General features: G+C 46.4%; 55 protein-coding genes and 1 pseudogene (2 of these 56 cut by a window edge). 29 read left to right on the top strand and 27 right to left on the bottom strand.

What is annotated here, in order from left to right; all coding sequences use genetic code 11:
* The 3 genes from QUB66_RS10660 to QUB66_RS10650 all read left to right on the top strand — a co-directional run.
* A protein-coding gene (locus QUB66_RS10660) for a hypothetical protein (protein ID WP_332970600.1) crosses the window boundary here: on the top strand, positions 1-28 show its end. It extends 179 nt beyond the left edge of the window; the window shows 28 of its 207 coding nt (coding positions 180-207); its start codon lies off the left edge, out of view; it ends in the stop codon at positions 26-28.
* A gap of 161 nt (positions 29-189) precedes the next feature.
* The gene (locus QUB66_RS10655; protein ID WP_332970602.1) at positions 190-1,833 is read left to right on the top strand and encodes a trypsin-like peptidase domain-containing protein; all 1,644 of its coding nucleotides are present in this window, start codon (positions 190-192) and stop codon (positions 1,831-1,833) included.
* A gap of 108 nt (positions 1,834-1,941) precedes the next feature.
* On the top strand, positions 1,942-2,586 hold the full coding sequence (locus QUB66_RS10650; protein WP_332970603.1) for a Uma2 family endonuclease: 645 nt from the start codon (positions 1,942-1,944) through the stop codon (positions 2,584-2,586).
* Positions 2,587-2,794: 208 nt separating this feature from the next.
* Here the strand turns inward: QUB66_RS10650 and QUB66_RS10645 are convergent, their stop codons facing one another.
* Positions 2,795-2,992, bottom strand: coding sequence for a helix-turn-helix transcriptional regulator (locus tag QUB66_RS10645; protein ID WP_332970604.1), 198 nt, complete (start codon positions 2,990-2,992; stop codon positions 2,795-2,797).
* A 285-nt stretch (positions 2,993-3,277) separates the two neighbouring features.
* Here QUB66_RS10645 and QUB66_RS10640 point away from each other — a divergent pair, with 285 nt between their 5' ends.
* The 6 genes and pseudogenes from QUB66_RS10640 (at position 3,278) to QUB66_RS10615 (ending at position 10,478) form a co-directional block, all read left to right on the top strand.
* Positions 3,278-3,505, top strand: a complete 228-nt coding sequence (locus QUB66_RS10640) for a hypothetical protein (RefSeq protein WP_332970605.1) — start codon at positions 3,278-3,280, stop codon at positions 3,503-3,505.
* 316 nt (positions 3,506-3,821) lie between these two features.
* Positions 3,822-4,844, top strand: a pseudogene (locus QUB66_RS10635) (ABC transporter ATP-binding protein); the annotation flags it as partial.
* Positions 4,845-6,164: 1,320 nt separating this feature from the next.
* The gene (locus tag QUB66_RS10630) at positions 6,165-6,956 is read left to right on the top strand and encodes an ABC transporter permease (RefSeq protein ID WP_265235704.1); all 792 of its coding nucleotides are present in this window, start codon (positions 6,165-6,167) and stop codon (positions 6,954-6,956) included.
* A gap of 209 nt (positions 6,957-7,165) precedes the next feature.
* Positions 7,166-8,071, top strand: coding sequence for an Rpn family recombination-promoting nuclease/putative transposase (locus QUB66_RS10625; protein WP_265235703.1), 906 nt, complete (start codon positions 7,166-7,168; stop codon positions 8,069-8,071).
* A 44-nt stretch (positions 8,072-8,115) separates the two neighbouring features.
* Positions 8,116-10,206 (top strand): GldG family protein, encoded by a 2,091-nt coding sequence (locus QUB66_RS10620; RefSeq protein ID WP_332969815.1) that lies wholly within the window; start codon positions 8,116-8,118, stop codon positions 10,204-10,206.
* On the top strand, positions 10,191-10,478 hold the full coding sequence (locus QUB66_RS10615) for a hypothetical protein (RefSeq protein WP_332969816.1): 288 nt from the start codon (positions 10,191-10,193) through the stop codon (positions 10,476-10,478). Before QUB66_RS10620 ends, QUB66_RS10615 begins: the two co-directional genes overlap by 16 nt.
* A gap of 21 nt (positions 10,479-10,499) precedes the next feature.
* Here QUB66_RS10615 and QUB66_RS10610 read toward each other — a convergent pair whose 3' ends face one another.
* Complete coding sequence (locus QUB66_RS10610; protein ID WP_332969817.1) at positions 10,500-10,712, bottom strand: hypothetical protein; 213 nt, start codon at positions 10,710-10,712, stop codon at positions 10,500-10,502.
* Between the two features lie 25 nt (positions 10,713-10,737).
* Here QUB66_RS10610 and QUB66_RS10605 point away from each other — a divergent pair, with 25 nt between their 5' ends.
* The 5 genes from QUB66_RS10605 to QUB66_RS10585 all read left to right on the top strand — a co-directional run bounded on the left by QUB66_RS10605 (position 10,738) and on the right by QUB66_RS10585 (position 16,152).
* Positions 10,738-11,307, top strand: a complete 570-nt coding sequence (locus tag QUB66_RS10605) for a DUF4340 domain-containing protein (protein WP_265235729.1) — start codon at positions 10,738-10,740, stop codon at positions 11,305-11,307.
* Between the two features lie 312 nt (positions 11,308-11,619).
* Positions 11,620-12,750 carry an ABC transporter ATP-binding protein gene (locus QUB66_RS10600; protein ID WP_265235699.1) on the top strand — a complete coding sequence of 377 codons (1,131 nt, stop codon included), beginning with the start codon at positions 11,620-11,622 and terminating at the stop codon, positions 12,748-12,750.
* 186 nt (positions 12,751-12,936) lie between these two features.
* On the top strand, positions 12,937-14,067 hold the full coding sequence (locus tag QUB66_RS10595) for an ABC transporter substrate-binding protein (protein ID WP_332969818.1): 1,131 nt from the start codon (positions 12,937-12,939) through the stop codon (positions 14,065-14,067).
* Between the two features lie 153 nt (positions 14,068-14,220).
* Entirely contained in the window at positions 14,221-15,132 is a 912-nt protein-coding gene (locus QUB66_RS10590; RefSeq protein WP_265235697.1) for an ABC transporter permease, read from the top strand.
* 174 nt (positions 15,133-15,306) lie between these two features.
* Positions 15,307-16,152: an ABC transporter permease gene (locus tag QUB66_RS10585; protein ID WP_265235696.1), complete on the top strand. Its 846-nt coding sequence runs from the start codon at positions 15,307-15,309 to the stop codon at positions 16,150-16,152.
* A gap of 307 nt (positions 16,153-16,459) precedes the next feature.
* On the opposite strand, the gene QUB66_RS10580 is transcribed toward QUB66_RS10585, so the two are convergent.
* Together QUB66_RS10580 and QUB66_RS10575 are read right to left on the bottom strand one after the other, a co-directional pair.
* Entirely contained in the window at positions 16,460-17,275 is an 816-nt protein-coding gene (locus QUB66_RS10580; protein ID WP_265235695.1) for an acyl-CoA desaturase, read from the bottom strand.
* A gap of 487 nt (positions 17,276-17,762) precedes the next feature.
* Positions 17,763-18,575: an acyl-CoA desaturase gene (locus tag QUB66_RS10575; protein ID WP_265235694.1), complete on the bottom strand. Its 813-nt coding sequence runs from the start codon at positions 18,573-18,575 to the stop codon at positions 17,763-17,765.
* An 80-nt stretch (positions 18,576-18,655) separates the two neighbouring features.
* On the opposite strand from QUB66_RS10575, the gene QUB66_RS10570 reads away from it, so the two are divergent.
* The gene (locus QUB66_RS10570) at positions 18,656-19,897 is read left to right on the top strand and encodes a methionine gamma-lyase family protein (RefSeq protein ID WP_332969820.1); all 1,242 of its coding nucleotides are present in this window, start codon (positions 18,656-18,658) and stop codon (positions 19,895-19,897) included.
* On the opposite strand, the gene QUB66_RS10565 is transcribed toward QUB66_RS10570, so the two are convergent.
* The 5 genes from QUB66_RS10565 to QUB66_RS10545 form a co-directional block, all read right to left on the bottom strand.
* Entirely contained in the window at positions 19,898-20,635 is a 738-nt protein-coding gene (locus QUB66_RS10565) for a DevA family ABC transporter ATP-binding protein (protein ID WP_332969821.1), read from the bottom strand.
* A gap of 94 nt (positions 20,636-20,729) precedes the next feature.
* Positions 20,730-21,884 (bottom strand): ABC transporter permease DevC, encoded by a 1,155-nt coding sequence (devC, locus tag QUB66_RS10560; RefSeq protein WP_265235691.1) that lies wholly within the window; start codon positions 21,882-21,884, stop codon positions 20,730-20,732.
* A 118-nt stretch (positions 21,885-22,002) separates the two neighbouring features.
* The gene (locus QUB66_RS10555; RefSeq protein ID WP_265235690.1) at positions 22,003-22,641 is read right to left on the bottom strand and encodes a Vat family streptogramin A O-acetyltransferase; all 639 of its coding nucleotides are present in this window, start codon (positions 22,639-22,641) and stop codon (positions 22,003-22,005) included.
* A 13-nt stretch (positions 22,642-22,654) separates the two neighbouring features.
* On the bottom strand, positions 22,655-24,157 hold the full coding sequence (locus tag QUB66_RS10550; protein WP_332969822.1) for an efflux RND transporter periplasmic adaptor subunit: 1,503 nt from the start codon (positions 24,155-24,157) through the stop codon (positions 22,655-22,657).
* A 7-nt stretch (positions 24,158-24,164) separates the two neighbouring features.
* A complete protein-coding gene (locus tag QUB66_RS10545) occupies positions 24,165-24,749 on the bottom strand; it encodes a TetR/AcrR family transcriptional regulator (protein ID WP_332969823.1) in 585 nt (194 codons plus the stop codon).
* A gap of 323 nt (positions 24,750-25,072) precedes the next feature.
* Here QUB66_RS10545 and QUB66_RS10540 point away from each other — a divergent pair, with 323 nt between their 5' ends.
* On the top strand, positions 25,073-25,534 hold the full coding sequence (locus QUB66_RS10540) for a GNAT family N-acetyltransferase (protein ID WP_332969824.1): 462 nt from the start codon (positions 25,073-25,075) through the stop codon (positions 25,532-25,534).
* A gap of 52 nt (positions 25,535-25,586) precedes the next feature.
* Positions 25,587-25,958, top strand: a complete 372-nt coding sequence (locus QUB66_RS10535; protein WP_332969825.1) for a DUF2237 family protein — start codon at positions 25,587-25,589, stop codon at positions 25,956-25,958.
* A gap of 110 nt (positions 25,959-26,068) precedes the next feature.
* On the opposite strand, the gene QUB66_RS10530 is transcribed toward QUB66_RS10535, so the two are convergent.
* The gene (locus QUB66_RS10530; protein WP_332969826.1) at positions 26,069-27,592 is read right to left on the bottom strand and encodes a leucine-rich repeat domain-containing protein; all 1,524 of its coding nucleotides are present in this window, start codon (positions 27,590-27,592) and stop codon (positions 26,069-26,071) included.
* A gap of 95 nt (positions 27,593-27,687) precedes the next feature.
* Complete coding sequence (locus tag QUB66_RS10525; RefSeq protein WP_332969827.1) at positions 27,688-28,887, bottom strand: Coenzyme F420 hydrogenase/dehydrogenase, beta subunit C-terminal domain; 1,200 nt, start codon at positions 28,885-28,887, stop codon at positions 27,688-27,690.
* A gap of 319 nt (positions 28,888-29,206) precedes the next feature.
* Between QUB66_RS10525 and QUB66_RS10520 the strand changes: the two genes are divergently transcribed.
* From QUB66_RS10520 to QUB66_RS10510, 3 genes are all read left to right on the top strand, one after another.
* Positions 29,207-29,767, top strand: coding sequence for a hypothetical protein (locus QUB66_RS10520; protein ID WP_332969829.1), 561 nt, complete (start codon positions 29,207-29,209; stop codon positions 29,765-29,767).
* A gap of 278 nt (positions 29,768-30,045) precedes the next feature.
* Positions 30,046-30,309 carry a DUF4258 domain-containing protein gene (locus tag QUB66_RS10515; protein ID WP_332969830.1) on the top strand — a complete coding sequence of 88 codons (264 nt, stop codon included), beginning with the start codon at positions 30,046-30,048 and terminating at the stop codon, positions 30,307-30,309.
* Positions 30,306-30,545 carry a YgiT-type zinc finger protein gene (locus QUB66_RS10510; protein ID WP_265235681.1) on the top strand — a complete coding sequence of 80 codons (240 nt, stop codon included), beginning with the start codon at positions 30,306-30,308 and terminating at the stop codon, positions 30,543-30,545. The genes QUB66_RS10515 and QUB66_RS10510 overlap by 4 nt, the downstream gene beginning before the upstream one ends.
* A gap of 208 nt (positions 30,546-30,753) precedes the next feature.
* On the opposite strand, the gene QUB66_RS10505 is transcribed toward QUB66_RS10510, so the two are convergent.
* On the bottom strand, positions 30,754-30,909 hold the full coding sequence (locus QUB66_RS10505) for a hypothetical protein (RefSeq protein WP_332969831.1): 156 nt from the start codon (positions 30,907-30,909) through the stop codon (positions 30,754-30,756).
* A 162-nt stretch (positions 30,910-31,071) separates the two neighbouring features.
* The gene (locus QUB66_RS10500; RefSeq protein ID WP_265235679.1) at positions 31,072-32,544 is read right to left on the bottom strand and encodes a DEAD/DEAH box helicase; all 1,473 of its coding nucleotides are present in this window, start codon (positions 32,542-32,544) and stop codon (positions 31,072-31,074) included.
* Between the two features lie 716 nt (positions 32,545-33,260).
* On the opposite strand from QUB66_RS10500, the gene QUB66_RS10495 reads away from it, so the two are divergent.
* On the top strand, positions 33,261-33,515 hold the full coding sequence (locus QUB66_RS10495; protein WP_265235678.1) for a hypothetical protein: 255 nt from the start codon (positions 33,261-33,263) through the stop codon (positions 33,513-33,515).
* Here the strand turns inward: QUB66_RS10495 and rimO are convergent.
* The 5 genes from rimO to psbZ all read right to left on the bottom strand — a co-directional run bounded on the left by rimO (position 33,477) and on the right by psbZ (position 37,149).
* Entirely contained in the window at positions 33,477-34,793 is a 1,317-nt protein-coding gene (rimO, locus tag QUB66_RS10490) for a 30S ribosomal protein S12 methylthiotransferase RimO (protein WP_332969832.1), read from the bottom strand. The two genes, QUB66_RS10495 and rimO, sit on opposite strands and share 39 nt — an antisense overlap.
* Before the next feature lie 157 nt (positions 34,794-34,950).
* Positions 34,951-35,574: a Uma2 family endonuclease gene (locus tag QUB66_RS10485; RefSeq protein WP_332969834.1), complete on the bottom strand. Its 624-nt coding sequence runs from the start codon at positions 35,572-35,574 to the stop codon at positions 34,951-34,953.
* A 214-nt stretch (positions 35,575-35,788) separates the two neighbouring features.
* Entirely contained in the window at positions 35,789-36,040 is a 252-nt protein-coding gene (locus QUB66_RS10480) for a Uma2 family endonuclease (RefSeq protein ID WP_332971233.1), read from the bottom strand.
* Between the two features lie 98 nt (positions 36,041-36,138).
* Positions 36,139-36,726 (bottom strand): 6,7-dimethyl-8-ribityllumazine synthase, encoded by a 588-nt coding sequence (ribH, locus tag QUB66_RS10475; protein WP_332969835.1) that lies wholly within the window; start codon positions 36,724-36,726, stop codon positions 36,139-36,141.
* A gap of 231 nt (positions 36,727-36,957) precedes the next feature.
* Positions 36,958-37,149, bottom strand: coding sequence for a photosystem II reaction center protein PsbZ (psbZ, locus tag QUB66_RS10470; RefSeq protein WP_106148334.1), 192 nt, complete (start codon positions 37,147-37,149; stop codon positions 36,958-36,960).
* A 442-nt stretch (positions 37,150-37,591) separates the two neighbouring features.
* Between psbZ and QUB66_RS10465 the strand changes: the two genes are divergently transcribed.
* Positions 37,592-40,447 (top strand): CBS domain-containing protein, encoded by a 2,856-nt coding sequence (locus QUB66_RS10465; protein WP_332969837.1) that lies wholly within the window; start codon positions 37,592-37,594, stop codon positions 40,445-40,447.
* A 167-nt stretch (positions 40,448-40,614) separates the two neighbouring features.
* On the opposite strand, the gene QUB66_RS10460 is transcribed toward QUB66_RS10465, so the two are convergent.
* On the bottom strand, positions 40,615-40,776 hold the full coding sequence (locus tag QUB66_RS10460) for a hypothetical protein (protein WP_265235670.1): 162 nt from the start codon (positions 40,774-40,776) through the stop codon (positions 40,615-40,617).
* 24 nt (positions 40,777-40,800) lie between these two features.
* Here QUB66_RS10460 and QUB66_RS10455 point away from each other — a divergent pair, with 24 nt between their 5' ends.
* Positions 40,801-41,256 carry a DUF2127 domain-containing protein gene (locus QUB66_RS10455; protein WP_265235669.1) on the top strand — a complete coding sequence of 152 codons (456 nt, stop codon included), beginning with the start codon at positions 40,801-40,803 and terminating at the stop codon, positions 41,254-41,256.
* A 334-nt stretch (positions 41,257-41,590) separates the two neighbouring features.
* On the opposite strand, the gene QUB66_RS10450 is transcribed toward QUB66_RS10455, so the two are convergent.
* A complete protein-coding gene (locus QUB66_RS10450; RefSeq protein ID WP_265235668.1) occupies positions 41,591-43,072 on the bottom strand; it encodes a SulP family inorganic anion transporter in 1,482 nt (493 codons plus the stop codon).
* Between the two features lie 723 nt (positions 43,073-43,795).
* On the opposite strand from QUB66_RS10450, the gene QUB66_RS10445 reads away from it, so the two are divergent.
* The 6 genes from QUB66_RS10445 (at position 43,796) to QUB66_RS10420 (ending at position 51,203) form a co-directional block, all read left to right on the top strand.
* Positions 43,796-45,376: a serine/threonine protein kinase gene (locus tag QUB66_RS10445; RefSeq protein WP_332969838.1), complete on the top strand. Its 1,581-nt coding sequence runs from the start codon at positions 43,796-43,798 to the stop codon at positions 45,374-45,376.
* Between the two features lie 521 nt (positions 45,377-45,897).
* The gene (locus tag QUB66_RS10440; protein ID WP_265235666.1) at positions 45,898-46,230 is read left to right on the top strand and encodes a DUF6825 family protein; all 333 of its coding nucleotides are present in this window, start codon (positions 45,898-45,900) and stop codon (positions 46,228-46,230) included.
* 247 nt (positions 46,231-46,477) lie between these two features.
* Positions 46,478-48,244, top strand: coding sequence for an ABC1 kinase family protein (locus tag QUB66_RS10435; protein WP_265235665.1), 1,767 nt, complete (start codon positions 46,478-46,480; stop codon positions 48,242-48,244).
* A gap of 406 nt (positions 48,245-48,650) precedes the next feature.
* On the top strand, positions 48,651-49,382 hold the full coding sequence (locus QUB66_RS10430) for a PP2C family protein-serine/threonine phosphatase (RefSeq protein WP_265235664.1): 732 nt from the start codon (positions 48,651-48,653) through the stop codon (positions 49,380-49,382).
* Between the two features lie 70 nt (positions 49,383-49,452).
* Positions 49,453-50,673 (top strand): anhydro-N-acetylmuramic acid kinase, encoded by a 1,221-nt coding sequence (locus QUB66_RS10425; protein ID WP_332969839.1) that lies wholly within the window; start codon positions 49,453-49,455, stop codon positions 50,671-50,673.
* Positions 50,674-50,771: 98 nt separating this feature from the next.
* Complete coding sequence (locus tag QUB66_RS10420; RefSeq protein ID WP_265235662.1) at positions 50,772-51,203, top strand: hypothetical protein; 432 nt, start codon at positions 50,772-50,774, stop codon at positions 51,201-51,203.
* A 560-nt stretch (positions 51,204-51,763) separates the two neighbouring features.
* Here the strand turns inward: QUB66_RS10420 and QUB66_RS10415 are convergent.
* The 7 genes from QUB66_RS10415 to dnaK form a co-directional block, all read right to left on the bottom strand.
* On the bottom strand, positions 51,764-51,961 hold the full coding sequence (locus QUB66_RS10415) for an NblA/ycf18 family protein (RefSeq protein ID WP_106150106.1): 198 nt from the start codon (positions 51,959-51,961) through the stop codon (positions 51,764-51,766).
* A gap of 445 nt (positions 51,962-52,406) precedes the next feature.
* On the bottom strand, positions 52,407-53,132 hold the full coding sequence (locus tag QUB66_RS10410) for an ExbD/TolR family protein (protein WP_265235660.1): 726 nt from the start codon (positions 53,130-53,132) through the stop codon (positions 52,407-52,409).
* A gap of 15 nt (positions 53,133-53,147) precedes the next feature.
* A complete protein-coding gene (locus QUB66_RS10405) occupies positions 53,148-53,930 on the bottom strand; it encodes a MotA/TolQ/ExbB proton channel family protein (RefSeq protein WP_332969843.1) in 783 nt (260 codons plus the stop codon).
* 244 nt (positions 53,931-54,174) lie between these two features.
* Positions 54,175-55,425, bottom strand: a complete 1,251-nt coding sequence (rsgA, locus tag QUB66_RS10400) for a ribosome small subunit-dependent GTPase A (RefSeq protein ID WP_332969844.1) — start codon at positions 55,423-55,425, stop codon at positions 54,175-54,177.
* On the bottom strand, positions 55,422-55,712 hold the full coding sequence (locus QUB66_RS10395) for a sulfurtransferase TusA family protein (protein WP_265235657.1): 291 nt from the start codon (positions 55,710-55,712) through the stop codon (positions 55,422-55,424). The genes rsgA and QUB66_RS10395 overlap by 4 nt, the downstream gene beginning before the upstream one ends.
* Positions 55,713-56,053: 341 nt before the next feature.
* Entirely contained in the window at positions 56,054-57,184 is a 1,131-nt protein-coding gene (gene dnaJ / locus QUB66_RS10390) for a molecular chaperone DnaJ (RefSeq protein WP_265235656.1), read from the bottom strand.
* 126 nt (positions 57,185-57,310) lie between these two features.
* Positions 57,311-57,671: the 3' end of a molecular chaperone DnaK gene (gene dnaK, locus QUB66_RS10385; RefSeq protein WP_332969690.1), read on the bottom strand. It continues 1,784 nt past the right edge of the window; only the last 361 of its 2,145 coding nucleotides appear in the window; its start codon lies off the right edge, out of view — the gene reads right to left on this strand; the stop codon is at positions 57,311-57,313.

Below are 57,671 nucleotides of genomic sequence, written 5' to 3'. Positions count from 1 at the left end.
TGAGTCTAGGTGCGGTTCCCGATTCTAAATTTTTCTGCTAGCCAGAGGGCTGTGTCAAATATTTTGAGGCTGGTGCGGATGTTGAAAGTTCGATCGCCCAAACACTCTGCCATTCTCAACCGTCAACGCGCCACAAACCGGAAAACCGATCCGTCCGTTGATATGTGGGTATGTTAAATTGACACAATCATGAACTACAGCAGAACAATTCCGGCTATTTTGAGTGCTACGATCGCCCTAAGCTCGATCGCCCTAATTCCACTCACATCACCTCAAATCGCCCTAGCCTTAACCGCCGACGCAGTAAAAACCGTCGCCAAACAAATTACCGTGCGCATCCAGGGGCCAAAAGGCGGTTCAGGAGTAATTTTAGAGAAACAAGGTAGCACATACTATATTCTTACCAACTGGCACGTAGTCGATAAAGCAGGCGATTACGAGGTTGTAACTCCCGACGGCAAAGCTCACTCTGTATCATACAATCTCATCCGGCGAATGCCCGGTGCTGATTTAGCGATCGTCCCCTTCAGCAGCCCTCAAAGCTACCCCCTCGCTCAATTAGCAAATTCCGCCGCAACTCCCGGAAAAAATGCTTATGTGGCTGGTTGGCCGACATCCGGCGGTTCCCTGAGACAGCCGATTTTCATCGCCACCGAAGGTCAGCTTACCGGCCGCCAAACTCCCTGGAACGGTTATACTTTGGTATACAACAACTTAGTGAGAGCGGGGATGAGCGGCGGGCCTGTGCTCGACGATGCGGGGCGAGTTGTCGCAATTAACGGTATTGTTAGGTTAGAGGAAAATTCGGATAAAATCGTGGCGGCGGGGATAGAAATCAATACTTTCATGAAATGGCGATCGACTATTTCACTACCTGCACTTCCCCAATCGCCAACAGCCACAAACCCGAAAACTCCTGTTAATAATCCGCCTCGGAAGTCTGGAAGTGCGATCGCCTTTGCCGCCACAAATACCATCAAAACGCCTTCAGAAGTTGTCAGTTCCCTTACTCTTGCTTCCACTTATTTTACTACAGGAAATAGCAACGGCACAATCTCAGTTTGGAATTTTCCCGGTGGACAATTGAAAACTACGCTGCAAGGACACGCGGAATCGGTAAACGCATTGGCTACGAGTGCGGACGGAAACGTGTTAGCTAGCGGCAGCGATGACAAAACTGTAAAAATTTGGAATTTAGAAACAGGCGCGGTTGTACGCACTTTGAGCGGGCATTCTGGGGCAGTTTCGAGTGTTGCCGTCAGTGCAGACGGTCAGTTTATCGCCAGCGGCAGTTGGGATAAAACGATTAAGATTTGGAATGCGAAAACTGGGGAATTGCTGCGGACTTTGACCGGGCATTCTGGGCTGATAAATGCTGTGGCGATTAGCCCGGACAGCAAAATTTTAGCTAGCGGCAGTAAAGATGGTTCAATTAGGTTGTGGAATTTAGCGACAGGTGCAGCAATTCGCACGATTGGCGGCAAAAATTTGTCTGTTTTGTCCCTAGCTTTTACTCCCGATGGCAAAACTTTGGCCGCCGGAAACAGCAACGGCACTGTTGGCTTGTGGAATGTCGGAAATGGGCAGTTGATTCGGCGTTTGAGTGGGCATACTGACGGAGTTTGGTCTGTGGCAATCAGTCGGGATGGGAGTATGCTGGTTACTGGGAGTTGGGATAAGAGTGTGAAAGTGTGGGATTTGCGATCGGGCGAATTAAGGGGTAATTTGAGCGGTCATTCTGGCTATGTTACTGCTGTGGCAATTAGTGCAGATGCTAAGACTATTGTGAGTGCTGGTTGGTTGGGGGAAATTAAGATTTGGAAAAGGAGTTAAGATTTTTTAACCGCAGAGGGCGCAGAGGGCGCAGAGGAGGAAAAAGAGAGAGATATTTACATTTGATTGAGTAGTGTTATTTGATTAAAATATTTGGCATAAAAAAATATGAGCGAACTAAAGACTCAATTGCCAACAGATGTCTGGGTAGTAGCTAGCTGGGAAGAATTCGTCGAAATTGCAGACAACGCGGCTTATGAAAAAGCAAAATGCTACTATCGCAACGGACAAATGAGGATTGAAACTATGTCGGTAGGGCCTGATTGTGCCAGCGATTGTGCGATCGCACTTTTAGCAGTTAACTTATTTTGCACTATTAAAGGTCTTTCTGTTAATGGATTCAATAAATGTAGCTACCGGAAACCAGGAGTTCGAGAGTGTCAGCCAGACGTATCTTACTACATTGGAGGTCGAGCTAAATTAGCACCTCAAGGAACTTCGATCGCAAGTCTTGATGTTACCCCGCCGCCAGATTTAGTCATCGAAGTTGCTGACTCAACTTTGGCTGATGATATTGGTCAAAAACGATTGCTTTACGAAGAACTAAAAGTCGCCGAATACTGGGTAATAGACGTAAAAAAAATAGAAATTCTTGCCTTTGCGATTATTGCTGATAATGGCAGTCGGCGGCTTGTGCAATCCGAAGTTTTGCCGGGATTAACTATTGCTTTGCTGGAAGAAGCCTTGCGCCGAAGTCGGACTCAAGACCAAGCACAGGTAGGGGCTTGGTTGTTGGCTCAATTTCAGCAGTAATAATCGATATAAATAAGCTCACTTTAAAAAAACAAAATACCCAGGAGATACTCGACTTCGCAGAAGTTGTCGGGTATCTCAAATAGTATTGGACGCATAAATACCAAAGAAACCGGGTTTTTCACTTTTGTTAAAGGCTTAAATGCAGTGTTTTTGGAAAAAAACCCGGTTTCTGCGTCCAGGACTATAAAAAAATTACCTCGCCAAGCTACACGACTAAATCTTCGATCGAGAATTTCAATAAGTCGCACAGGGCTTTCATCTGTGCTGGGTAAAGCTTGGGGACGTGTCTGTCGGTTTCCCAGTTGATGACTGTGGATTCCACCACATTACACGCTCTTGCCACTTGTATTCGAGTCAAACCTAGACTTTCACGTCTTTCTCTTAGTTTTTGCCCCAGCGTCATTATCTATCCCGTACTTAGTTCAGTTTATCTGAGATATTGCACCATTCTCAATTACTTGTTTAGGAACAGGCTTTTCGGCCTGTTCCACAAGAAAATTCATTTTTTGTGGAACGGGCCGGAGAGCCCGTTCTTGACAATGGTGCAACATCTCAGGTTTATTCTATTTATTCAGTTGACTATATGTAGTTCGTGTCTTAATCTAGAGATAGACACAAAGTCTAACAACGGTCAAAAGCCAGTCCGCGCCCTCGACAAGCATTGAACTGGCTTTGGCTCCAACACAAAATGGAGACAAACTTAATTATGCCCTACAAACAGCGCCTTAACAGGTGGTTGGTTGTTCGCCTGCTTCCCAATATGCAGCGAATCACTGTAGCCCATTTCTTCAGACATTCCGATGCTGACGGCTATCTGCGGATCGTCCGGCAGTTAATCCCCAAGGCTCAATTTGTGATTGTTTTTAATGCCGATATCAACCTAGAAACAGCGCCTAACAACATCGAAGGCAGCTAGTTGAAGGTTCGGTTAGGCAAGGACTCTACTGGTAGGGTACGTCAGTTGGTAGCGATTCGATGCACATCGACAATACCGCCCTCCGTACCCTACTACCTAGCGTCTCGCTTCCAAGTCCGATCGACACTTATGATAAATTTGGTTCTTGCCGGACTACACTGGAAAACAAAATCAAATTAAAATTTGCGCTATAAATTCGATTGGCTCGCTGTGCTGACGGGACTCTGCACTTAGTGGAGCAGCCGTCCCGCCTGTGGTTGACCGAGTCAACCTAAAATCTCAAATCTCAAACCTCAAATCGACATGACTTTGACAAATGATTGAAGTAGAACACTTAAGCAAAACTTACGGTTCGACCGCAGCGATCGCGGACGTGTCCTTCTCGGTCGAATCAGGAGAAATTCTCGGTTTTTTGGGGCCAAACGGCGCTGGCAAAACCACAACCATGCGGATTTTAGCGGGATATTTGCCCGCATCCAGCGGTACCGCCCGCATCGCCGGCCTCGATGTTCACGAAAACTCGATGGCTGTCAGACAACGCATCGGCTATCTGCCAGAAAACCCGCCGCTTTATCCAGAAATGACTGTGGAAGGGTTTCTGTTTTTTGTGGCGCGGATTAAGCAAGTACCTGCGGGCGATCGCGCGCGACGAGTTACTTCCGCGATCGAACGCTGCGGCCTCGTTGAAAAACGCAAAGTTTTAATCCGCAAACTTTCCAAAGGATTTAAACAGCGAGTTGGTATCGCGCAGGCGATCGTCCACGATCCACCAGTTATTATCTTAGATGAACCAACCGTCGGCCTCGACCCGCGACAAATTATCGAAGTCCGCAATTTAATCAAAAGCCTCGGCGGCCAACACACAATCATCCTTTCGACCCACATTCTGCCGGAAGTCAGCATGACTTGCAACCGCGTCACCATCATCAATCGCGGTAAAATCGTCGCTGCGGGGACTCCCGAAAATTTGATGGGAGAGTTGGCAGTGGGAGAGGGTTACGAACTCGAAGTTGAAGGCGAGGCGGAATTGGTAAACAGTCTGCTGTTGCCTTCTTTGGAAAATGTGCCGGGAGTTCGATCGATCGAATTGATTCCCAGCCAGCAATTTTTAGCCAGTCGCTACTGCCTGCGGGCATTGTGCGAATCTGACATAGAACCGGGACGAGAAATTGCTACAGCTATTATCGCCTCTGGATTCGGACTATGTGAAATGCGTCGCTCTCGCGCTACTCTGGAAGATGTGTTTTTAAGGCTGACAGCGGCTGAAAAAAAACCGGAAGAAAATCTTCTGGTGCACAGCGAACCGGAGGTCGATCGAAATCTCCAAGAAGTCACAGAAATTCAAGATTCGATTGCGGATTCTCATCAATCGGAATCACAACCGATTGCGGATTCTCATCAATCGGAATCACAACCGATTGCGGATTCTCATCAATCGGAATCACAACCGACGATCATCGCGGAAAATCTGCCAGTTTCAGATAAACAAGAGTCTTTCTATGATTCTCATTCAGCATCGGAACCAGTTACAGAAACTGAAGAGTTGCTTTATGATTCTGCACCAGAATTAGAACCAGTTGCAGAAACCGTACAGCCGATAGAACATCCTCAACCAGAATTAGAACCAGTTGCAGAAACCGTAGAGTTGAGAGAAGATCCTCAACCAGAATCAGAACCAGTTGCAGAAACCGTACAGCCGATAAAAGGGAACCATCTCAGTTTGGGTGTCACAGAAACCCGATCATCTGACTCGCTACAGATATCTAAACAAGCAAGCAGGATGTTCACTTTTATAAAAAACATTTTTTACAAAAGTGAGAGACCCCCGATAGAACCTTCTCCACCAGCACCAGTTGTCGAAAATCTAGAAGTTGTAGAAACAGAAGAGTCGATCGCACTTTCTCAACCAGAATCCGAACCAGTTGTCGAAACCGTAGAGTCGATCGACTATTCTCAACCAGAACCGATTGTCCAAAATCTAGAAGTTTCAGAAACCGTAGAGTCGATCGACTATTCTCAACCAGAATCGGAACCAATTACAGAAACACCAGAGGAAATAAGCGATTTAGAACCAGGAATGCAGCCAGTGGTAGATTTTCTGGAAAATGTAGAAAGACAAGAATCGATCGAGCCTTATCAACCAGAACCGATTGTCGAAAATCTGCTCATTGTCGAAACGGTAGAGTCGATCGAGCCTTATCAACCAGAACCGATTGTCGAAAATCTGCTCATTGTCGAAACGGTAGAGTCGATCGAGCCTTCTCAATCAGAACCGATTGTCGAAAATCTGCTCATTGTCGAAACGGTAGAGTCGATCGAGCCTTCTCAACCAGAACCGATTGTCGAAAATCTGCTCATTGTTCAAATGGTAGAGTCGATCGAACCTTCTCAACCAGAACCCGAACTGATTTTAGATACACCAAAGTCGATCGAACATTCTCAACCAGAATCCCAACCAGTTGTAAAAAATCGGCCAATTAAAAAAAAGCCACAACCGACTAGCGATTCTCGACCAGAACCACCACCCCTTACCAGAAAGCGACAAATAGAAACAAATCCCCAAAATACCAACGACAGCGAACCACACCCACCCGCCGACAAAACAGAATGAACCAATTACCAACTACTCAATCCCAAATCCCCAATTCCCAGGTTAGTAATGATTAGTAATATCATCGCCATTTATCGCAAAGAACTGCAAAGCTATTTTGCATCGCCATTAGCATACGCCATCGCCGCCGTCTTTTGGCTGATCACCGGCTACTTTTTAATCGCCATTCTTCTCGCCCCCGACGGCTTAATTCCCCAAATCAGCCAGCGAGACCAAGCAGGAATTACTGAACCTCCCATCGATGTAGCCTACGAATTTCTGCAACTATTTCTGCGAATCATGGGTTCCCTTTCACTGTTCGTGCTACCCGCACTTTCAATGGGACTTTACGCAGAAGAACGCAAACGCGGAACCCTAGAACTTTTAGCCACATCGCCCTTAACAAACTGGGCAGTTGCTACGGGCAAACTCCTCGGCGTTTTAACATTTTATACCACAATGTTGTTGCCCCTGCTGTTCTGCGAGGCGATCGCCCTCAGTTCCTCAACCCCACCCGTACCCGCCGGTGTCCTCCTACTAGGACACGGCGGCTTAATCTTACTAGCAGCCGCAGTATTATCCCTCGGAATGTTTATTTCCTCCCTCACAGACAGCACAATTTTATCAGCCATTCTCACCTTCGCTCTAGTATTATTTCTGTGGGTAATCGATGCAGCCGCCGTCAGTATCGGCGGTCCCTTCGGATCAGCATTAGGACAGTTGTCACTCCTCACAAATTATACTAATCTTGTCAAGGGAGTTTTTGATACCAGCAGTTTAATTATGTTGGCCAGTTACACCATTCTGGGAGTATTTCTCACCGCCCAATCCATCGATGCGCTGCGATATCAGCGTTCTTAAAAGCATCAGGCAAGGCTTCGGGGAATAAAGAGGAAAGAGTGGAAAAATAGGAGATTTGGAGAGTTGCACATTAAAGAAGACACCACCAATGCCCAATGCCCAATCCCTCCGCTTCGCTTCGCCCAATGCCCCATTCCCAATGCCCAATGCCCAATGCCCAATGCCCCATTTCCAATTAATGTTAGTTATTCCACTAATTGCTTAAAACAATGAGATTTATCAATCCAAAAATCGACTGTGCGTTCAAAAAAATATTCGGTTCCTGCGACAGCAAAGATATCCTAATTAATTTTTTAAACGCCATCCTTTATGAAGCACAGCCAGTCATCGAAGACTTAGAAATAATCGACTCCCCACCTGGAAATCAAACTTTCGGAGTCCCAGACACACACCTAGATGTCAAAGCCACTATTAACTGCGGCAGAATAGCCCTCATTGAAATCCAACTGCTCAACGTGCCTTCCTTCGAGAACAGAGTGTTGTACAATGCTGCCAAAACCTACAGCCTGCAATTAACAGGAGAAGAACGCTATGAAAGACTAAAAACAGTAATTTCCTTGAAAATTGCCGACTTTGAAATGTTGGAAAATCAGCCAGAATTTATGACGACGTTTGTTTTCAAAGAAAAAGATAAAAAGTTTGAGAGTCCAGATACTGAAATAGAATTAGTATTTGTCGAATTGCCAAAATTTAGCAAAGAATTAGCACAATTAGAAACAGCAGCCGACCAATGGATTTACTTTCTCAAAAATACCAGCAGCCTGGAGACAGTACCAGAAACACTCAGTGCAGTTCCCGAAATACACAAAGCTTTTAGAATTGCCAGCGAGGACAACTTTAGTCAGGAAGAATTAAATGAATTGCAGAACGAAGAAGAGTGGATTCAAGACCAGCGGATTGCCCTAGATTTAGCAAAAGAACAGGTGACAAAAACCGCTCAACAGTCGTTAATATTGCGTCAAATCGTGCGGCGTTTAGGCACAATACAACCGGAAACAGAAAACAGCATTCGTCAATTAGGCGTACAGGAATTAGAAGAATTAGGAGATGCCGTCCTGGATTTCAACAGTCTGTCAGATTTGACAGCCTGGTTGCAGCAGGCTAATAGGATATAGAATAACATTCTCTAACCGGAATTTGGTCACATAATATTTACGTTATGAAAATTAGCAAAACAAATTGGAAATACGTTTTTTGGCTGGGCCCCATCCTCACCGCAGCCGGGTTAACAGCAAGACTTGTATCCGCAGCGTGGGAACCCCTCACAGTTGGTCTAGTGATTGCCGGAATAGTGACGATCGCACTTTGGCTGCTATATTTGACTAACGAACAAGGCTTTTGGGGGCGACGTTCCACTCAAGCGAGTACCAACGCCCTGATTGCTACCATCGCCGTCTTTGTGATTCTGGGAGTAATTAACTTCATAGCATTTCGCTATCCCGTCCGCATCGACTTAACCGAAAGCCAACAATTTACTCTCGCCCCCCAGACTCAACAAATATTGCGAAACCTGCAACAACCAGTCAAAGTTTGGGTATTTGACCCCATCCAAAACCCGCAAATTAAAGAATTACTACAAACCTACAAACGCGAGGGAGGCGAAAAGTTTCAATATGAGTTTGTTGACCCCCAGACTCAACCCGGAAAAATCCGGGAATTTAGCATTACCAGCATCGGAGAAGTTTACTTGCAATCTGGTGACAAAAAACAGGTGCTGCAAAAAGGTGGTACGGCTTTTGGTAGCGACCCGAATCAAGGTCTTTCGGAGATCAAACTTACCAATGGCTTAGAAGAAATTCTGAGCACTCGTACTCCTACAGTATACTTTTTGCAAGGTAAAGGAGAACGCCCGCTGAAAGAAGGTCAAGGCGGAATTCAGCAAGCTGAAAAAGCTCTGAAAGACAAGTATTATAAAGCCCAAACGCTGAATTTTACCGAACGTAAAGAAGTCCCGGAAGATGCAGATGCTTTAATTATTGCTGGGTTGGAAAAACCGTTTGTAGATACAGAAATTAAAGCACTAAAAGCTTATCTCGATCGCGGCGGCAGTTTATTGCTAATGGTAGACCCGGCAATTAATACGGGATTGGACAAATTTCTGCAAGAATGGGGCGTAAAACTAGACACCCGTTTGGCTATCGATTATTCCGATAATGGTAAAAGATTCGGGCTCGGCGTCACGGTTCCCACAGTTAGGCGCTACGGCGAACATCCGATTACTCAAAGTTTTGGCAACGGTATTTCATTTTATCCGTTTGCGCGTGCTTTGGAAATCTCGACAGTAGAAGGGATAGAGGAAAAACCGCTGATTTGGACGAGTGAGGAAAGTTGGGCGGAAAGCGATTTGACGACTAAGAAATTGGAGTTCGATCAGAAGACCGATCGACAAGGCCCGTTATTATTAGGTGTGGCTTTAGTGCGATCGGGTTCTGACACCACTCCCTTAAACCGCTCACCCTCACCAACACCCGTCACGCCTTCACCCCAAGCATCCCCGACAACTTCGCCAACAACATCACCATCGCCGACAACATCACCATCGCCGACAACTTCGCCATCGCCAACAACTTCACCATCGCCAACAACTTCGCCAACAACATCACCATCGCCAACAACTTCGCCATCGCCAACAACTTCGCCAACAACATCACCATCGCCATCGCCGACAACTTCGCCATCGCCGACAACTTCGCCATCGCCAACAACTTCGCCATCGCCGACAACTTCGCCATCGCCGACAACTTCGCCCGTAGCTTCCCCCATCAGCTACTCAGTGATTGTTTCCCAAGAAGCTACGCCTCCAGCATTACCGACGATTTCGCCAATACCCACAGCATCTCCGACACAAGACCCGGAAAGTTTGCCAACACCAACACCAACAGCCACAATATCTCCCGGAAGTTCGCCCACACCAACAGCCACACCAACAGCCACAGCATCTCCCAGTCCAATAGCAACTCCTTCTGTACCTTCAATTCCTAAAAAAACAGCGAGAATGGTAGTCATAGGTACATCTCAATTTATTACCAACGGTTGGTTCGACCAACAACTCAATAGCGACGTGTTTCTCAACTCGGTCAGTTGGTTGAGTAAACCAGACCAACAGAGCTTTTCTATTAGTCCGAAAAAAGCTACCAACCGCCGGATTAACATGACTGTCGTCCAAGTAGGATTGCTGGTTTTAGCTTGGCTAATTTGGCCTTTACTCGGACTGGCAATTGGTGGCGCTATCTGGTGGAAGAGAAGATAATTACGAAGGAAGAGGGAAGAAGGAAGAGGGAAGAAGGAAGAGGGAAGAAGGACAAAAATAAGATTATCCCTTTTGCCTATTTCTTGTTTTTATACCCATTCCTAATTCCCAATTCCCAATTCCCAATTCTCAATTCCCCGTTAGAAGGAAGAAGGAAGAAGGAAGAGGGAAGAAGGACAAAAATAAGATTATCCCTTTTGCCTATTTCTTGTTTTTATACCCATTCCCAATTCCCAATTCCCAATTACCCGTTATTAAGTAAATCCACTTAATTAAGCGTAAAATATGGAGCGCTAAAAAGCTGTCTGTGTATATCTTCTTCCTTCTTCCTTCTTCCTTCTTCCTTCTTCCCTCTTCCCTCTTCCTTCTTCTTCCTTCTTCCTTCTTCCCTCTTCCCTCTTCCTTCTTCCTTCTTCTTCCTTCTTCCTTCTTCCTTCTTCCTTCTTCCTTCTACTTATGAAATTGCAGAAAAATACATTCATATTGATAGCCGTCGCGCTAAGCATGATTGGGTTCGTTTCTTTGTACGAGATGCAAGTGTCTCCGAAACAGGAAGCGGCTAAGGAAGAGAAACAGAAAATTTTTACTTTTAAGTCCGATCGCGTACAATTCTTTACAGTCAAAACTCCTGAAAAAATCTTGACTTTTGAGCGAGTTTATGCAACGAAAGGAGGTAACTCTAGCTGGGAAATGAAATTGCCAGTGCAAGCACACGCGAGTCAGGCATCGGTGGATTTTTTGCTGGACAGGCTGGCAACAGGAAAGAGCGATCGTACAATTGATATTACCGCCGCTCAACTGCCAGAATTCGGTCTAGATAAACCCCAAGCTACAGTCACAGTCAAGCTGGACAACCAGGAAACTCATCGCCTAGTTTTAGGCAAAACAGACTTTACTGGCCGCTTCTTGTACGCCCAAGCCAATCCGGCGGAAGCGCCCCCTCAAAATTTAGCCCAAACTTTACCAGTGCTGCTAGTGCCTTTTGACTTTAAAAATGCCGTCCAGCGACCTTTGTCAGAGTGGAAAAAAGCAGAAGCGCCCAAACCAGAGAAGCCGCAAACACCCTCACCATCTCCCACACCAAGTCCTGAGAATCAATAGATGTCAGGTCGATGAGACTTGAATTGCAAAAATACTTAGGACGGGCTAGAAGCCCATCCGAAAATTTTTTTTTCTTGTGGGATGGGCTTCTAGCCCGTCCGAAAATTTGCTTAAAAGGACTTTGGCAATCTTGGCTATGGTATCAGGTGCAGGACGCAAGACATTCGGTAGGGCGCAGGAGCAACCTGAGATAGAATTTAAAGAACAAATTCTAAAACCTGTGACTTCCTAACATTCCTCGCCTAAAATACAGAAAAGTCTAAAGTTAAACTGGATTCAAACGGCGTGCATTAACCCCAGGAAAGGGCGAATATGTTTCAGACAGCACTCAACCAAGGTACGACAGCAACGGATACAGCGCTTGACGTTGAACTCCGCAAGGTCTTTAAGGTATTTAACGGCGAAACCGCAGTTCGCGGAGTTGACCTTAGCATTCGTCAAGGAGAATTTTTTAGCATTCTCGGTCCCTCCGGCTGCGGTAAGACTACCACGCTGCGTTTAATCGCTGGTTTCGAGACTCCCTCGGCGGGCGAATTGATGATTCGCGGCCAGTCGATGACTAATACTCCAGCTTACCGCCGTCCGGTAAATACTGTGTTTCAAAGCTACGCCCTGTTCGGACACATGAATGTCTGGGACAATATTGCTTTTGGATTGCGGATTAAAAAGCTGGGGAAATCGGAAGTAGAAGAACGGGTACGGGAAGCTTTGCAATTGGTGAAAATGGAATCTTTCGCCAACAGGTTTCCGGGTCAAATGTCGGGCGGCCAGCAGCAGCGGGTGGCTTTGGCGAGAGCTCTGGTAAATCGACCGGCGGTTCTACTGCTGGATGAACCCCTGGGTGCTCTGGATTTGAAGTTGCGTAAGCAGATGCAGTTGGAATTGTCGAATTTGCATCAAGAGTTGGGTTTGACTTTTGTGATGGTGACTCACGACCAAGAAGAGGCGATGAGTCTTTCTGACCGGATTGCGGTGATGCACGAGGGCAGGATTGAGCAAATTGGCTCTCCAGAGGAAATTTATGAGTGCCCGCAGACGGCTTTTGTGGCGGATTTTATTGGTGATACGAATTTGTTTTCTGGTACGGTGGAGTCGATCGACCGATCGACTCTCACAGTTCGCACATCAGCCAATCTGAAAATAATCGTTCAGCAGTCGGATATGTGGAGTGGTGTCACCGGCGACTCTGTAGTAGTCAGCGTCCGGCCCGAAAAAGTATATTTGAATCTCTACCAGCCGGAAGTGTCGGTCAACTGTTTTGAAGGGCGGCTCAAAAATACTATGTACATGGGCACCCACGTTCATTACGTGGTTGAGTTACCGTCGGGCGATCAAATTACTGTGCGCCAGCCAAATACCGGCGGCTCTTTCCCAGACCCGCACACGCCGATTTATGCTTACTGGGGGACTACTGATTGTCTGGCTTTGGGCGATCGATCCTAACGGGGGAGAGGGGGAGAGAGGGAGATTGGGAGAGGGGGAGAATGGGAGAGGGGGAGAGGGGGAGAATTCCCAATTCCAATTCCAATTACCAATGCCCAATGCCCAATCCCTCCGCTTCGCTTCGCCCAATGCCCAATGCCCAATGCCCCAATCTAAAATCTAAAATCTAAAATCTAAAATCAAACTGTGCCTCCGACAAATCTACCAATTTCCAGGATTTTCCCGGCTAATTCGACACGCCGTCAGTTCCTAAAAAATTCGGCGGCGACAATCTCAGGGTTAGCTCTTTCGAGTTGTGGCTGGCGACTTGCAGACGTACAATCTGCTCCTCCCGTCAAAGGTGCTGCTGACCAACTTTTTATCTATACTTGGGCAGGCTATACCGATAAAGCTTTGCTCGATCGCTTTGCCGAAAAAACCGGCATTCGCGTCATCGCCGACGTGTTTAGCTCCAACGAAGAGATGCTGGCTAGAGTTCAAGCCGGCGGTGGCCGCGCCTACAGCATCATTTACCCGTCTGACTACATGGTGGTTCAGATGACGGAACTGGGGCTGTTGACTCCATTAGACCACTCGATTTTGGGCGGACTCGATCGCCTAAAAAAACAGTTCCAAAACCCTGTATATGACCCAGGAAACCGCTACAGCGTGCCTTTGAGTTGGGGAACGACAGGCTTAATTTACAACAGCGAACAACTCAAAGAAGCTCCTGAAGATTGGGGCTATTTGTGGGAGCACAAAAAAGAGTTAGCAAGGCGAATGACGCTAGCCAGCGATGTTCGAGAAGTTATGGGCGCTGCGTTGCGGATGCTGGGCTATTCTCTGAATTCTACGAACCCAGAGCAAGTTAAACAAGCTTACGAAAAGTTGGTGGAACTCAAACCTGCGATCGCATCTTTCACAACAGACGCTTGGCGGCCGCAAATGTTGACGGGGGATTTGAAGGTAGCTATGTGTTATTCTTCTGATGCTAATGAAGTAATTCCCGACAACGATAAATTGAAATATGTCGTGCCAAAAAGCGGTTCTTCTCTGTGGACTGATACTTTGGTAATTCCGAAAGGTGCTCCCAATTCCGAAGCAGCTTACAAATGGATTAACTTTATGCTGCAACCGGATGTTGCTGCTTCTTTAGTCGAACGGCTCAGTTTTTCAACTCCTTCGGAAGATGCTTTTAGTTTGTTAACGCCGGAAGTCCGCGAAAACGAAATTCTTTTCCCCTCGGAAGCTGTTTTAAGAAATTGCGAAGGTGTTGCTCCGGTAGGCAAATTTATGGAAGTGTACGATCGCTATTGGACTAAGTTAACCAGCGGCTGATCGTCACCTGTAGGGCGGATTTTACGCGCAATCTCTGACTTTTACCCAATTTTTACATCAATCCGCCCCCATAGTCGATCGCCCACTCGATCCATATTATATCCGCGTTAATCTGCGTTAATCTGCGGTTAAAAACTCAAAAAAAATTGATTTATGGCTGTTTCCACCAAAGCTCCCCCTCCTATTCCTCCCAATGCTCCCTCGAAGCCTGAAACACTTCCCCCGTGGTCTAAGTGGGCTGGGCCGCTGGCATTGCTCGGCCCTTCTGGCTTGTTTCTGGTTTTATTATTAGTAATACCAACTCTGGTGATTTTTCAGCTTAGTTTGGTGCCAAATATTAAGCCGGGAGATTTGGTGAATCCTTCGGGAATCGCCAACTACCTGCGAGTGTTTGAGCCGCTGAATTTGCAGGTGATGGGTCGATCGCTCTTTTTCGCCACGGGAACGACTATTCTGTGTTTATTGCTGGGATTTCCCGTCGCTTACTGGATAGCCCTCAATGTCTCCCCCAAGTGGCGGAATTTAACATTGTTGGGCTTTGTGTTGCCGCTGTGGACTTCTTCGCTGTTGCGATCGTATGCTTGGATTACAATTCTGCGTCCTACGGGCGTTCTCAACTCGCTGCTGTCACTTGTCGGCATCCCTCCTCTAGAATTGCTAAATCAAAGTTCCGCAGTTTTAATCGGCATGGCTTACAGCTATTTGCCTTATATCGTAACAATTCTCTACGCTTCTTTGGAAAAGCTCGATCGCAGATTACTAGAAGCGTCTCAGGATTTGGGTGCCAATCCGATAGAAACTTTCTGGAAAGTGACAGTACCCCAGACAATGCCAGGGATTGCGGCGGGTTCTTTGCTAGTATTTATTAGCTGTTTGGGCGATTTTGTAGATCCAGAGTTGCTCGGTGGAGCTTCCAGCATGACGGCGGCTCGTTTGATTTACAATCAGTTTTTGGGGGCGACTCAAAATTGGGGGCTAGGATCGGCTCTGAGTATGGTATTAATTTTTGCAGTGAGTATCGGAATTGCACTTTTACTCAAATATGGCGATCGTAATGCAGTTTAAGAAGAAGGAAGAGGGAAGAAGGAAGAGGGAAGAAGGAAGAGGGGAAAAATAATTATACTTTTCCTAATTCCCAATTCCCAATTACCAATTCCCAATTACCAATTCCCAATTACTAATTCTCCATTACCAATTACAAATTACCCATTACTATTACCAATTCCCGATTAACGAGATATGGAAAATACCGCCGACAATCCACAGGAGGAAATACAACCCGATATGTACTTAAAACCTAAATTTAAGATTTCTTGGCAGGCAATATTCACCGTTTTGATGTTTTTTTATATGTACCTGCCCATCCTGGTACTCACATTTTACAGCTTTAATAAATCGCGTTTTAGCGCCGGCTGGGAAGGATTTACTTTAGATTGGTACGTTAAATTATTTAGCGATACGCGGATTTTAATCGCCCTGAGAAACAGTTTAACAGTTGCTGTTTGTGCAGTGGCAATCTCGGCTGTACTCGGAACTTTGATGGCCGTTGGTTTAGCCCGCTACCGCTTTCCCGGCAAAAGTTTATATCAAGGAGTTTCCTACTTACCGATTATTATTCCAGACATTGCCAGCGCGGTTGCTACTCTGGTATTTTTAGCGGCACTAGCTATTCCTCTGAGTTTATGGACAATTGTTGCCGCCCACGTTGTGTTTTGTCTGGCTTACATCGCCCTAGCTGTTTCTACTAGATTGGCAGATTTAAACCCGTATTTAGAAGAGGCTGCCTTAGATTTGGGTGCAACGCCTGTTGAAGCTTTTATTCAGGTTTTGCTACCTCAATTAATACCTGGAATTGTTTCGGGTTGTCTGCTATCTTTTGTCCTGAGCATGGACGATTTTTTGATTGCGAGTTTTACCGCAGGTAGCGGGACTACAACTCTGCCGATGGAAATTTTTAGCCGGATTCGGACTGGGGTAAAACCGGATATTAATGCTTTGAGCGTGCTGTTGATAGTAGGTTCGGGAGGATTGGCGTTTTTAGCGGAATATTTGCGCGGTAGGGGCGATCAAAAACGGGCTAATTAGTCAGTTGTCAGTTGACAGTTGACAGTTGTCAGTTGTCAGTTGTCAGTTGTCAGTACGCTTGGTTAGGGCTTTTTGCTAATTTTATTTATGGTTGTTGTCGCAAGCGTATTGGATTATGTTTTTTTCATTGTGAGCTATGGGTGGCAATCTCAAGTCCCTGGGATTGCTTTCCCGAAGCGCAATGACATTATTTCCTAAGTTTGTAGTTTTTACTGCTAACTCACCTTTTTAGTTAATCCGCATTTAAATTATTGTGAGGTGAGCTTCTAGCCCGCCCCCACAAATTCAATCTAAATGCCGCAACAGCTTATTTTGCTGGTAATTTCACCTTACTAGCCAAACCGAGTGCTTCCATGACTTGAATTGTCATCCAAGTAAAGTCAAATTCCCACCATTTCATACCATGACGGGCAGAGTATTGATAAGCGTGGTGGTTGTTGTGCCAGCCTTCGCCGTAAGTCAAAACCGCAACCCACCAACAATTAGTAGAACTATCTTTAGTTTCGTAGGTGCGGTAGCCAAATTTGTGAGTTGCACTGTTCACAAACCAAGTGCAGTGATACACCAAAATTAAGCGGACAAAAATCACCCAAACTACAAAGGGCCAGCCTGCGGCGAAGTAAAGCAACACGCCAAAGACGATTTGTATGGGGAGAAAGTAGTTTTGCAAAAATTGGTAAAACGGATCGCTCGAAATGTCTTTTGTGCAGCGGGAAATTTCAGCGTGAGCGGGGCCTTTATACAGCATCCAGCCGATGTGGCTCCACCAAAAACCATTCTGGGCGTTGTGAGGGTCGATCGCATTTTGGTCAGAGTGGGTATGGTGTAAACGGTGTAACCCAACCCAATCAATTATTCCTCCTTGACAGGCAAGGGCACCGCAAAATGCTAGAAAGTATTCTACGAATTTTGGTGTCTGAAAACTGCGGTGCGTGAGCAGGCGGTGCCATCCGAGAGTTATTCCCAAACCGCCGGTTATCCAGTGCATAAATACTGTTAAACCAACTGCTGTCCAGTTAAAGTTACTCGGAAGCAATGCGAACAAAGCGCCGATGTGAAGTCCTGCTAAACTAATAACGTGCTTCCAATTGTATTGGAGTTTTTCTTGTGTTGCTAAAGTCATGCTGTTTTTGATTTCTGATGAGATGCAGACCGGGATTCACGCATAAGAGTTTGGATTGAGTTGTGAACTGTTTTGCTGTACACTTGCCCAAACTGATAAAGAATGAATGATAGATTTTGGATGAGGATTGAAAAACAATTACCAGAAAGAATTGGTTTAAAGCCTCCACCCTTGTAGGGAGAAATTAAAATCAAACTATTCATTACTCCAATCCTCTTCCTTCTTTTGTCAAGTGCTGTCAACTGTCAAGTGTCAACTGTCAACTCAATGAAGGTTTTATTTTGAAATTAAAAGTTTTAGCTGCGAAACAAAAATTTTTGTTCCCAAACCAATTATAACTGATTATGGTGTTGGTTGGGTCGATCGCACCAGACGATTCAATCTCAGTTGAACCCAACCAAAACCCGATCGCCAAAACAGCATTAGGCATTGGTTACGAGCCATTAGTCCAAAACTGACGACCGACAACCAATGACTAATTGCCGAGCTATTCTGCTGGTAATTTCACTTTGGTTGCCAAACCCAGTGATTCCAGCAGTTGAATTGTCATCCAGGTGATGTCGATTTCCCACCATTGGAGACCGTGACGAGCGGAGTATTGGAAGGCGTGGTGGTTGTTGTGCCAGCCTTCGCCGTAGGTGAGTACAGCAACCCACCAGCAGTTGGTCGATTGATCGCCCGACTCGTAGGTGCGGTAGCCGAATTTGTGGGTAGCGCTGTTAACCAGCCAGGTGCAGTGGAACACCACCACGATCCGCATAAATACGCCCCAAACCACGAAAGACCAGCCGCCTAATAAATAAAGCAGCACACCGAAGACAACTTGGATGGGGATAAAATATGCTTGGAGAAACTTGTATACTGGGTCGTCGCCAATGTCTTTTGTAAAGCGGGGGATTTGAACTCTCATCGGCAGATCTGAGATCATCCAACCCATGTGGCTCCACCAGAAGCCTTGATTGGAATCGTGGGGATCTTCTTCGGTGTCGGAATGTATGTGGTGTAACCGGTGCATTCCTACCCAGTCAATGGGGCCGCCTTCGCAGGAAAGAGTACCGCAAATCACTAGGAAGTATTCGAGCCATTTCGGTGTTTGAAAACTACGGTGGGTAACAAGACGGTGAAATCCGAGGGTGATCCCTAAACCACCTGTTACCCAGTGCAGGAATACTGCTAAGCCGACAGCAGACCAGCTAAAATTACCCGGCAGCAGAGCAAATAGAGCGCCGATGTGCAGAAAGGCCATAAAGCCTACCACAGGCCAATCAGGAGAAGTTTTTTTGGAAGTTGCAATCGTCATGAAGATATTATGTTTACAAACTAGGGGCCGCATTTACGCGATAATCAGCAGCGCGCACGCAAATGGTGAGCGAGGTATAGATGAATAGCGTTTCACGGCTACAGGAAGCAGAACAGGCACTCTTTCAGATTTTTTCTGGTATTGACGCGACAGTCAAGCAAAATCTGCAACGAGTCTTAAAAGCTTTTCGCAGCCACCGGGTTGGAGTCCACCATTTTGCAGGTGTTACGGGTTACGGCCACGATGATTTAGGGCGGGAAACTTTGGACGGGGTGTTTGCCGAAGTGGTAGGGGCCGAGGCGGCGGCGGTGCGGGTACAGTTTGTTTCGGGTACTCACGCGATCGCCTGTGCTCTGTTTGGAATCCTACGTCCTGGTGACGAAATGTTGGCAGTTGCTGGTTCTCCCTACGATACTTTAGAAGAAGTGATCGGCTTGCGGGGGCAAGGTCAAGGTTCACTGATTGAGTTTGGCATCCTTTACCGTGAGTTGCCTCTAACTCGCGAAGGAAATATGGATTGGCAGGCATTGAGCTCTGCTATTTCAGCAAAAACTCGCCTGGTTTTTATCCAGCGCTCTTGCGGTTATTCTTGGCGATCGAGTCTGTCTATTTCTGAAATTAAAAAAATCGTCGATCTAGTCAAACATCAAAATCCTAACACAATTTGCTTTGTTGATAATTGTTACGGGGAGTTTGTTGAGGATTGCGAACCTACTGCTGTGGGTGCGGATCTGATGGCTGGTTCTTTGATCAAAAATCCGGGGGGTACGATCGTCCCTGCGGGTGGTTACGTCGCCGGCCGGGCCGATTTGGTAGAAGCGGCAACTTGTCGCTTGACAGCGCCGGGAATCGGCAGCAGCGGGGGCGCGACTTTTGATTTGAATCGCTTGCTGTTTCAGGGTTTGTTCATGGCCCCTGGCTTCGTAGGAGAGGCGATCAAGGGCAATCATTTGACGGCTTATGTTTTTTATAAGTTGGGTTATCGGGTGAATCCGATTCCTTTGGCGAGGCGCAGAGATGTGATTCAGGCGATCGAATTCGGTTCTGCTGATAAGTTAATTGCTTTTTGTAGGGCGGTTCAGCAAAATTCTCCAGTCGGCTCGTATTTAGATCCGGTGCCGGCGCCGATGCCGGGGTACGAGAGTCAATTGGTGATGGCTGGAGGTACTTTTATTGATGGGAGTACCTCGGAGTTTTCGGCTGATGGGCCTCTGCGGGAACCTTACGTGGCTTTTTGTCAAGGGGGAACTCATTGGACTCATGTGTCGATCGCCCTGGAAGCTGCGATCGAGGCTGTAGGGCCGGCAAGCGTGAAGATGTGATTAAGGTCGATCGGCTAAATTTGTGACTAATCGACCGTCTTCCATGTAGATAATTCGATCGGCAATATCGAGAATACGGTTGTCGTGCGTCACTAGCAAAATCGTGCAGCCTTGTTCCTTTGCTAGTGTCTGCATGATCTCCACCACATCTCGCCCGGATTGTTTATCTAAAGCCGCGGTAGGTTCGTCCGCTAAAACTATTTTAGGGCGACTGACTAACGCGCGGGCGATCGCCACCCTTTGTTTTTGTCCTCCCGACAAATTTTCAGGGTAATAATTAACGCGATCGGTCAAACCCACAGCTTCCAACATTGATATTGACAAAGCATCCATATTCTGATTCAGCATTTCCTTATGTAATTCCAAAGACATCCGCACATTTTGCTTAGCCGTCAAAAACGTCATCAAGTTATGCGCTTGAAAAATATAACCAATTTGCTTTCTCAACTTAGTTAACTGATTCTTACTAGCGCCGCGTATTTCTTCCCCCAGAATATTGAGACTCCCTTCTTGAGCCGAACGCAGACCGCCTAGCATCGTCAATAAAGTCGTTTTCCCCGAACCAGAGGGCCCCGTCATAATTACTATTTCACCGGGGTTAATATCGAGATTAATGTCAAATAAAGCTTGTTTTTTGAGGGAACTTTGACCGAAATAATGGTTGAGATTTTTGACTGAAATTACTGGTTTATTTATGATATTTTTATCGAAATTTGCGGGAGAATTTAGGGTTTGCATAGTGATTTTTGGTGATTTATTTTACCGCTTATTCTTCAGTCGGCGGAGGCAGACTTTGTTTGTGTAGGATCGGTTTCAACCGCCGAGTTTTGTTCTAGAAAATATCTGCCGGATCGGCTGATTGCAATTTTCGCAAAGCCAGCGCCCCAGAACCAGTACACATCACAATCGTCAAACCCAACACAACAGTCGCTCGATTTGCAGTCATCGAAATCGGTAGCAATGTAGCAGATTGAGCCAAAGAATACAATCCGTTAGCCAAAACAATTCCCGGTATAAAGCCCAAAACAGCTAATAACAAAGCTTCCTGAACTAAAACTCCGACTAAATAGCGATCGCTATATCCCATAGCTTTTAAAGTCGCGTACTCAGCCAAGTGATCCGAAACATCCGAATAAAGAATTTGGTAAACAATAATCAGACCAACAATGAATCCGATGATTGTACCGAATCCGAAAATAAAGCCGATCGGGGTGGCGTTTCCCCAGTAAGCCTTTTCAATTTCCGCAAATTCTGCTAAAGTCAGAACTTTGACATCATCCGGCAATATAGCTTTCAACATTGACTGAACTTTGACAATATCAGCCCCAGGCTGCAACTGAATTAAACCCACATCAATTTCATCCGGTTTGCGATCGGGAAATAAATTCATGAATGTAGAATCGCTAGCAATCACATTACCGTCAGCCACGAAAGAAGTACCAAGAGTAAAGACTCCTCCTACTTGAATATTGCGTTTGTTTAGTTCGGTTTCGAGGGTAGATTCTTTGTTGAAAATATTGGCAATTTCGCCATATTCAGGTCGAGAAGCTTGGTCAAACAACACATGATTGAACATTTGAATTTTAGCTAGCTTTTGATTGACATCCGGCAAATTAAATGTAGTGCTTCCCGGATCAATCCCAAAAATCAAAATCCCTCGCGTAGTGCGGTTTGTGGGATTTCGCCACTGTCCCATTCCAATATATAATGAACTTACGGACTTGACTCCTGCAACTCCTTGTGCTTGATAAAGTCGCTCTCTGTTGAACTGTTTTACCGCAGCAAAAGTTTCAAATTGAGGATTAATTAAAACTAAATCTGTCTGTAAACTTTCGTGCGGCTTAACAGCAGAATCGAAGAGTGCATCTTGAAATCCTAATTGCACAAAAATCAGAATATCTGCAAAGGCAATTCCGGCGATAGCAACCGCAAGACGAGTTTTTTCTCTGGTTACTTGCAACCAAGCAAGGGGTGTTTTGCGAAACATAAATTTTGGGAATTAGTAATTGGGATAATCCGGTCGGCAGAAACCCGGTTTTTTACGAAAATATTGCATCGCAGCCTTTAATATCGGTGAAAAACCCGGTTTCTTTGTGGGCGAGTGCCTAAGTCTGATCAGCCTTAATCAGCGCTGGAATATCAGATTGCATAATTAAATTAATATTGCGTGAAATCTTATCAATCTCCCAATCCCACCAGCGAATTTGTAACAGTTGTGCAACCTCATCATCGCTAAAACGCTGCTTGATTGAACCTGCGGGATTTCCACCAACAACCGTGTAAGCGGGAATATCTTTTACCACAACAGATTTAGCAGCAATAATTGCACCATCGCCGATTTTGACTCCCGGCATAATCACCGACTCATAACCGATCCAAACATCATTGCCGATGACAGTATCGCCTTTACTTGGTAGTTCGATTAATAGATTCATCGCCGTTTCCCAGCCGTTGCCAAAAACAGGAAATGGATAGGTAGAAATGCCGTCGAGTTTGTGATTTGCACCGTTCATGATAAATTTGACGCTGGTGGCGATCGCACAAAATTTACCAATAATTAATTTCTCACTCCCGTAATGGTAAAGTACGTTTCTCTCAAAATTTTCTGGATCTATTGGATCGTCGTAGTACGAGTAATCGCCGACAATAATATTTGGCGATTTAACAAAGTTTTTGATAAAGCAAACCCGGCGCTGGTCTACCATCGGATAAGGTCGGTTTGGATCAGGTCCAAATTCTGCCATTTTCAGAATCTCCCTAATTTTGAATTGCTACTTGTACCTGCAAATTGGTCAATTCTGCAACTTGTTTGCTAGCTTCAGGATTTAAGTGAATTTTAACTTCCACAACTCGGCTGTCTAAGTTTTCTCCCGGCTGGTTACTAAACACGTTTTGCTTACTAACTTTCAACCCAATTTCTTTAACTGTTCCTGCTAATTCTCCTGAAAATGCTTGGCTGGTAACGGCTGCTTTTTGTCCAACCTTAATTTTGCCGATGTCCGTTTGGTAAACTTCGGCGACGACTACCATTTGCTCAGTTTCTCCCACGTCTGCAATCCCGTTATCGCTGATTTTTTCCCCTGGGCGAGTGTGAATTTTCAGGATTTTTCCGGGGTTCGGAGTGCGGATGTAAGCTTGATTTAATTCGGTTTGGGCGCGCTTGACTTGGGCGATGGCGCTGTTGATTTCGGTTTGCGCTACTTGGATATCTACGGGCCGAACTTCGCCTATTCTTTCGAGAGTTGCTTGGGCTTCTTTCCCTTGTTCGCTACCACTATTTTTAATGCGATCGAGATTTGCTTCGGCTTCGTTAAGTTGCTGAATTCCTGTACTGTTAATTCGGGCAAGATTTGCCTCGGCTTCATTAAGTTGCTGAATTCCTGTACTGTTAATTCGGGCAAGATTTGCTTCGGCTTCTTCAAGCTGTTGTTTTGCCGTATTGTTGATGCGGCTGAGATTTGCTTCGGCTTCTTTAACTTGCTGGCGACTTGTTTCTAACGTCAGCCGTTTGGTGTCCATTACGGATTTAGAAATTGCGCCTTCGTCAACGAGTTGTTTGTGCCGCAGATATTCGGTTTCTGCATTATTAGACTCGGCTTTTAATTTGTTAATTGCGGCTGTTTGTGCTGTTTTTTCTCCTTGCCACTGTGCAGTTATTCTGCTAATTGTTGCTGTTTGTGCTTTCCTTTCTCCTTGCCATTGTGCGGTGATTCTGCTGATAGTTGCTTGTTGTGCGGTTCTTTCACCTCGCGATTGCGCTTGGATGCGATCGACTGTTGCTTGTTGCGCCGCTTGATTTCCTTGCAATTCCGCTTTTAGCTTGCCAATTGTGGCAGATTGTGCTGCAAGTTCTCCCGACTTGGCGCCTGCTTTTACCTTGGCTAAACTGGCTTCAGCAACTTTGACTTTTTCTTTGGCTTCGTCTAAAGCAGATTTTAGCCGATCGCCCGCATCCAAAATCGCGATCAACTGCCCTGCTTTCACGCGATCGCCCTCTTTGACTAAAAGCTTCGCAATGCGATCGCCATCCAACGTCTGCGACACTCCCAAGCGAATCACTTCCCCCAGCGGTTCCAATCTTCCTAATGCCGTGATTTTCCTGGGTGGCGGCGTTTCTACGGGTAAAGGTTCAGCATTTTTAGCTAAAAATCCAAACTGAGAAATGCCGTAAATACTTGTACCAACACTAATAGCAGCGCCAGCAATTACTAATCCCATTACCAATTTATTTTTAGGCTTGATGAAATATTGAAAATTCATATTCCTCCTATATTTGCGGTTGTTTTTTTTCTAAATAAGCTAGTAGCATTTCTTTTAATAAATTCGCTTGTTCCGCAAAAGATATCCTTTCACCTTGATAAAATCTTCTTGCCAGTAATCCGTCAACATAGTTGATAATAAATATAGCAATTGCTGGATCGGAAATACCCAAGTAGCAACAAACTGCCTCTTCATAACGCTTTCCCGCTTGCTGGAGTGCCTGATTATTCTCAATTTCTTGGCGCGTTTTGTGTTGACAAAAATCAAATGTAATCAAAAAATTTTTAGTAAGGTAATCTTCATTTTCCCCAATATAATCCATGATTTCTTGAATCCTTTCTCCTAGGGTTGGCGGATTTCCCAATTCTGCCAGCGCTTCTTCTTTGGTATCTTCATAGCTCAAGTATTCAATTAACTGTTCGAACAGACTTTCTTTACTAGGGAAATAGTGGTAAAGCGTGCCTGTAGAAACTCCAATTTCCGAGGCAATTTCGCGCATTGTGACTGATGAATAGCCTTTTTCGGCAAAGAGCTCAAAACTTTTGTTCAGCAGTTCTTTGCGGTACAATTCGCGGTCAACAATCTTTGGCATAGGTCGATCGATCTTCTGATGTTTGATTCCAGATCCTAGGTTATCGGAGATTTAAGGGCGATCGACTAAATATTCCTATATCGAACATCCGATATAGTATAACCGACTACAAAACAGGCTTTTGGTGGCTGAGCTTGGAAAAATAAGGTATATCGAACAGTTGTTATAATTAATCTTGCACAGACTAGCAGAGCTTGTCAAGGGGTGCAGTAAAATTATTTTTAGAGTCGATTTGTCGGGGCGGATTGAGTACACAATCCCAAACACCGCAATCAATATTCCTAAAAAACCCGCCAATCCTGCGAATTAGCACCTGAATGATTATGAAAATCCGAACCTACGAAATCAGCGACACCGAAAAAATTGTCAAACTGTTCTATGACACCGTGCACGAAGTCAATATCCGCGATTACACAACAGCCCAAGTAGATGCTTGGGCACCGGCAGACACCGACATTGAAATTTGGATGCAAAGCTTAAGCAGTAAATTTACTTTTGTAGCAGAAGAAGGCGATACAATCGCAGGTTTTGGAGAATTAGAAACCAACGGCCATATCGATCGCTTTTACTGTCACAAAGACTTTCAAAGACAAGGAGTTGGCAAGCTAATTGTAACACGAATTGAGTCAAAAGCCCAAGACTTAGGACTTAAAAAGTTATTTGCCGAAGCCAGCATTACAGCCAGAGCTTTTTTTGAAAGCCGGGGATTTATGGTGATTAGAAAGCAAGAAGTAGAACGGATGGGTCAAAAATTCATCAACTTTGTCATGGAAAAATATCTATAAACAACAACCTTTTGTGTAAAATTAGATCGAAGAGTTTTGCGGAGGAGTTGCGATGGTGACGGAAGCTACAAATGTTCTGGGTGGAAAATTAGAAACTTGCTGCACGTCGCCGATGACAGGCTATTATCGGGACGGCAAATGCAATACTGGTGGCGGTGATTTTGGAGCTCACACCGTTTGTGCTCAACTGACAGAAGACTTTTTGCAATTCACCAAATCCAACGGAAATGATTTGAACACTCCCGTACCCGCATTTAATTTCCCAGGTTTGAAGCCTGGAGATTGTTGGTGTTTGTGCGCTTCTCGTTGGAAGGAAGCAATGGATGCTGGATGTGCGCCGCGCGTGGTTTTGTCAGCGACTCACGTTTTAACTTTGGAATACGTTTCTTTGGACGAATTGAAGGAACACGCTGCTGATTTGTAGGAATGTGCGATCGCTTTTAGTCCATAAGGGCGATCGGGTTTTTCTGATAAATACCCAATTTATCCTTCGCGACTGAATATTTAAGGGCGATCGGGCGTCATTGTAAAGTTTTATGGTTGAGTTGGTGGTTCCCACTTACAGATAGACTCTGGCTTTAGAGGGCAGGTTTTAGGGGCGATCGGATTTCCGCTGAGGTCGAGCAAAATCAGTTTAGTCAAAGATTGCAATGGTTTAATGTCGCTGATTTTATTTTTATCGAGGCGGAGCGAAATCAGTTTAGTCAAAGATTGCAATGGTTTAATGTCACTGATTTTATTTTTATCGAGGCCGAGTCCAATCAGTTTAGTCAAAGATTGCAAGGGTTTGATATCGCTGATTTTATTGTTGTCGAGGTTGAGTCCAATCAGTTTAGTCAAAAATTGCAAGGGTTTGATATCGCTGATTTGATTGTTGCTGAGGTAGAGCACAGTCAGGTTAGTCAAAGATTGCAATGGTTTAATGTCGCTGATTTGATTTTGGCTGAGGGATATCTCAGTTAGGTTAGTCAAGGATTCTAGCGGTTTGATGTCACTAATTTGATTTTGGCTGAGGGATATCTCAGTTAGGTTAGTCAAGGATTTTAGTGGTTTGATGTCGCTAATTTGATTGAATCCGAGGTAGAGCCAAGTCAGCTTAGTCAAGGATTTTAGCGGTTTGATGTCGCTAATTTGATTGCCGCCGAGGTTGAGACTAGCTAGCTTAGTCAAAGATTCTAGCGGTTTGATGTCGTTGATTGGATTTTGGTTGAGAACGAGCCAAGTTAGCTTAGTCAAGGATTTTAGCGGTTTGATGTCGCTAATTTTATTGCCGCCGAGGTTGATACTAGCTAGCTTAGTTAAGGATTCTAGCGGTTTGATGTCGCTAATTTTATTGCCGCCGAGGTTGAGACTAGCCAGCTTAGTCAAGGATTTTAGCGGTTTGATGTCGTTGATTTTATTAAATGTTAATTCTAGCCTAGTCAGTTTAGTCAAAGATTGCAAGGGTTTGATATCGCTGATTTGATTGTTCCAGAGGTTGAGAATGCTCAGGTTAGTCAAAGATTGCAAGGGTTTGATATCGCTGATTTGATTATTATTGAGACCGATCACAGTCAGGTTAGTCAAAGATTCTAGCGGTTTGATGTCGTTGATTTGATTGTTGCTGAGGACGAGCTCCTTCAGTTTAGTCAAGGATTCTAGCGGTTTAATGTCATAGATTTGATTGCCAACGAGGGAGAGCCGAGTCAGGTGAATTAAGGATTCTAGCGGTTTGATGTCACTTATTTTATGGTTTTCGAGGAAAAGATCCGTGAGAATAGAAAGTTTCCGATCTGCCACACCGCACTCTGTAGTCCCTGCTGTCTTCAACAGCACTTCAACTGTATGTTTCACTTCAGGACTTAAAGAACCTTTTTTGCGACACCAATCAGCAAATGTTCGTCCTCTTTTTTTCGGTTGCGGTTCAGAGACTAACGCCGAAGATCTATTGTTTCCAGATTGCGGATCTCCGGCTAACTCAGAAGGTCTATTTCCACATGATGCTAGACAGATCGCACAACAAGTAACTGCGATCGACTTTGGTAAATTCTTATGTTTGTTTGCAAATATAAGTGTCATAATCTTGTACCTCTAATTTTCTGAACTGTATACAACAAAGACACGGCAATACCGTGTCCCTGCAAAACAGCTATTAAAAACTCTGTCTATCCGCCTCACTCTGGTAACTTATATTGTCCCACAATCCGCTTAGCATATTCCGGCACATGAGCTTCTAATTTCTCCGGGTAATTCCGCTTCACATACAGATAATTGCGAGTGAAATGAGAATCAATTGAAAAGCGCGCATATTCCAAACCCTTCGGCCCAATTCTCTCAATAAAAACACCCATCAACTTCGCCGCCCACATCGGTAAAGTCACCCCTTTCTCGTAAGCCGGAATACTTTGCTGAACAGCTTCTTTTCTATTTCCTTGAGACATCACCGGCTGAGTGTTGAGCTGATCCGCTACCAAATCTAACATTTCTTGCCCGGTGTCATTTCGCACCACAATCCACTGCCAGCCAAAGGGTGCGCCCATGTAGCCGACAACTAAATCTGCTAAAGAATTCACATAGTCAAAACAGCTCAAACAAGAAGGAGCAAAAACATCTTTCAATTGTTTAGTATTCAGCCCGAAAAATGGCACTTTTTCGGTAGAACCATCTTCGTGTTTGAAGTGAACGTTAAAGTCTTGCATAAACTCGTAAGAGACCACGGTTTCAGGAGAGCGGCTAGTCGTATCTAGAAATTTCTGCAAGCCCGCGCGGCTGACATTATCGACACAGGGAGTTCCCAAAACGTAGAGCTTTTCTAAACCGAGTTTTTTCTCGACTGTTCGCAAAGCTTGAATTTGACAGCCGACGCCAATTACTAACAGCCGCTTCATCCCTGACTTCTCGATTTGTTCCAATACTGAAAGGTTGGGAGATAGAGTTGGCTTGTTGACTTTTGCTGCGAGAATTTCTTCGCGATTTCTCGCAATTATTGGCATCGGTTGAAAGCGGTCTTCTTTGGTGTTTTGGACGCAGACAACGCCTTCAACAATGCCTTTTTCTAGCATTTCAATGGCGATTGAGCTGACAATTCCCGTCCACTGAGCGCCCTCGATTGGTTCTTTTTTCTTAGCCGCCATCATATTTTGACTGACGCCGAAATACCAATCGTCGGGATTGTCGAGATTGCGCGATCGCCCGTGAATCTCTTCTTCTAGTTCTGCGATATGCTGAGTTAAGAAAGCGCAAGCTTCCTTGACATAATGGATATAATATGTATCGCACAAACCGCATTCGCTGCAAAGCTCTTTAGCGGGGCGGCGGCTTCCGGGTTTGAGGGCTTTAGATTTTTGGTGTTTAGTAGAATCTGTTGCGGTCATCTAAATTGCGGATTTTATGGAGAAACGCCTTTTGTTAGGATATCACACCAATTCCGGCGATTCAGTAGTCGCGCTAATTAAACCTAAAACTTTGTTTGGTATTCAGAAACACCGAATCAAGGCGGACACGGGGGTACGCCCCCTACAGAAACCTGGTTTCTCTATGTTATATTTTTGGGGATGAATATTGTTACTGTTTTAGTCCTCGCAGGCGGGCTTGGGCTGTGTAAGAGCGAATTGTATTCGCCCGCAATCATTATATTTATCCGGATATAACAGGATATTGCAGGAATCTACTGCCAAATAAAGGTATAAAAAAATGGTAAAATTGTTTGTGACAACAGCCGTCGCTGGCATCATGATTAATCTGGCAATTTCTAGCTTAGGATTTGCTGCTTTAGTTCGCCCGATTCCTGCGATGAATCCAACTGTTGCGGTGCTAGAAAGAATGCTGGGCGCGACACAAACGCCGGCGGCGATCGACTATTCGCGCTTGGGGATTGGCGGCGTGCGGTTGGGGATGTCTGTAGAAGAGGCAAAACGTAAGTTGGGAAAACCTCAACGCGACGAAACTAAACCGGGCGGTAAGGCGATCGGTGGCAAGATTCGCACGCTAACCTACTCAAAATTGACAGTAGCAGCCTGGGATGGCAAAGTTTATTTAATTTCTACTACCAATCCCAAGTTCGTGACAATTGATGGGATTAAGGTAGGAGATAACAGCAAAAAAATTGTTAAAACTTACAGTTATGGGTCGCAATCTGTGCAGGGTGAAGTGACTCGGTTGACTTACAGTAACGATCAAAAGGCTTCTAATTTGGTTTTGGAAGTTAAGGGCGATCGCGTGCAAAAGATTATTATCGGCACGCAGCTCAACTAAAATATTACACAATAGTCCAAAAATCCCGCGTACAGGTTCGATCGTTCGGACTTCAGCCCTGCTTATTTATGAGAATTTTCAGCCTTTCGGTGAGTTGACTGGAGGGCTTTTTCTTGATGCGCGATCGGGCTTAGTTCAGCCTCCGGGCGATCGCCCCTGATAAAATAGTATAATGTTAGTGTTTTTAATATCTGTCTTTCGTGAGTGAGTTTGAGCCGACTAATTTAGAGGCAGTATAGGAGTGAATACGCTTTCAAGCCGGGGCAGATAACCTTCGCTTGACTCTCCACGCACAGCAAGAGATGCTTGAGGAAAACATTACACTAGATCAAGTAATTCAAGCATTAGTTAGAGGTCAACTGTTAGAAAACTATCCTCAACATCAGCGCGGTGCTTGCTGTTTATTCGGCGGTTTTTCTCAAGATAGTCGTCCCTTGCACATTGTCTGTACTACTGTCCAACCGTTACTGATTATTATCACGGTTTATGAGCCAAAACTGCCCAAATGGATAACTCCCACCACTAGGAGGCAATTAGAATGAAATGCAGTATTCAAGGATGTCCAGGTACTTATGAGGAGCGGGAAATCATTCACGCTGTTCGATACCAAGGTGAAATCGTCGTAATCGATAAAGTTCCCGCAGAGGTTTGTATATTCTGCGGCGATATCCTCCTGAAACCGAAGACTGTTCGACAAATTGAAGAGTTACTCAAAACAAAAATAAAACCTGCACGTTCAGTGCCACTTTATGAGTATTCAGCATCAGGTAAAGGCTAGTACGAAACATATTAAAAAATAAGGTACGCAATGCACACGATACACCTTACTTCGGTGAGTTTATAGAGTGGCTTTTTCCTGAAGCGCGATCGCCCAAATCTCCTTAATCCTCTTCATCATCATCCGACAATTTTGCCATTTCCTCAGCAATTAGTGTCTGAAAATCCTCTCCACAGTGCAGGTTCAGGTGAATTGCAGCACTCATGAACTATGCTAGAATTTCAGCTTTTTGTCGATCGCTCAAATCAGGTAACTGAAGCTGATGGATTAAAGTAATAACATTTTGACACTCAGTACCCAGTTCTTCAATTAACGTGCTCAGCGTAGAATTAGTTACAGAAATTGTCCGATTCCTAACTTCCATATTGATTTACATCGTTTACGGTTGTTTTTGGATGATTTAACCGCAGAGAGCGCAGAGGACACAGAGGAATAGAAGAGAGAGATCAACAAAACAATGTAGAGACGCGATATCGCATCTCTACACATATTTCAAAGTAAAGTGCGCCTCAGCGCACCCTACTAATTAGCTGTTCTGGGGAACGGGAGAAGGAACGCTCGAACCCACAGAATTACTCGACGCACCAGTCTTAGCCCGCTTCTTGATCAAGATTGGCTTGACGCTGTTTTCTCCACCAATAGGGGGATCTTCTTGTTGAGCGTAATCCGCGCCCATCCAAGCAGGACGGCTTTGATCGAAGGCCATTTGCAAAGCAGCAGCGGCGATCGCGTGGGCGTCGTACTCTTCGGACAACTGAGACACCAGAGGTAAGAAAGATGCCATCCGTTCGCCAGCCAAAGCTTCGCGAACTTTACCCTGCATCTTTTCCAACTGACGCGCTTCAATTTGGGCGCGTGTCGGAATGTTTCTCACCGTTAAGCTCGATCGCACGTGGCGTTCAATCAATCGCAATTTGCGGCGATCAACAGGTTGAATCAGCGTGATTGCAGTTCCTTCGCGACCAGCCCGGCCGGTACGTCCGATCCGGTGAACGTAGCTTTCTACGCTATCGGGCAAGTCATAGTTAATCACGTGAGTCAAGTGATCCACGTCCAAACCCCGCGCCGCAATATCAGTCGCCACTACCCAGCGCACCTGACATTGGCGGAACCGATGCAGCAAACGTTCCCGCTGTGCTTGGTTCAAATTACCGTGATACTCGTCAACGCTGTGACCGGCTGCTTGCAGTTGGCTAGTAAGTTCCGCCGCCGACTGCCGCGTCCGCACAAAAATCAGTGCAGATTCTGGGTCTTCCATTTCTAGGATTGGCTGTAGAGCTCTTGCCTTAGACCAGCCGCGAGGAATCATGTACACGCCTTGGCTAATCCGCTTCGGCGTTGCTTTTGGCTGTTCTACGGTGACGTTGACTGGGTTGCGCAAATGGCGCGTTACCAATTTCCGAATGGAAGCTTCCATCGTCGCCGAGAAAAATGCCGTTTGACGATCTTTTGGTGCAGCATCCAAGATTTTTTCCACATCTTGGATAAAGCCCATGCTCAGCATTTCGTCAGCTTCATCCAAAACCAGCCATTTTACCTTGTCTAGTTTCAGGCTGCCGCGGCTCAGCATATCTAGTATGCGTCCGGGTGTACCGACAACGATGTGAACGCCGCGCTTCAAACGCTGCATTTGGCGATCGATCGATTGACCACCGTACACCGTCAGAACTTGCAGAGAGCGACCGACTTTTACCGGGCCGTCGCTGCTGATACCGCTCAAATCGCGGATGGCTTCAGTTACCTGCATCGCCAATTCGCGAGTCGGTGTCAGCACCAATGCTTGCACCGCAGTTACATCTAAATCAATCCGCTCCAAGATGGGCAACGAAAATGCTGCCGTTTTGCCAGTTCCTGTTTGGGCTTGACCCACAACATCGCGACCTGCTAACAGGTGTGGAATGGCTTGTACTTGGATGGGAGTAGGTTCTGTAAAGCCGAGTGTTTCCAGATGGAGAACGAGTTCTTCCGAAAGACCCAAGCCTTCAAACAATAAATTCATTAATGCTCCTAATAACGAGTCCTTAGCCTTCTAAGTTGCCCAACTCGGATGCGGATTTCTGCTATAAGGCAGGAACTCATTATGAGTTCTGTACGGTGCTGCGCCTGCGCGCACCTTTTTAAATAGCAATCGAGTATAGGGCAGCTCCGTCGATGGTGACTAAATTTACCGATTCGACAGCCGTCTTTGATTTTGTGACATCACCGATACCAACCGCCAGCGATCGGGTTATCGACTTCCAACATTCTTAAAATAGTACATTGGACTTCCTTTGAGGTACTTGCAAGCTTTCTCTCTAGGGCATTTTATAGTGAGGATGATGACCAGCCCCACTGAACTGCACTACATATTAGTAGTTACAGGTTTGTTAGTTCAGGCGCTATCCCGCAATCCGTCGCCTGCGGGATTCAACAGGGGATGCAGCGACCGTTACCGCCTATCCATCTCAACACTCTTTCGGGATACCGTTGTGGTGTAGGGCGGACGGCGAAGCAATCTCAAATCATCCCCGCTGGTTTCTGACTTTATATTAGCATAACTCTTTACATTCAGAAACAAAACAGTGAACTACCCGACGGTGACCTGCGGTACAGCACGGGCTTCCCAATTCATTGGCAACAGCCGCCAGAACTCCGTAATTCTATTGGTCTTACATTGCCTCCAAGGGCAGGAGTCCTGGTTCCCAAGACCCATACTTTTTCTGGCAACACGTACCTATGAGCTTGGTTTTCGCTTACGGCATTGGTTGTCAAGATGTACCAATTTTATCAGAAGAATTGCTCGTTTCCTCATCCACCCCGTCGCTGTTCCACAGCACGGCTTGGAATTCGACTCGCGGGAGTGGAATCGTCAACTCACTGGCACTCATCCCGACGCGAGGCTACACTCTTAGCGCGGGGCTGATGCTGCTTTGGCGGGCGGGACAGTTCGAGCTATACTTCTACTTGACCGTAGAGGTCGTAGACATCTGAACTCGTAATTTTCACAGGTACGATCGATCCCAGCCGTGCTTCTCCTGTCACATAGACGAGTCCATCTACTTCTGGGGAAAATCTGGCGGATCTACCAATCAACTCACCTGTCTCTGGCTGTTCTTGTTCTATCAGGACATCAACTACCTGACCGACAGATTCTTGATTCTTCTTCAATGATATAGGTTGTTGTGCCGCCATTACCGAATCGCGCCAAATTTCCATTTTTTCTGCTGGCAGTTGATTTGGCAAGCTGAAGGCTGGAGTACCTTCTTCGGCGGAAAATGTGAATACTCCGACGTGATCGAATTCGTGGCGCTTGACAAATTCCAGCAAGTGTGCTGCGTGTTCGTCGGTTTCGCCGGGGAAGCCAACAATAAAAGTTGTTCGCATCACGGCGTTGGGAATTGCTGCTTTGAGCCGATCGACTATAGCATCATTAATCCCAGCTTGAAAAGGTCTGTTCATCGCCCGCAGAATTTCCGGGTGCGAATGTTGCAGAGGTAAATCCAAGTATGGCAAAACGTTGGGCGTTTCGCAGATTGCCGCCACAACTTGCGGAGTCAAACCTGTAGGATATGCGTAGTGCATCCGAATCCAGGGTACATCTACTTCACCCAAAGCGCGCAGTAGTTCGGCTAGCTTCGGTTCGCCATAGATATCTTTGCCGTAGTTGGTGGTAATTTGAGAAATTAAGATAATTTCTTTGACACCTTCCGACGCTAATTGCTTAGCTTCGGCGACAATAGATTCGATCGTGCGCGATCGTTGATTTCCGCGCAAGTGGGGGATAATGCAAAATGCACAGCGGTAGTCACAGCCTTCTGCTATTCGCAGATAAGCGACACCCTCAGATGTCGTGCGGTAGCGGGGAGTAGTTTCGTCAGCGATGTAAGTAGGTTCGCTAGAGACGAGGGAAACTCGATCGCCCTTTTCGACCCGCTGCATCACATCAACTATTTTATGATAATCGCCAGTGCCGACAATTGCGACTGCTTCTGGCAATTCATCCAGCAATTGTTGTTGAAAATGCTGTGCCATGCAGCCAGTGATGACTACTTTTTTATTAGCTTCTGCCAATTCGACCAAAGTGCGGACTGACTCTTCTCGCGCAGCTTGGATAAAACTGCAAGTATTGACTACAACATAATCGGCTAATTCTTCATTAGAATCTACTTGATAGCCCGCTTGAGCCAGCAAGCCAATCATGTGTTCGGTATCTATGCGATTTTTTTCGCAGCCGAGGTGGGTAAATGCGATCGTTGGCTTCGTTGCCATGAAGTAATTTTTAGTGTTGCGCTATTTTCAAGAACGTTTTATGTTATCACACAATTTGATAATCTGCAATGTGTAAGTGAAAGCTATCGACTGTTGTCGTGTCCGTATGCGATCGTCACATAGAAGATCGATCGCCCGCAAGCATAATTTCGACTCGCTAGTTCGGCAAGCCAGCGACAAAAATCTGGTCGGCCGTCAACCTCAATTCTGGAAAAGCCAGCGACTCAACTATGTCATCTCCCTGAAACTGGTTGATTTGATATTCCCCGTCAACCAACTGGTAAACCGAGATAGTAGGTTGTTTCGGATTGCCAATGAAGCGTCTGCCGCCCAAAGCAGCATAATCCACAACCCAATATTCCGGGATACCCAGTCTTTCATAATCAGCTACTTTAACCAGGTAATCATCTTGCCAGTTCGTGCTGACTACTTCTACAGCCAGTCGCACCGAAGACCCCATCGTGATGATAGATTCTTTTTTCCAGCGCGGCTCGTTTGCAAGTGCGGTTCTGTCTAGGACTATTACGTCTGGCTGATAACCTGCTTCGTCACGGGAAAGCTTGAGTAGGCAGTCACCTGGAATTGAGTAGGGTAATTCACGACGGTCAATTTCAACCGCTAGTTTTGAGTTTATAAAACCCGTAACTTCCGAATGGTCGCCGGTTCCTAAAGGCATTTCAACAATTACTCCATTGTGTAGTTCGTACTTATGGACAGAGTTCTCTGGATACCAAGCAACGAACTCATCAAACGTGATTGTTTTGGATATGGTTTGGATCATGTTGTGGTTTCCTCTGTCTGGTGATTAGTATGCGGAAAGCTCAAATATTACACAAGGACTTAGGACAACGTTGTTCGTAATCCTTGACATAGGAAGTGAAGTTTGGTATGATCTCGCGTCCATAATATCAAAATACCGATCGCACAGATCGACTAAATCTCAAATCAGTATCTACGCGATCGATCGTTGTGAGCGATTGTATCTTATGTTTAAATTAGGCTGGAAACACCAAAGACAAATCGGGAAAACCCGGAATTGCAACAGCTTCATCGGGCAGACCAACTCGTTGCGATCGATAATTAAAATCTCCTTGTCTTTTTTGATCAGGTTCGCTGTACATTTCCAGTTGATTATCAACCAAATTAAATATCCAATAATTAGAAATCCCAGCTTCCGCGTAGAGAAATAACTTAGTTTTGCGATCGTACTTCAAAGTAGAATCCGAAACCTCAATTACCAACAAGATATCCGCAGTATTACTAATTTTAACCGCCCGGTCTTCTTCAACCCGCTCTCTAGTGGGTGCAAGTTTGTGTAGACGCGAATTCCATGTGCTCGGTCTTCTTACACCATCTGATTCGAGGATACATCAGGAGCGATCGTCCGACCAACTTCACCCGCAAGCACTTGCGTAGCAGACGCAGCAGTCAATTGCCCGTAAGAGTTTGCGCCCAAACCATTAACTTGACGCATCAAAGTGCCCATTTCCAAAGCACTCATCGCATAATTCCAGCCCAAATTGCTCTTAATTCCCGCCCTTTCCAAAGCTTGCTGCATCGTGTCAGTCGTCACCACCCCAAAAATCACCGGCACACCAGTTTGAAAAGCAGCCGCAGCAATTCCCTTAGAAACCTCACCAGCTACAAAATCGAAATGAGGAGTTTGGCCGCGAATTACCGCACCCAGACAGATTACCGCATCGTAGCGGCCAGAAAGAGCAGCTTTGCGCGCCACCAATGGAATCTCAAAACATCCCGGAACCCAATAAAAATCAACTTGATTCCCCTCAGGATTAATATCAACCCCGTGGCGTTTCAAACAATCTTGACATCCTTCCAAAAGTTTGTTGACAATCAAATCATTAAAACGACCGATCACAATCGCAAATCGTAAAGATTCTGTTTGAGTAAAAGTTCCCTCGAAAACAGTCATAGTGTTTCTAGTTTAGATTTTAGGTTTTAGATTTTAGTTTTTTGTTGGCGAGAAGGCAAAAGTTAGAAAGCTGAAACATCTCATCTTAATTTCAAGTGCAAAAATATACAGGTTCGTCGTGCTGGCTGTAGAATTCCTAGCTTCTGCCGAATGCGGAATGACTTTAAATTACTGGTTAATGCCTTCAACCTTCTATCTTTTACCTTCTTTTTTCGATAGTCTTAGGCGAAATTAAACTACCAAAAAGTTTAAGACACCGACTGCAATAACCAGTAAGAACCAGAGACCAGAACCAGCATAAATCAGCGTTTTAGACTGATTCCAGTTTTGGGGAGAGGCATAGGCAACTGGCACGCCAACAACCATCACAAAAGACAGTAGCACGAGACCTAGTAAAACCACTTGAAACAGAATTGATAACATCTTTTCTCCTTTTGATATAACCGTGCGTGGACGAGAAATAGTTTGTCATAACCTGGCAAAACATTCCAGATTATAGTTTTTGACAATTTCCAGATGGTCGATCGAGAAATTGTCGGTTGATTGATACGAAAGAGACTGTGCAAATTCGAGCATGGCGCGAACAGGCCTTAGTAGCTCTTGAGATTTTTATCAATTTTATCATTGTTCGCAGCACAGAAAACTGGATTCGATACTGGCTGAAGCTTATATTAAACAGTCCAGGACGCACTTGCAACCTCAGAAACCGGGTTTCTTTCGTGATTTATCGTTCCTTGTCGCCAATTTTTCGTAGAAACCCGGTTTCTAGCCCATGCGTAAGTCATGTTAAAGCCCGATCGCCCGATCCGGTATCCGAGCACCAGAAATTGCTAGTGTGGGAGTGAGAGATGCGAGATTTTCGGCTATGGACTTAGTTTTGTGCCACACAACAGCAGATTTTGACAGCTTGGGCGCGGCGGTGGGACTTTGCGTGCTGCGCCCCGGTAGCAGAATCGTGCTGACTGGCGGTTGTCACCCGACGGTGCGAGATTTTTTGGCGCTACACCGCGACGAGTATCCGCTGATTGAACGTCGATCGGTCAATCCGCAACAAATTCGATCTATTAGTATAGTGGATGCCTCACAGCGTGATCGACTAGGAAAAGCCGCCGAATGGCTAGACTTGCCACACCTCAACGAAATAGCCGTTTTTGATCACCACCTACAAGCTGATTTGGACATCCCCGCCACGGTGACACAGATTGAAGCAGTTGGCGCAACCACCACATTAATTGTCGAACAACTGCGGGAAAAGCTCAAAAATGCAGCCGAAAATGGCGATACAGTGTCCCAGCTTTTACCTTCGGAAGCCACAGTCATGGCCCTCGGTATCCACGTCGATACAGGTTCCCTCACCTTTGAGGGCGCAACCGCGCGAGATGCAATGGCTTTAGCGTGGTTAATGGAACAGGGAGCAAGTTTGCGGGTAATCGCGGAATATGTAGAACCCGGTTTGTCTCCGCAATTGCAGGATTTGCTGAGAGAAGCATTGGAGAATTTGCGATCGCAAACCTTGCATGGTTATACAGTAGCTTCAGTATTACTATCTACTGAATCTTATGTTCCCGGACTTTCGGCGCTGGCTTCTCGCTTGCTGGATTTGACTGAAACCGATGCTCTACTTTTAGGTAATGTTTATAACTTTAGCGAAAATGACAACCGCAACATTGCTGAATCGCCAGTTTCCAACCGCTTAGCTATTATCGGTCGATCGCGCATCGAAGGCACAAACCTCAGCGAATTATTCAAACCCCTCGGCGGCGGAGGCCACGCCCGCGCCGCATCCCTCGCTACACGGGATGTTGATCCGCTGCTGACTTTGAATCAATTAGCCGACCAACTCAAAGCTCAAATCCCCCATCCTCCAACCGCCCGCGAATTAATGTCATCTCCAGTGCGGAGCATTCGCCCGGAAACTTCGGTGGGGGAAGCTCACCGTATCCTCCTACGCTACGGACATTCTGGGCTTTCGGTGGTCGATACGGGCGATCGGCTTACCGGGATTATCTCGCGCCGCGACATTGACATTGCCTTGCACCACGGTTTCAGTCACGCCCCAGTTAAGGGTTACATGACTCCGCAGCTCAAAACCATCGCCCCGGATACCTTGCTGCCAGAAATTGAAGCTTTAATGGTGACATACGATATCGGGCGTTTGCCAGTATTGGAAAACGGCCAACTGGTGGGAATTGTGACTCGCACTGATGTATTGCGGGAGTTGCACCAGCAAAAGGCGCGAGATAGCGGCAGTAATACTGAGTTGTCTAATTGTCCCATGCCCGAATCGGTTGAGCAGTTGTTGCGATCGGGCATTAGTAGCGAATTATGGCAATTATTGTCGATCGCAGCCAATATTGCCCAAGAACGCGGCTGGCAACTTTATATTGTCGGTGGAGCAGTCCGGGATTTACTGTTAGCCACGGATGATAAACTGGCACTCACTGATATTGATTTGGTAGTCGATGGCAACTGCGGCACCGACGATTCAGGTGCTGGAGTAGAGTTAGCTGCATCGCTGCAAAAGCTTTACCCAGACTCGCGTTTAGACGTTCACGGTCAATTTCAAACCGCCGCGCTTTTATGGCACAAAGACTCGGCTTTCGGCTCGCTGTGGCTGGATATCGCTACGGCTCGTACTGAATTTTACCCTTATCCGGCTGCAAATCCTGAAGTTGAAGCGAGTTCGATTCGCCAAGATTTGTACCGCCGAGATTTTACAATTAATGCGCTGGCTGTGCGGTTGGGTGTGCCTCGCAGTGGCGAATTGTTAGATTTTTTTGGCGGTTTGCTAGACTTGGAAGCGCGCCAAATTCGAGTTTTGCACGCCAATAGTTTTATCGAAGATCCGACGCGAATTTATCGGGCTGTGCGGTTTGCGGTGCGGCTGGGATTTTCCATTGAGTCGCAGACTGAAGGATACATCCGCAACGCTTTGGAAAGTGGGATTTATTACCGGATTCAGGGAGAAAATGGCAGAGCTCCGGCTTTAGAAACTCGGCTGAAAAGTGAGTTAAAGTACATTTTGCAAGCTCCTTATTGGCAGGCTGCTTTACAAATGCTGGGAGATTTGCAGGCTTTGCGCTGTATTCATCCTACTTTGGATTTGGATCGCGAATTGTGGCGCAGGTTGCGTTTGCTCGATCGATGTTTGAATGGCCGGAAGTTCGGCAACGAGCAAAGTACGGGATTTAACGGATTGATGTTGAAAGAAGCAACTATTGCCAATTCCCAATTCCCAATTACAAATTCCCAATTCCCAGTTATCAATATTCCTGATTGGCTGATGCGGCTGGAAGTTTTGATCGCTTATTTAGCACCGGAATATCGGGTTAAGGTAGCGGGAAATGTTCAGTTACCTGCTGACAGTATTAAACGGCTGGAAGTTTTGGAAGCTGGAAATCAGGAATTAGCAGAGAATTTGCCGAAGTGTAAGTTACCGAGTCAATTGGTGTTTCTGTTGAGGAATTATGAGTTGCCGCTGTTAATTGCGATCGCCCTACAAAGCCCCCGAAGTATCCGTCGCCAGATTTGGGAATATCTCACTCTGTGGGTAAATGTTGAGTCGCCTTTAAACGGCAACGACTTGAAGGCATTGGGTTACAAGCCGGGGCCTGGGTTTAAACGGATGTTGGATGATTTGTTGGCTGCTGCGTTGGATGGTCATTTGGGCGATCGGGCTACTGCCATCTCTTTCTTAGTACAACATTATCCTCAATCTTAGCATGGTGTGCTTAACAGTTGACAGTTGACAGTTGACAGTTGACAGTGAAGTTTTTAGGCAGGGGATTTAAGCCCGTGCCTAAAAACAATCCACCTAAAAGTGGGGGTTTAAATCCCCTGTGCTTTCGGTTAAGCTGTTTTGCATTTAAATCGTATGTCGAAAAATAGTCAAACTCCTGTGGGGTGGGCTTCGACGCTGCCCCGAATATACAATTTAAATGTGCAACAGCTTAGGACATTCTTAATTCCTTCTTCCTTCTTCCTTCTTCCTTCTTCCTTCTTCCTTCTTCCTTCTTCCTTCTTCCTTCTTCCTTCACAAACCGATCGCAAATTATTAATATTTCTAGAATTTACGTGAAAAAACAGCGTCCTCCAGCTTTGATCGCAATTGTCCTTTACAAAAGTTTTGTCGCTGCCCTCTTAACAGTAACTTCAATCGCTTTGCTTTTAGCACTAAAAAATCATCAAGCCTTGGAAGATTTTTCAGAATCTTTCTTCTTAGAATCAAAACTTCAAATTGTTGAATTTTTGTTAGACAAAATTCTCATGCTCAAAACTAAAACTTTACTATTTAGCGGACTTGCTGCCGCAGTGTATGCAGGTTTGACTGCTGTTGAAGCTGTTGGCTTGTGGTGCGAAAAAGGCTGGGCAACAATTTTAGTATTAGTGCTAGTAGGAATCAGTATTCCGCCAGAAATATATGAGTTATTTCAGGGTGTCACCGTACTTAAGTTAGTCGTACTTATGGCAAATATAGCCGTGTTATGGTATTTGCTGCACCATTTGCCGAAGCACGGCAAGAAATATTAAACTTGAGTTCCACTCAATTTTAATTATTGAATTATTTGCGTTTATCAGTGTTTATTCGCTTGAAATCTGCGGTTAACAGTTCGATCGCATATTTAGGCAATTCAAGCCTATTAAAGTTGAGTTAATTGAGAAGACACTCCCTGGATGCGATGCCAGCATCTTCAATAGTAGGCTGATGTCTTGCTCTGTTACATAAGTAGGTCGGCGGGATTAAACTGAACTATGTAACTGTATATAAATAGCGTCTCCTAGTCCTGCTTTCTTGGCATTTTTATACTTGACGATCGTTTACATAGTTGCGTTTTACAGCGCCGACCTATTTAAGCCATTGGTTTTAATGTCCTGACATTTCTTTCACCGCATCGGGGCTGTTGTGTATGGCCAATCGATCGATCAATGTGGCACTTGCTTCATTCAACCCAATCAGATCAACCTCTGCACCATTACGGCGGAATTTAATCACTACTCGATCGATCGCCGCAACTGCCCCTTGATCCCATAGGTGAGCATGGGTAAGATCGATCGAGACGCGATCGACCACTTCTTGGAAATCAAACGCCTCTAAAAAATCATGTACTGACACAAAGAAAATTTGCCCAGCGACGTTATAGGTGCGATGGCTGCCATCAGCACTGAGCGTTTTATCCACAAACACCAACTTGGCAATCTTGCGAGAAAAGAACACCGTACTCATCACAATTCCCGCGATTACGCCAATGGCTAAGTTATGAGTTAAAACCGTGATCAAAACAGTCGTAATCATCACGGCGGTTTCACTCCGAGGCGTGCGGGAAATATTCTTAATCGATGCCCAGCTAAATGTCCCGATCGACACCATAATCATCACAGCAACCAAGGCCGCCATCGGCATTTGCTTGACCCAAGTTCCCAAGACAAGAATGAAAAATAGCAGAAAAACACCCGCAACAAAGGTTGAGAGTCTTCCCCGTCCACCAGACTGAATATTAATCACCGATTGCCCAATCATGGCACACCCTGCCATCCCGCCAAAGAACCCAGTTATGATATTGGCAATGCCTTGACCCTTAGCTTCCTGGTTTTTATCGCTGGGTGTGTCGGTGAGTTCATCCAGCAGTGAAGCTGTCAGCAATGATTCCAACAAACCGACGATCGCCAGTGTCAAGGCGTAGGGAAAGATAATCTCTAAGGTTTCCAGATTTAATGGTACTTTTGGTAGAGCAAAAAATGGCAAAGCACTGGGCAATTCCCCCATGTCGCCCACGGTGGGAACATTGAGTTTAAGGGCGATCGCAGCAACAGTCATCACCACAATTGCCACCAATGGCGAAGGCACTACTTTTGTAAAGCGAGGCAGGATATAGATAATTGCCAGGGAGAGTGCTGTAATCACATATACCGTCACAGGTACATTAGTTAATTGCGGCAACTGCGCCATGAAAATCAAAATCGCTAGGGCATTGACAAATCCAACCATTACTGCACGGGGCACGTACTTCATCTGTCGCCCCAATTTCAGTACCCCAAACAGAATTTGCAACACTCCAGTCAAAAGAGTAGCGGCGAACAAATACTCCAAGCCGTGCTCCTTCACCAAGTTGATCATTAACAATGCCATTGAACCTGTGGCTGCTGAAATTAAGCCCGGTCGTCCACCGAAGATTGCCGTCGTCATGGCAATGATAAATGAGGCATACAGTCCAATTTTGGGATCGACGCCAGCAATAATTGAAAAGGCGATCGCCTCTGGAATCAGTGCCAAAGCGACCACTGCTCCTGCCAAAATATCAGCTCTCACATTTGAGAACCATTCCCGTTTCAGGGCTTGAATATTCAAAAGTTCCTCCTTAATTAGCGATCGACTGCAAAAGTAGATCCACGCTCACTGCCTATGAACGTTACCTACTAGCAAATATTGGATTGTGTTGAAATACTTTCTGAAAAATGCCTATCAGATGCCAAACGCCTCTACTGCGTGGGTTCACCACAGACACCATCAACTTAAACCGCTCTTAAGGTGGACTAACTGCTAACTTAACGAGTTTCTGACAAACCATCGATCTCACAATCCCTGCTTTATTCCATTAACCAAGTTGAATTCAGATGTTTTCCCGATTAAGCTGGAATCATGGGTGACATCATATCAGATTCTGATGTCTTTGTGTCCAACTTCACTGAGTCGATCCTTTTTTATTTTTTTAAGCTCACGATCGCGATTCGGCAATCTTGCTGATCATAATGTTGCTCACAATTTAAATAAGAACCTAAATCTTTACAAAAATTGCCTGATTGTAAAGATTTAATAAAGCAAAGAGGGGTTATACCCCCCAGGCGTTATAGTCAAGTTATATAGATGCACCCTGATGGCTTTCCCGTTCCACAAGAGCGGGATTTTTATTGGGCAAATATTGTGTTAAGTTTTAAGACAACTGCTACAGATAAATTGATATGGCAGAGATCAAGCCAAAAGTAGGGCGCAGGTCGATCGAATATTAGTCCTAAAGAAAGCGAAATAACCCAAAGGCGGTAGCATAGTTTGGGAACCGGCCATCAACAAAAGATGAACTCAGCGCCAGCAACAGTCCTGCAACAGGGCAACTACCAAATTAACGCGACTTTAGGCAGAGGAGGGTTCGGCATCACTTACCGAGCTACCCACACCCAATTAAACCAAACCGTCGTACTCAAAACCCTCAACGAAAGTCTGCGCCAACACCCAGCATCAGCCCAGTTTCAGCAGCAGTTTATTGCCGAAGCCCAACGCCTGTCGCGGTGTCAGCATTCCAACATCGTTAGGATAATTGACTTTTTTGAAGAAGCCGGACAGTCTTTTATTGCGATGGACTACATTCCCGGCAAAACCCTCGCCCAAATAGTCGAAACCGATCAGCCGCTGCCATTCGCCCAGGCTCTGCACTACATTCGGCAAATAGCCTCAGCCGTAAGTACAGTTCACCACAGCGGATTGCTACACGGAGACATCAACCCAGAAAATATGATCCGGCGAGATGATTCTCATCTAGTAATGTTGATAGACTTCGGTATTGCGCGCGACTTTACCGCCGGCACCAAACAAACTCACACTAACTTGCTTTCTCCGGGCTACGCGCCGATCGAACAATACCTCTATGACGGTAAATGTACACCGGCCACAGATGTCTATGCGATCGCAGCCACCCTCTACTACTTGCTCTCCGGCGTACCGCCCGTAGCAGCACCCCTGCGCGATCGCATTCCCCTGGCTTGTTTGCGGCAATTTCAGCCCAACCTCAGCCCCCGAATCGAGCGAGCAATCCTTCAAGGACTCGAAACCGACCCCGACAACCGCCCCCAGACAGTGGAAAATTGGCTTACCATGCTGCAAGAAACAGAGCGAGTATCAGCAGAGAGAACAGGCAAGCAAAGTCTGCGATTGCCCGCACCTCCCCCGCCGCAATTGACTTTCCTAGCGTTTGTCGTAACGGCTGCAATTGCCGGCTGGATGGGTTTTGACCTGGCATGGCGCTACAACAGCACGAGTGTCAGCAGCAACGGATCGACAACTCAAGCCTTCCCATCTCTCGAAGATTTGCTCAAATCCCGCGATTTGTCAGGGCCGATGTTCAGGCAGCCGTCTGTCGAAAGCAGCCCTCTCGTTCCGCTCCAACTCAACAAGGGCCCCAAGCCTACATTAGACAGCAGCAGCATACCCGAACCGATCGACTCCTCAACAGCCATCTCCCAACCTTCTGCGCTCCCGAATCCGCAAACTCCCGCCCCAGAGCCCCAAGCGGAACCTTCAGCATCCCCAACGCCCGATCCCCAAGCGCAGATCTCTGAGTACCCCATTCCAGAACCTAAAACTGAAATCCAGCCAGCACCCGAAGCAGCATCCGCACCAGTACCAGAAGTTCCGCCTCTGCCGCCCGAACCCCGCAGATACTCTTCTCCCGTACCCGCACCAGCCCCGTCTGCTCCCAAGAGTTCTGAAGCTTTTCCACAGGAAGAATCCGCGCCAACAATACCATCACCGGTTGTAGGATCGGCCGAACCGCCAATACCAAGCCAAAGCGGCAGCAATTCCGATACTTCGATCGCACCTTACTCCCCGCCCCCTGTTGCAGAACCAACAGTGCCGTTTCCTGAACCGGCGACAAATTAGTATTCTTTTTGTTGGTTAAAAGGGCGGACTAATACTTGCTTTGAGGAGTGAGTAAATATCAATCGATTGTGGATAAAATAACGCCATTCCGCACCACGGATCATCTCGCACAACCTGCGATCAGCTCATAAAATAGCAACAGCCTATGCCGGAATTTATCGAATATTTCCTATTCCCTAAGCACTCTGAATCCCACGCAAAATAAAACGTATAAATATTTGATATTTAGTTATAAATTATGTTAACATTGAAGCACGATGGCCTGCGTTGTGTGATATCGCGCATTAGTTCTGCCAACCCTACTAAGCTTGAGAAAGCCTTTAGTAACACCAGAGCTGAGAATGCACCGATTTACCGTGGTGGGGCCCTATGTGCGATCGCGAACCATGAAAAAAATTGTTTGTTTCCCGGCTACGCTCCGGGCAGTAGATCATTTCCGGCAAACTTCCTTTCTTTGGGAACAAGCACCATCGGGGAGAATCAAGTTATAATTTGTTGCGGAAGCGCACAGAGATTTTTTTATGAGTAAACCACCAGTTCATGCTTTTTTTGTAGGCAGAGCAGTTGCCGAAGCACTATACGAGCAATTAGAAAGCGCAGCAACCAACGCTTTCTCCGAACTCGGCAAATTTGATGCCGAACAAAGAGAACGCCTGCGCCAGTTCACCGATCGAGTTGTAGAACGCGCAAATCGATCTGCGGATGAAGCAATGCAGACCAGAGGCACTGCAACCAGCACCACTACCATTCAAGACATCCATCCCGCCGACTTGCAAGTCACCATTGACGAACTGCGCGCCGAAGTCGCCCTGGTGCGATCGGAATTACAGCGCTACCGCAGCAGTTTGCCTTAAAAAGATCCGACCGCAACAACTATTATTTACGACTACGTGAGCGCAAAGCAATGCGCTCCTGCGCTCCTAAGTAGGTCATTGCAAAAAAACAATAGTATCTGGTAGGGGCGGGTTTAGCTAAGAATCACGAGATACAAGCGAGTTTATCAAGGCAAAACCCGCCCTCATCCTCCCTAATGTTTATTTGTACCCACCTTCCTACCTGCAATCAAAGCTACAACATAAAATAAGCAATTTGGGAACCCAAGTGTCTGCTCTCCTTGATGACTCTGTTAATCGCCAGCGCTCCCCCAAGCGCACTAGCGAAGCCGATGAGCTAAAAACTGCTGGTAAATCCTACAAAAGTAAAGCTTATCGCTGGAATCGCGAAAAATACTCCCGGAAGCGGCGCTTCTTCGACATTTGGGCCTTTGTCCTGCTCTGGCTGGCTTCGCTGTGGCTCGACAGCAAAAATTGGAGCTACTGGGGAGGCGTAACTGAAGAAAAGAAAGTTTCCAGACGCCGCTTTCAAGCTATCTGGGTTCGAGAAACACTCTTGGATTTAGGTCCGACTTTCATTAAAGTTGGACAATTATTTTCCACCCGTGCCGATTTGTTCCCCGCAGAGTTTGTCGAGGAACTTTCTAAGCTGCAAGATAAAGTGCCTGCTTTCAGCTACGAACAGTTAGAAATAATTGTCGAGCAAGATTTGGGCAAGACAGTTCAGGAACTCTACCGCAGCTTTGACCCGGTGCCCTTGGCCGCTGCTAGTCTCGGTCAGGTACACAAAGCTCAACTGCATTCGGGCCCAGAAGTCGTAGTCAAAGTGCAACGCCCTGGACTGCGGAAGCTGTTTGAAATAGATTTGCAAATTCTTAAGGGAATTGCTCGTTACTTTCAAAACCATCCTAAGTGGGGCCGCGGCCGAGATTGGATGGGGATTTATGAGGAATGTTGTCGCATTCTATGGCTGGAAATTGACTATCTCCATGAAGGCCGCAATGCTGATACTTTTCGCCGCAATTTTAGCAACTGCGACTGGGTGCAAGTGCCGCGAGTTTATTGGCGGTACGCGGCTCCGCGAGTGCTGACTTTGGAATACTTACCAGGGATTAAAATCAGTCACTACGAAGCTCTCGAAGCTGCCGGGATCGATCGCAAATTAATCGCTCAGTTAGGCGCCAAAGCCTATTTGCGGCAGTTGCTCAACGATGGTTTTTTCCACGCTGACCCACACCCCGGTAATATCGCTGTTAGTGCCCAGGGATCTCTGATTTTCTATGATTTCGGCATGATGGGGCAAATTCAGTCCAACGTCCGCGAAGGACTGATGGAGACTCTCTACGGCGTTGCTTCTAAGGATGGACAGCGGATTATGGATTCTCTCATCAATCTGGGCGCTTTGGTTCCGACAGGTGATATGAGTCCAGTGCGCCGATCGATCCAGTATATGCTGGATAACTTCATGGACAAGCCTTTTGAAGAGCAGTCGGTGAGCGCGATTACCGACGACCTTTACGATATTGCCTACGACCAACCTTTTCGCTTCCCAGCTACCTTTACTTTTGTAATGCGAGCTTTTTCAACAATTGAAGGGGTCGGTCGGGGTTTAGATCCCGAGTTTAACTTTATGGAGGTGGCACAACCTTTTGCCATGCAGCTTATGAGTAATGGAAATGGACCTGATGCAACTAGCAGCATTTTTAACGAACTCGGCCGCCAAGCGGCTCAGGTGAGTTCGACTGCTTTGGGTTTGCCCCGCCGGATTGAGGAGACTATTGATAAACTCGAACAGGGAGATTTGCGGATTCGCGTCCGTTCTGCCGAAGCTGAGCGGTTGATGCGTCGCATGACCAGTGTTCAAATGGGCACGAATTATACTTTGATGATGAGTGCTTTTACTTTGTCTGCGACAATTTTGTTTGTCAGCAATCAAGTCTGGGCGGCTGTCGCTGTGGGGTTGCTAGCTGCTGGTGCGGGATTAGCTCTGCTGCGTTTGTTCCGACGGATCGATCGATTAGACAGAATGTCATAATGCGGGTAATTTGGGATCAAAAATTTCCGGCTTGAGATTTCTCACCAGCCAAAATTTGACGAGTGAATGTTAAGTTTTGGCTGGCTGACAACGGATTTATAAAATTCACAGCACTTACTTTGATGCTCAAAACTTGGCTTTCTTGATTTTTAGCCAGCCAAACCTCTAATTTTTGGTAGAAATCCAGTTTTTTGGGGCAGCCGCTGGTTCAGGCGGCTTGATTTACGGAAATTTGCAGACGGAATGAGCATCAGACGATCTACAATGTAAGGCTAATGAAGTACAATTTTTCCAAGACTAGCGATCGGCAGAAATTTCAAGTCTCGTTCGGGATTTAAGTTTTGTTATCAAAAATTGCACCAGTTAAATCAAGATTTCAAGTTCGATGAGTCCAATCACCCAATCTATGAAACGCTCTTTCGCAGGTAAGACAGACACAGGGCTAGTTCGTTCCGTAAATCAGGATTCGTACTACATAGACCCTGACGGGCGATTTTTCATAGTGGCTGACGGCATGGGAGGACACGCCGGAGGTCAAGAAGCCAGCCGGATTGCGACTGGGGCGATTCAATCTTATTTGATCGAACATTGGGAAGGGCCTGAAGATTCTCCACAGTTGTTGGAAAAGGCTTTTTTAATTGCCAATCAAGCAATTTTGACGGATCAGCTTGACCATCCTGAGCGCGCTGATATGGGTACTACGGCTGTGGTTCTGATCTTTAGGGATGAGGGCAGACCTTGGTGCGCTAATATCGGGGACTCTCGTTTGTACCGGCTGCACGGAGCTCGCTTGGAGCAGATTACTGAAGACCAGACTTGGGTGGCTCAGGCTGTGAAAAGAAAGGCCCTGACTCCGGATCAGGCTCGCAGTCATCCTTGGCGTCACGTTTTGTCCCAATGTTTGGGCCGCGATGATTTGCGGGAAATAGATATTTTGCCGGTGGACGTAAAGCCTGGGGATCGCTTGCTGCTGTGCAGTGACGGCTTGACTGAGGAACTTTCCGATCCTTTGATTGCTTCGCCTCTGAAGTCGATTCGCGCTGGCGAGGGTGCTGCAATTGCCTTGATTGAAGCAGCTAAGGATAAAGGGGGACGGGATAATATTACTGTGGTGATCGTGACGATGGATTTAAAATAATATTCTCGCGCCCTCGCGCACCTCAAAATCTCAAAATCTCTCAATCTCCCAACCTAAAATCTAAAATCGAATGGTTCGCGTTATCGGTTTGATCAGCGGCACCTCGGTGGATGGCATTGATGCTGCTTTGGTGGATGTGGTCGGTTCCCAAACAGACTTAAAAGTGAATTTGGTGGCCGGCAAGACTTTCCCTTATCCTGCTACTTTGCGATCGCAAATTCTCTCGGTTTGCAGCGGCTCAGCTTTGTCAATGGTTGAATTCGCCGAATTAGATGATGCCATCGCCCAAGAATTTGCCGCGGCAGCCTTGACAATTCAAGCAGAATATGATAAAGCAGAATTAATTGGCTCTCACGGTCAAACCGTCTACCACCGACCGCCAGGGAATGCCGAAAAGAGCAGTGTTTCTGCTGCACACACGCCCGGCTCAGACATGGGTTACAGCTTGCAACTCGGCCGGGGGGCGCTCATTGCGCAATTGACAGGCATTACTACTGTGAGCAATTTTCGATCGGCAGACATTGCCGCAGGGGGTCAAGGAGCACCCTTAGTCCCAATAGTTGATGCCTGCCTGCTAGCCGAACCCAACCGCAGCCTCTGCATCCAAAATCTCGGTGGAATTGGAAATTTTACTTATCTTCCTGCTAGGAGAGATGAGGAATTGGCGGACAAGTCTGTGGTTTCGCATCTAGGCGATGGTATCTTGGGCTGGGATACGGGGCCGGCAAATTCGCTTTTAGACTTGGCAGTGGAACACTTCTCAGACGGTGCTAAAACTTGTGATCAAGGTGGAGCTTGGGCCGCCAGCGGGACTCCCTGTCAAGCTTTAGTAGAAAATTGGCTCCAGCAAGCATTTTTCCTCCAAGCACCTCCCAAATCTACAGGGCGAGAGTTATTTGGTGTAGACTATTTTAACCGTTGTTTGGTCGAGGCTCAAGGTAACAACCTCAGTCCTGCTGATGTGCTGGCTACTCTGACAGAACTGACTGTTGCTTCGATCGTTCACAGTTACCAAACTTTTTTGCCACAAATGCCCGATCGAGTTTTACTGTGTGGGGGCGGCAGCCACAATCTCTACTTGAAACGCCGATTGCAAGCACAATTGCATCCAGTGCAAGTGTTGACTACTTCTGAGGCCGGCTTGAGTGTAGATTTTAAAGAGGCGATCGCTTTCGCGGTTTTAGCCGCCTGGCGGGTTCGGGGTATTCCCGGCAATCTGCCTCAAGTTACTGGTGCTTGCGCACCGGTTCTGTTAGGAGAAATTAACTCTTGTTGGCACAGTTGGGCATGATAGCATAGAGTCTGAGGGACAACGGCTGTGCGTTGTTGCACCAGCATTTTAGCCAGCAGGAAAAGCATAGGAACAGCACTGTGGCTCACACGTTTTTAATGGAATCAGGCCAATGGACGCTCGAAGGAAGTTGGATTGAGCGCAATGGCGTGCCAATTACGGTTAAAGGTAAAACTTTAGTCAGTTGGAACCGAACAGATTGGTTCAATATGGTGACGAAGCTCGTGTTTCCTGGGGGCGATCGGGAAGAAATTATTTTGCAGTACCGAGGACACCTCGACAGCGATGAACGGCAGTATACTTTTGTACTCCAACACAGCGAACTCGGCCGCGTCGAGGGCGAAGGTTGGATTGCTCCTCAGTCGATCGTCCAACGTTACTGGGTACTCGGAGATGAACGCCAACGACGGACGGGTTTTGATACCCTCCACCGCGTTGATGACAACCGCTACTACCAATCTAGCGGCATCATGTCTGGTCATTACTTGACGAGTACGATGGAGGCAACTCTAGAACGTCAGGCGGAATAACTCTTTCTAGGGTTACAAGTTGCGAGTTCTGGGGTTTGATATCAAAATTGAAGGTCTTGCTAGTCGGAGGTCGCGCTCAGATGTCCGACTAACGCCATTCTTTTCAAACCTCATCCGCTGCAACTTAAGACAAATCTATTTATATGATTAAAAACTTAAAACTTATTCTCAAAAATTATCCAGGTTTTGAGTCTATCCCAGATCAATTATTTCTGCGATCTGTCACACTGTCGATCGACTAATTGCTCATATCGACTCCCGAAATTGACTTACATTAAGAAAGAAACGGTCAAATTTTCCCGCTAAATGATGAGTCTGTGCAGATACTTTCTGCCTAAGTCTTCTATAGCAACCGCGCCAAGAACTTCGTAACGGTCTTAACTGCTGAAACCTCTGATTTTATTGCGCATTCCCTCTTCCCTCTTCCCTCTTCCCTCTTCCCTCTTCCCTCTGAAGCCTTCTGAAGCCTTGTGTCCAAAGAGTGACGCCCCATCACCCCCAACTCATTTCCATCTGAGGGAAGAGAGTAAGAGACGGAGGTCGCCGACTGCGACTCTAAGCTACTCAAGACCTGGATTGGGTTCTAAACCCCAGTGGTGTTTGAGAAAATGGCGGTACATAGTTTCGCGCAACATCATTTGCTCGTAAAGCTTTACCAAAAACTCCTGAGCTTGTTCGCGGCTCATGTCACTTACCTGGGTTTTGAAGGAACACAGGCTAAATTGCTGCTCCAAAGACAATTCTGCTGGTTGGCTCATGACGGAAGACTCCTCTGTAAGTAAAGGTGACTTGACAGTGAAAACCTGGATTAACCAGATTTGTAAATTGTTTCAGCGATCGGCTGTTGGTTTCAGGATGCCCAGCCAGCCCATATCACTTTAGTATATTACAAAAGGTAACAATTATTTGACAAAGTTACCATCCGTCCAAGGAAATAACTTAAGGATAGAGATGGCGAAATTTCTGCAAAAGTTCCTTCCGCAGCCATATACCAACTATATCTACTTGTTAAAAGAAAAAAGGCTCAGTATGAACCAAAATAATTGAAGCCATTTATACCAAGTCTGGCAGAGATTCTCTCCGGGAGTAGGAGATGGGGAGAGTGGGAGATGGGGAGAGTGGGAAAAATCTCCCTTCTCCCTTATTCCCTCAACATCCATCCATTGACTCCCGTACACTGCTCGTTGCCGAACTTGCTTTTAGCTAATTGGAGGGCCCGACATTCTGCGGTGGAGTTGCCACTCCGGGTCTCAAATTGGGAGTTGTGGGTGCAGGCGAAACCGGAGGAATGCCCAGATTTGCCCCAGAGTTGCTAGGCTGCCCCGGAGCCGGGAGAGGAGATTGAAACTGATTGGGATTGAACTGCTGCTGCCCCGGAGCCGGGAGAGGGGATTGAAACTGATTGGGATTGAACTGCTGCTGTCCTGGAGCCACAGGAGAGGGCAGCGGTTGACCGATATTGCCCGAAGGTGCCGCAGGAATGCCAGAATTGGGAAGCGACGGATTTGGCTGCCCAGAGGAAGCCGAACTAGGTAGTGTTGCCAGGGATACTCGATCGCCCCCTACCTCTCGTAATTTGTCTAAAACCTCCACAACTTTGGCGTATTTAGCATTTTGAGGAGCGTACAACACCGTTAACCCGGCAGGATTTGTCTTCTGGAAACTCTTTAAAACTCGATCGAGCTGTTGGTAATTAACAGGCAATTGGTCTATATAAGTTTGTCCGAAATCGTCAATGCTGACAATCAGCATCTCTCGCACCTGCCTTTGTCCCGTCTTCGCCTTGGGCAAATCGACACTAATTGCTTGCTGGCCAGTTACTTGCAAAGCCGCCAGCAGAAAAAATGTCAGAATGCAAAATATCACGTCAATCAAAGGAAGCAGTTCAATCCGAGCCTCTTCAGCAGGAGTATCTAAGTGAATCTTCATCAGTTCTCCTTTGTTCTAATTATTAGAAGTTGAATCAACATCAGGATCGGAACCTTTCAATTTCGGCTCCCGGTTCCGTTCTCCCGATTCTTGAGAATTGAGAGAACGCCTGTTCAAACCATCGGAACCAAAGGAAGAATTACTGTGTTCTGCACCGGGCGATCCACCTTTAGCATTAGCCGCAGGCCAGTATTGCCTATAAAGCAATTCCAGTTCGTTTCCAGCTTTGCGAAATATTTTTGCCTGATTGAACAAAAAAGCTTGAAATATCCGATAAAATGCCAATGTAAAAATTGCTACTATCATCCCAGTAGCGGTAGTGATTAGCGAGGTGCTGATCCCGTCAGTCACCCCCTTCATTGCCTGCGTGCTGATGTCGCCGCCGATCGAATTGATCGAGTTCATCAAGCCCAAAACTGTTCCCAGCAAGCCCAGCAAAGGGGCTAGAGCGATCGTAGCTTCTAAGATTTTGTCGCCGCGGCGCATAGAAGCCAACTCTTCATCAGCAGAAGCTTCGAGTGCGAGTCGAAATAAATCTGGTTCAGGATTGTACAACCGCAGGGGTGCAGAAAGAAATCGCCCGATCGGCTGACGGTTGGCTTGTCTGGCAATGTCGCTAGCCGCCCCCCAATCGCTGCGGGCCGCTTCGAGAATGCGATTAACTATCTGCTTTTCTTTGCTCAAGAGGCTCGCCCAGAACCACAAGCGCTCGATAATTGTACTTACAGATAGAATCGATAACACCAACAGGGGCCACATGGCGGGGCCGCCTTTTTGAAACAGTTCTTGAATATTCACAATATTGTTGCTCCTGCACTACCCGCTAACTTTTGCTTCTGTTCTACTTTTTTTAACAAATTATCGGCCATTTAATTTTAGCGATTAATGTACTCAGTCCTAGACGCACTCGTAACTAAAGAAACCGGTTCTTGCTACCGAGGCATCGGGCTGCAAAGAAGTATCTTACTCCATCTAATCCGGTTGCTGGGTAAGTCTTGGTAATATTTTCAGCCTCCTTGCGGGCGATCAGGGGGCGACTTCCTCAGAATTCCTCTAAGTCTTCTTGACACATATCTTGCAGCGACTGGTGTTGCAGGCGGCGGGAAGAGCGGCGATATTTTTTAGTTAGCAGCTTCGGTTCGTACTGCTGCGTACCATCCGACTTGGTTTGCTGCTTCAAACTCGATTCGGCACTGCTGGAGTTTTGCAGAGCTTGTTGGCGGACGATCGCCTCTTCCATAAAATTCAAGTAATACTGGTAGCGCTCCCAATCGCCCCGCACCACACAATTCGGCTCCTCTCGGTGCGAACAGTCGCTAAACTGGCAGCTACCCAAAGCCAGCCTCTGGCGCGCTTCTGGGAAATATTCAGCTAACTCGGACGGATCGGATTCCAGAGCCGGCTGATTAAAGCCCGGAGTATCTGCCAAAAGTCCGCCGTCGGGGAGTTCAAATAGTTCGACGTGGCGAGTCGTGTGCCGCCCGCGGCCGAGTTTGCCAGAAACAGCGTTCACTCGCAGCTTCAGCGCCGGAATCAGTTGATTGATTAGGCTAGACTTCCCTACCCCAGAAGGGCCGCAAATTATCGTTATATGGTCTGGGATGTGGCCATCAACGAAGTTCGGCAAAGGATTTTGTACGGAATTTAACGCATCTAACGGATCTACCGAATTTGCAAGTATGGAGTTATCTTCAGATGGCAACATAGAACCATCTATTTTGTCCGATAGGTGGTTAAAAGCAACTTTTTTGACAGAAATTTTATTTTTAAAATTAGCCAGCGCTTCCTGGACTCCTAAGCCGCTGCGAACACTAATAAACATTGGTTCGTAGCCCCAGCCTGAAAGTCGATCGCGCCACTGTTCCAATTCCTGCGGCGTGACCAAATCGCATTTGTTCAAACACAAACTCACCTCTAAACCTGTAGATTCTGCCTTAACTAAAAACCGAGTTAATGAGGCGGGGTCTAAATCCGGTTCGGCGAGGGCAAAAACCAGGAGAATGCGATCGGCATTAGCGACAGGCGGGCGATTGAGTTCTGTGCGGCGCCCGAAGACTTCTGAAATTGCACCTCGGCGGTCAGTCCAGTCTGGTTCGTCTACCACCACGCGATCGCCCACCATCACCTGTTGACCAATTTTTTTCAGTCGAGTGCGGCGAGTGCATAGGAGAGTTGGAGCATCCACCAAGGATATATGCTCATGAATGCCGACTGCTGGATCTAACCTGACTCGGTAAAAGTTAGCCTGAACAGCCACCACAGTACCGACTAGCAAGGACGAATTCAAGCTCATTCTGCTGCCTTTTGTTCTGGGCGCTGCACTTTCATCGCAAAAAAGCCGGAATCCGACTCATCCGCAATAAATTGGGTTTCGAGAATCTGGTAGCCTTCCATTTTCAGACTATCAGGTACTTGTTCGATCGGCTCCCCAGCGTCCAGCCACACCTCCAAAACAGCACCCGGTGGCATTTGCTCCAAGCGCAGTTTAGTGCGGACAAAATTCAAAGGACACGGAGTCCCCCGCAGATCGATTTTGGCATCTGGGGATTTGGGATGTTCAATTGTGGATGTTGAATTCATAATGCGTTTTTGATTCTCAAATTTCCCATCTCAATTCCTGAAACCCTTATTTTTTCGTGAACCCATTGCCGAGTAATTATTCTACCTGTACAAAATGAGCGCAATTGCGCTCATTTTTTTGAGAGAGAATTAAACCAGTTGTCGGCGAATTATTCTACCGCCGATTTTTGAGACCAATTGGTCTCTTTTTTTTGAGGACTACTCCCACCAATTGCCCCATGATTATTCTTCACTGGCAAAATGAGCGCAATTGCGCTCATTTTTTTGAGAGAGAATTAAATAAAACGCTGGCGAATTATGAAACAGGAAAATTTGACACCCATTGAGTGTCAAATATTTGCTTATTTCTGAAACAAATTGCCCAGAAATCCTTCCAAGCCACCTTTACCAGTACGATCGCCCTTCAGCTTAGCAAGCTGCATCAGCAACTCACGTTCCTCAGCCGTCACCTTAGTCGGAATATCAATAGACACCGCAATCAAATGGTCGCCGCGACTGACAGGATTTCCCAACTTAGGCACACCTTTTTTCTCCAGAGTCAGAACAGTATTCGCCTGAGTTCCCGTAGGAATCAACAATTCCGTCGGCCCGTCTACCGTTTCCACTTCCAACCGGCAGCCCAAAATTGCTTGCAAATAACTAATCTTCACTTCCGAATTAACGTTAATGCCGTCCCGCTTAAATAGCGGGTCTTCATTCACAGCCAAGAACACGTAAAGATCACCAGGCGGCCCGCCCAGTTTGCCAGCATCCCCTTCATTGGAAACCCGCAAACGAGTACCATTGTCAACCCCAGCCGGAATAGTGATTTTCAGCTTTTTCATCACTTCTTTCTGGCCCCGGCCGCCACAAGTTTCGCACTTGTCCTCAATCACTTGCCCAGTGCCGTTACAGGTAGGGCAAACTGAAACTTGAGTAAAGCTGCCGAAAGGAGTGCGGGTAGCACGGCGGACTTGGCCGCTGCCGGTACAAGTCGAGCAAGTTTGGGGTCTAGTTCCCGGCTTGGCGCCAGTTCCACTGCAAGTTTCGCAGGTTTCTAGGTGCTTAATGCGAAGTTCTTTTTCTCCACCAAACACTGCTTCGCGAAACTCCAGCCGCAAGTCGAGCCGCAAATCGTCTCCGCGCACTGGGCCGCTGCGTCTGCGACCTTGTTGTTGTTGGCCGCCCGCTCCTCCTTGAAAACCCTGGAAGAAGCTTTCAAAAATATCGGCAAAGCTGTCGCCGAAGTCTTGGAACCCCGGCGCTGCTGCACCGCTCACGCCTGCTTCGCCAAAACGATCGAAACGGGCGCGAGTTTCTGGTTCTGAGAGTACCTCGTAAGCGCGGTTAATTTCTTTAAACCGCTCCTCGGCACTTGGTTCTTTGTTGACATCTGGATGGAACTTGCGAGCTAGACGACGGTAAGCACGCTTAATTTCCTCTTTGTCTGCACTGCGAGAAACGCCTAATATTTCATAGTAATCACCGGCCATAAAGCTGCTTGCCTGGAGGTAAATAACAAAAAGTGTACGAAAAAGAAACGGGCGACCTTTCCTGAAGTTACCAAATTAAAAATCAAAAATAATCATTTTTAACTTTTAATTTTTATCTTTTCAGATCTAAAGGAAAGGATTCATATCATCAACTTCAGGTTCTGGAACCTTCGGTTTTGGTTCTGACTGTGGATTTGGCTGTCGCTTTGACTTTGGTTCCGGTTTTGGTTCCGGTTTTGGTTCCGGTTTTGGTTCCGGTTTTGGTTCCCGCTTTACTTGCGCCTTTGGTTGCGCTGGTGACGGAGCTGGTGATGGAGCTGGTGATGGAGCTGGTGGTGGAGGTTTGATCGCCACCAGCAGCTCTTCTGTCAGCAAAATGCTGTCTTCGGTAGCTGCAACCTCTTCTATTTCTGACATCATCTCGCTTTCAACCTCTGCCGAAGAGGGGGCTACCCCGCTGCGGGCTTGCTCGTAGACTGCTGTCCCG

Source organism: Microcoleus sp. A2-C3, assembly GCF_036706065.1.
Classification (GTDB): Bacteria; Cyanobacteriota; Cyanobacteriia; order Cyanobacteriales; family Microcoleaceae; genus Microcoleus.
This window is presented reverse-complemented; position numbering and strand designations above follow the sequence as displayed.

Excerpts from the sequence above, each read along its gene's own strand:
- QUB66_RS10650 (WP_332970603.1), top strand. The coding sequence starts at position 1,942 with ATGAGCGAACTAAAGACTCAATTGCCAACAGATGTCTGGGTAGTAGCT.
- QUB66_RS10620 (WP_332969815.1), top strand. The coding sequence starts at position 8,116 with ATGAAAATTAGCAAAACAAATTGGAAATACGTTTTTTGGCTGGGCCCC.
- psbZ (WP_106148334.1), bottom strand. The coding sequence starts at position 37,149 with ATGTTATCAATTCTGTTTCAAGTGGTTTTACTAGGTCTCGTGCTACTG.
- QUB66_RS10640 (WP_332970605.1), top strand. The coding sequence starts at position 3,278 with ATGGAGACAAACTTAATTATGCCCTACAAACAGCGCCTTAACAGGTGG.
- dnaJ (WP_265235656.1), bottom strand. The coding sequence starts at position 57,184 with ATGGCCGGTGATTACTATGAAATATTAGGCGTTTCTCGCAGTGCAGAC.
- QUB66_RS10530 (WP_332969826.1), bottom strand. The coding sequence starts at position 27,592 with ATGACACTTATATTTGCAAACAAACATAAGAATTTACCAAAGTCGATC.
- QUB66_RS10465 (WP_332969837.1), top strand. The coding sequence starts at position 37,592 with ATGGACTTAGTTTTGTGCCACACAACAGCAGATTTTGACAGCTTGGGC.
- QUB66_RS10605 (WP_265235729.1), top strand. The coding sequence starts at position 10,738 with ATGCAAGTGTCTCCGAAACAGGAAGCGGCTAAGGAAGAGAAACAGAAA.
- QUB66_RS10420 (WP_265235662.1), top strand. The coding sequence starts at position 50,772 with ATGGAATCAGGCCAATGGACGCTCGAAGGAAGTTGGATTGAGCGCAAT.
- QUB66_RS10645 (WP_332970604.1), bottom strand. The coding sequence starts at position 2,992 with ATGACGCTGGGGCAAAAACTAAGAGAAAGACGTGAAAGTCTAGGTTTG.
- QUB66_RS10510 (WP_265235681.1), top strand. The coding sequence starts at position 30,306 with ATGAAATGCAGTATTCAAGGATGTCCAGGTACTTATGAGGAGCGGGAA.
- QUB66_RS10500 (WP_265235679.1), bottom strand. The coding sequence starts at position 32,544 with ATGAATTTATTGTTTGAAGGCTTGGGTCTTTCGGAAGAACTCGTTCTC.
- QUB66_RS10565 (WP_332969821.1), bottom strand. The coding sequence starts at position 20,635 with ATGCAAACCCTAAATTCTCCCGCAAATTTCGATAAAAATATCATAAAT.
- QUB66_RS10425 (WP_332969839.1), top strand. The coding sequence starts at position 49,453 with ATGGTTCGCGTTATCGGTTTGATCAGCGGCACCTCGGTGGATGGCATT.
- QUB66_RS10395 (WP_265235657.1), bottom strand. The coding sequence starts at position 55,712 with ATGAATTCAACATCCACAATTGAACATCCCAAATCCCCAGATGCCAAA.
- QUB66_RS10630 (WP_265235704.1), top strand. The coding sequence starts at position 6,165 with ATGATTAGTAATATCATCGCCATTTATCGCAAAGAACTGCAAAGCTAT.
- QUB66_RS10625 (WP_265235703.1), top strand. The coding sequence starts at position 7,166 with ATGAGATTTATCAATCCAAAAATCGACTGTGCGTTCAAAAAAATATTC.
- rsgA (WP_332969844.1), bottom strand. The coding sequence starts at position 55,425 with ATGAGCTTGAATTCGTCCTTGCTAGTCGGTACTGTGGTGGCTGTTCAG.
- QUB66_RS10655 (WP_332970602.1), top strand. The coding sequence starts at position 190 with ATGAACTACAGCAGAACAATTCCGGCTATTTTGAGTGCTACGATCGCC.
- QUB66_RS10575 (WP_265235694.1), bottom strand. The coding sequence starts at position 18,575 with ATGACGATTGCAACTTCCAAAAAAACTTCTCCTGATTGGCCTGTGGTA.
- QUB66_RS10570 (WP_332969820.1), top strand. The coding sequence starts at position 18,656 with ATGAATAGCGTTTCACGGCTACAGGAAGCAGAACAGGCACTCTTTCAG.
- QUB66_RS10550 (WP_332969822.1), bottom strand. The coding sequence starts at position 24,157 with ATGAATTTTCAATATTTCATCAAGCCTAAAAATAAATTGGTAATGGGA.
- QUB66_RS10580 (WP_265235695.1), bottom strand. The coding sequence starts at position 17,275 with ATGACTTTAGCAACACAAGAAAAACTCCAATACAATTGGAAGCACGTT.
- devC (WP_265235691.1), bottom strand. The coding sequence starts at position 21,884 with ATGTTTCGCAAAACACCCCTTGCTTGGTTGCAAGTAACCAGAGAAAAA.
- QUB66_RS10445 (WP_332969838.1), top strand. The coding sequence starts at position 43,796 with ATGAACTCAGCGCCAGCAACAGTCCTGCAACAGGGCAACTACCAAATT.
- QUB66_RS10525 (WP_332969827.1), bottom strand. The coding sequence starts at position 28,887 with ATGACCGCAACAGATTCTACTAAACACCAAAAATCTAAAGCCCTCAAA.
- ribH (WP_332969835.1), bottom strand. The coding sequence starts at position 36,726 with ATGACTGTTTTCGAGGGAACTTTTACTCAAACAGAATCTTTACGATTT.
- QUB66_RS10495 (WP_265235678.1), top strand. The coding sequence starts at position 33,261 with ATGAGCTTGGTTTTCGCTTACGGCATTGGTTGTCAAGATGTACCAATT.
- QUB66_RS10505 (WP_332969831.1), bottom strand. The coding sequence starts at position 30,909 with ATGGAAGTTAGGAATCGGACAATTTCTGTAACTAATTCTACGCTGAGC.
- QUB66_RS10535 (WP_332969825.1), top strand. The coding sequence starts at position 25,587 with ATGGTGACGGAAGCTACAAATGTTCTGGGTGGAAAATTAGAAACTTGC.
- QUB66_RS10590 (WP_265235697.1), top strand. The coding sequence starts at position 14,221 with ATGGCTGTTTCCACCAAAGCTCCCCCTCCTATTCCTCCCAATGCTCCC.
- QUB66_RS10485 (WP_332969834.1), bottom strand. The coding sequence starts at position 35,574 with ATGATCCAAACCATATCCAAAACAATCACGTTTGATGAGTTCGTTGCT.
- QUB66_RS10610 (WP_332969817.1), bottom strand. The coding sequence starts at position 10,712 with ATGCTTAGCGCGACGGCTATCAATATGAATGTATTTTTCTGCAATTTC.
- QUB66_RS10540 (WP_332969824.1), top strand. The coding sequence starts at position 25,073 with ATGAAAATCCGAACCTACGAAATCAGCGACACCGAAAAAATTGTCAAA.
- QUB66_RS10600 (WP_265235699.1), top strand. The coding sequence starts at position 11,620 with ATGTTTCAGACAGCACTCAACCAAGGTACGACAGCAACGGATACAGCG.
- QUB66_RS10520 (WP_332969829.1), top strand. The coding sequence starts at position 29,207 with ATGGTAAAATTGTTTGTGACAACAGCCGTCGCTGGCATCATGATTAAT.
- QUB66_RS10410 (WP_265235660.1), bottom strand. The coding sequence starts at position 53,132 with ATGAAGATTCACTTAGATACTCCTGCTGAAGAGGCTCGGATTGAACTG.
- QUB66_RS10555 (WP_265235690.1), bottom strand. The coding sequence starts at position 22,641 with ATGGCAGAATTTGGACCTGATCCAAACCGACCTTATCCGATGGTAGAC.
- QUB66_RS10440 (WP_265235666.1), top strand. The coding sequence starts at position 45,898 with ATGAGTAAACCACCAGTTCATGCTTTTTTTGTAGGCAGAGCAGTTGCC.
- QUB66_RS10415 (WP_106150106.1), bottom strand. The coding sequence starts at position 51,961 with ATGAGCCAACCAGCAGAATTGTCTTTGGAGCAGCAATTTAGCCTGTGT.
- QUB66_RS10545 (WP_332969823.1), bottom strand. The coding sequence starts at position 24,749 with ATGCCAAAGATTGTTGACCGCGAATTGTACCGCAAAGAACTGCTGAAC.
- QUB66_RS10430 (WP_265235664.1), top strand. The coding sequence starts at position 48,651 with ATGAAACGCTCTTTCGCAGGTAAGACAGACACAGGGCTAGTTCGTTCC.
- QUB66_RS10585 (WP_265235696.1), top strand. The coding sequence starts at position 15,307 with ATGGAAAATACCGCCGACAATCCACAGGAGGAAATACAACCCGATATG.
- rimO (WP_332969832.1), bottom strand. The coding sequence starts at position 34,793 with ATGGCAACGAAGCCAACGATCGCATTTACCCACCTCGGCTGCGAAAAA.